This window comes from Streptomyces sp. NPDC030862, from assembly GCF_055571835.1.
Window position 1 is genome coordinate 167557 of the sequence record NZ_JBVIEN010000011.1, and the last position, 55001, is coordinate 222557.

Annotated in this window: 60 protein-coding genes and 1 tRNA gene (2 of these 61 only partly in view); 41 read left to right on the top strand and 20 right to left on the bottom strand. The window is 73.2% G+C overall.

Features of this window, described 5'->3' with window-relative positions; all coding sequences use genetic code 11:
- Both ACZ42X_RS27955 and ACZ42X_RS27960 read left to right on the top strand, forming a co-directional pair.
- Window positions 1-802: the 3' portion of a hypothetical protein gene (locus ACZ42X_RS27955; RefSeq protein WP_468295543.1), read on the top strand. The gene continues 428 nt to the left of window position 1, outside the view; 802 of the gene's 1230 nt are visible here — the last part of the coding sequence; the start codon falls outside the window, past its left edge; the stop codon is at window positions 800-802.
- A 60-nt stretch (window positions 803-862) separates the two neighbouring features.
- Window positions 863-1009, top strand: coding sequence for a hypothetical protein (locus ACZ42X_RS27960; protein ID WP_361415223.1), 147 nt, complete (start codon window positions 863-865; stop codon window positions 1007-1009).
- 56 nt (window positions 1010-1065) lie between these two features.
- Here the strand turns inward: ACZ42X_RS27960 and ACZ42X_RS27965 are convergent, their stop codons facing one another.
- Window positions 1066-1374: a hypothetical protein gene (locus tag ACZ42X_RS27965; protein WP_468295943.1), complete on the bottom strand. Its 309-nt coding sequence runs from the start codon at window positions 1372-1374 to the stop codon at window positions 1066-1068.
- The gene (locus tag ACZ42X_RS27970) at window positions 1374-2015 is read right to left on the bottom strand and encodes an ATP-dependent Clp protease proteolytic subunit (RefSeq protein WP_468295546.1); all 642 of its coding nucleotides are present in this window, start codon (window positions 2013-2015) and stop codon (window positions 1374-1376) included. Before ACZ42X_RS27970 ends, ACZ42X_RS27965 begins: the two co-directional genes overlap by 1 nt.
- A gap of 70 nt (window positions 2016-2085) precedes the next feature.
- On the opposite strand from ACZ42X_RS27970, the gene ACZ42X_RS27975 reads away from it, so the two are divergent.
- Window positions 2086-2382, top strand: coding sequence for a type II toxin-antitoxin system Phd/YefM family antitoxin (locus tag ACZ42X_RS27975; protein WP_468295549.1), 297 nt, complete (start codon window positions 2086-2088; stop codon window positions 2380-2382).
- 59 nt (window positions 2383-2441) lie between these two features.
- Here the strand turns inward: ACZ42X_RS27975 and ACZ42X_RS27980 are convergent, their stop codons facing one another.
- From ACZ42X_RS27980 to ACZ42X_RS27990, 3 genes are all read right to left on the bottom strand, one after another.
- Window positions 2442-3893, bottom strand: coding sequence for an MFS transporter (locus tag ACZ42X_RS27980; RefSeq protein ID WP_468295552.1), 1452 nt, complete (start codon window positions 3891-3893; stop codon window positions 2442-2444).
- A gap of 66 nt (window positions 3894-3959) precedes the next feature.
- A complete protein-coding gene (locus ACZ42X_RS27985; protein ID WP_468295555.1) occupies window positions 3960-4235 on the bottom strand; it encodes a DUF397 domain-containing protein in 276 nt (91 codons plus the stop codon).
- Window positions 4195-5043, bottom strand: a complete 849-nt coding sequence (locus ACZ42X_RS27990) for a helix-turn-helix domain-containing protein (protein WP_468295558.1) — start codon at window positions 5041-5043, stop codon at window positions 4195-4197. The genes ACZ42X_RS27985 and ACZ42X_RS27990 overlap by 41 nt, the downstream gene beginning before the upstream one ends.
- Before the next feature lie 84 nt (window positions 5044-5127).
- Here ACZ42X_RS27990 and ACZ42X_RS27995 point away from each other — a divergent pair, with 84 nt between their 5' ends.
- Window positions 5128-5568, top strand: coding sequence for an ATP-binding protein (locus ACZ42X_RS27995; protein WP_468295561.1), 441 nt, complete (start codon window positions 5128-5130; stop codon window positions 5566-5568).
- A 64-nt stretch (window positions 5569-5632) separates the two neighbouring features.
- Here the strand turns inward: ACZ42X_RS27995 and ACZ42X_RS28000 are convergent, their stop codons facing one another.
- A complete protein-coding gene (locus ACZ42X_RS28000; protein WP_468295564.1) occupies window positions 5633-5782 on the bottom strand; it encodes a VenA family class IV lanthipeptide in 150 nt (49 codons plus the stop codon).
- A gap of 15 nt (window positions 5783-5797) precedes the next feature.
- Window positions 5798-8515, bottom strand: a complete 2718-nt coding sequence (gene lanL / locus ACZ42X_RS28005; RefSeq protein ID WP_468295566.1) for a class IV lanthionine synthetase LanL — start codon at window positions 8513-8515, stop codon at window positions 5798-5800.
- A 323-nt stretch (window positions 8516-8838) separates the two neighbouring features.
- On the opposite strand from lanL, the gene ACZ42X_RS28010 reads away from it, so the two are divergent.
- The 12 genes from ACZ42X_RS28010 (at window position 8839) to ACZ42X_RS28065 (ending at window position 20782) form a co-directional block, all read left to right on the top strand.
- Window positions 8839-9420 (top strand): class I SAM-dependent methyltransferase, encoded by a 582-nt coding sequence (locus ACZ42X_RS28010; RefSeq protein ID WP_468295946.1) that lies wholly within the window; start codon window positions 8839-8841, stop codon window positions 9418-9420.
- 12 nt (window positions 9421-9432) lie between these two features.
- A complete protein-coding gene (locus ACZ42X_RS28015; protein ID WP_468295569.1) occupies window positions 9433-10017 on the top strand; it encodes a hypothetical protein in 585 nt (194 codons plus the stop codon).
- A complete protein-coding gene (locus ACZ42X_RS28020; protein ID WP_468295572.1) occupies window positions 10014-10427 on the top strand; it encodes a hypothetical protein in 414 nt (137 codons plus the stop codon). The genes ACZ42X_RS28015 and ACZ42X_RS28020 overlap by 4 nt, the downstream gene beginning before the upstream one ends.
- A gap of 9 nt (window positions 10428-10436) precedes the next feature.
- Window positions 10437-11300, top strand: a complete 864-nt coding sequence (locus ACZ42X_RS28025; protein WP_468295575.1) for an N-acetylmuramoyl-L-alanine amidase — start codon at window positions 10437-10439, stop codon at window positions 11298-11300.
- Window positions 11301-11400: 100 nt separating this feature from the next.
- A complete protein-coding gene (locus ACZ42X_RS28030) occupies window positions 11401-12288 on the top strand; it encodes a hypothetical protein (protein WP_468295578.1) in 888 nt (295 codons plus the stop codon).
- Window positions 12289-12379: 91 nt separating this feature from the next.
- Window positions 12380-12673 carry a hypothetical protein gene (locus ACZ42X_RS28035; protein WP_361414149.1) on the top strand — a complete coding sequence of 98 codons (294 nt, stop codon included), beginning with the start codon at window positions 12380-12382 and terminating at the stop codon, window positions 12671-12673.
- Between the two features lie 191 nt (window positions 12674-12864).
- Window positions 12865-17541, top strand: a complete 4677-nt coding sequence (locus ACZ42X_RS28040) for a DUF6531 domain-containing protein (protein WP_468295581.1) — start codon at window positions 12865-12867, stop codon at window positions 17539-17541.
- On the top strand, window positions 17529-18137 hold the full coding sequence (locus ACZ42X_RS28045) for a hypothetical protein (protein ID WP_468295584.1): 609 nt from the start codon (window positions 17529-17531) through the stop codon (window positions 18135-18137). Before ACZ42X_RS28040 ends, ACZ42X_RS28045 begins: the two co-directional genes overlap by 13 nt.
- A 9-nt stretch (window positions 18138-18146) precedes the next feature.
- The gene (locus ACZ42X_RS28050; protein WP_468295587.1) at window positions 18147-18677 is read left to right on the top strand and encodes an SMI1/KNR4 family protein; all 531 of its coding nucleotides are present in this window, start codon (window positions 18147-18149) and stop codon (window positions 18675-18677) included.
- A gap of 21 nt (window positions 18678-18698) precedes the next feature.
- Window positions 18699-19172, top strand: coding sequence for a hypothetical protein (locus ACZ42X_RS28055; RefSeq protein WP_468295590.1), 474 nt, complete (start codon window positions 18699-18701; stop codon window positions 19170-19172).
- 23 nt (window positions 19173-19195) lie between these two features.
- Window positions 19196-19759, top strand: coding sequence for a hypothetical protein (locus ACZ42X_RS28060; protein WP_468295592.1), 564 nt, complete (start codon window positions 19196-19198; stop codon window positions 19757-19759).
- 15 nt (window positions 19760-19774) lie between these two features.
- Window positions 19775-20782: a hypothetical protein gene (locus tag ACZ42X_RS28065; protein ID WP_468295595.1), complete on the top strand. Its 1008-nt coding sequence runs from the start codon at window positions 19775-19777 to the stop codon at window positions 20780-20782.
- Between the two features lies 1 nt (window position 20783).
- Here the strand turns inward: ACZ42X_RS28065 and ACZ42X_RS28070 are convergent, their stop codons facing one another.
- The 3 genes from ACZ42X_RS28070 to ACZ42X_RS28080 all read right to left on the bottom strand — a co-directional run bounded on the left by ACZ42X_RS28070 (window position 20784) and on the right by ACZ42X_RS28080 (window position 23984).
- The gene (locus ACZ42X_RS28070; protein ID WP_468295596.1) at window positions 20784-21857 is read right to left on the bottom strand and encodes a prenyltransferase/squalene oxidase repeat-containing protein; all 1074 of its coding nucleotides are present in this window, start codon (window positions 21855-21857) and stop codon (window positions 20784-20786) included.
- Window positions 21854-22594: a class I SAM-dependent methyltransferase gene (locus ACZ42X_RS28075; protein ID WP_361414127.1), complete on the bottom strand. Its 741-nt coding sequence runs from the start codon at window positions 22592-22594 to the stop codon at window positions 21854-21856. Before ACZ42X_RS28075 ends, ACZ42X_RS28070 begins: the two co-directional genes overlap by 4 nt.
- A 70-nt stretch (window positions 22595-22664) precedes the next feature.
- Window positions 22665-23984, bottom strand: coding sequence for a glycosyltransferase family 4 protein (locus ACZ42X_RS28080; protein ID WP_468295599.1), 1320 nt, complete (start codon window positions 23982-23984; stop codon window positions 22665-22667).
- Between the two features lie 196 nt (window positions 23985-24180).
- Between ACZ42X_RS28080 and ACZ42X_RS28085 the strand changes: the two genes are divergently transcribed.
- Window positions 24181-24810 (top strand): TetR family transcriptional regulator, encoded by a 630-nt coding sequence (locus ACZ42X_RS28085; protein ID WP_468295601.1) that lies wholly within the window; start codon window positions 24181-24183, stop codon window positions 24808-24810.
- Here the strand turns inward: ACZ42X_RS28085 and ACZ42X_RS28090 are convergent.
- Window positions 24807-25235 (bottom strand): VOC family protein, encoded by a 429-nt coding sequence (locus ACZ42X_RS28090; RefSeq protein WP_468295603.1) that lies wholly within the window; start codon window positions 25233-25235, stop codon window positions 24807-24809. The two genes, ACZ42X_RS28085 and ACZ42X_RS28090, sit on opposite strands and share 4 nt — an antisense overlap.
- A gap of 291 nt (window positions 25236-25526) precedes the next feature.
- Here ACZ42X_RS28090 and ACZ42X_RS28095 point away from each other — a divergent pair, with 291 nt between their 5' ends.
- The 9 genes from ACZ42X_RS28095 to ACZ42X_RS28135 all read left to right on the top strand — a co-directional run bounded on the left by ACZ42X_RS28095 (window position 25527) and on the right by ACZ42X_RS28135 (window position 34243).
- Window positions 25527-26837 carry a prenyltransferase/squalene oxidase repeat-containing protein gene (locus tag ACZ42X_RS28095; RefSeq protein ID WP_468295605.1) on the top strand — a complete coding sequence of 437 codons (1311 nt, stop codon included), beginning with the start codon at window positions 25527-25529 and terminating at the stop codon, window positions 26835-26837.
- The gene (locus ACZ42X_RS28100) at window positions 26837-27520 is read left to right on the top strand and encodes an SCO2322 family protein (protein ID WP_468295948.1); all 684 of its coding nucleotides are present in this window, start codon (window positions 26837-26839) and stop codon (window positions 27518-27520) included. The genes ACZ42X_RS28095 and ACZ42X_RS28100 overlap by 1 nt, the downstream gene beginning before the upstream one ends.
- Before the next feature lie 10 nt (window positions 27521-27530).
- Window positions 27531-28625 (top strand): energy-coupling factor transporter transmembrane component T family protein, encoded by a 1095-nt coding sequence (locus tag ACZ42X_RS28105; protein ID WP_468295607.1) that lies wholly within the window; start codon window positions 27531-27533, stop codon window positions 28623-28625.
- Entirely contained in the window at window positions 28622-30358 is a 1737-nt protein-coding gene (locus tag ACZ42X_RS28110) for an ABC transporter ATP-binding protein (RefSeq protein WP_468295610.1), read from the top strand. Before ACZ42X_RS28105 ends, ACZ42X_RS28110 begins: the two co-directional genes overlap by 4 nt.
- Window positions 30355-31221, top strand: coding sequence for an ECF transporter S component (locus ACZ42X_RS28115; protein WP_468295612.1), 867 nt, complete (start codon window positions 30355-30357; stop codon window positions 31219-31221). Before ACZ42X_RS28110 ends, ACZ42X_RS28115 begins: the two co-directional genes overlap by 4 nt.
- Before the next feature lie 318 nt (window positions 31222-31539).
- Window positions 31540-31941, top strand: a complete 402-nt coding sequence (locus ACZ42X_RS28120; protein ID WP_468295614.1) for an aggregation-promoting factor C-terminal-like domain-containing protein — start codon at window positions 31540-31542, stop codon at window positions 31939-31941.
- Between the two features lie 74 nt (window positions 31942-32015).
- Window positions 32016-32705 (top strand): O-methyltransferase, encoded by a 690-nt coding sequence (locus tag ACZ42X_RS28125; RefSeq protein ID WP_468295617.1) that lies wholly within the window; start codon window positions 32016-32018, stop codon window positions 32703-32705.
- Window positions 32706-32707: 2 nt separating this feature from the next.
- Window positions 32708-33199 (top strand): GNAT family N-acetyltransferase, encoded by a 492-nt coding sequence (locus ACZ42X_RS28130; RefSeq protein ID WP_468295620.1) that lies wholly within the window; start codon window positions 32708-32710, stop codon window positions 33197-33199.
- Between the two features lie 57 nt (window positions 33200-33256).
- Window positions 33257-34243, top strand: a complete 987-nt coding sequence (locus tag ACZ42X_RS28135; RefSeq protein WP_468295951.1) for an NAD-dependent epimerase/dehydratase family protein — start codon at window positions 33257-33259, stop codon at window positions 34241-34243.
- Window positions 34244-34255: 12 nt separating this feature from the next.
- Here ACZ42X_RS28135 and ACZ42X_RS28140 read toward each other — a convergent pair whose 3' ends face one another.
- Window positions 34256-36328 (bottom strand): MFS transporter, encoded by a 2073-nt coding sequence (locus ACZ42X_RS28140; RefSeq protein WP_468295622.1) that lies wholly within the window; start codon window positions 36326-36328, stop codon window positions 34256-34258.
- A 186-nt stretch (window positions 36329-36514) separates the two neighbouring features.
- Between ACZ42X_RS28140 and ACZ42X_RS28145 the strand changes: the two genes are divergently transcribed.
- Window positions 36515-37522, top strand: coding sequence for a peptidoglycan-binding domain-containing protein (locus tag ACZ42X_RS28145; protein ID WP_468295624.1), 1008 nt, complete (start codon window positions 36515-36517; stop codon window positions 37520-37522).
- Window positions 37523-37689: 167 nt separating this feature from the next.
- On the top strand, window positions 37690-38358 hold the full coding sequence (locus ACZ42X_RS28150) for an HAD-IA family hydrolase (protein ID WP_468295627.1): 669 nt from the start codon (window positions 37690-37692) through the stop codon (window positions 38356-38358).
- A gap of 3 nt (window positions 38359-38361) precedes the next feature.
- On the opposite strand, the gene ACZ42X_RS28155 is transcribed toward ACZ42X_RS28150, so the two are convergent.
- Both ACZ42X_RS28155 and ACZ42X_RS28160 read right to left on the bottom strand, forming a co-directional pair.
- Window positions 38362-38946: a TMEM165/GDT1 family protein gene (locus ACZ42X_RS28155; RefSeq protein ID WP_468295630.1), complete on the bottom strand. Its 585-nt coding sequence runs from the start codon at window positions 38944-38946 to the stop codon at window positions 38362-38364.
- A 240-nt stretch (window positions 38947-39186) separates the two neighbouring features.
- Window positions 39187-39945: an ABC transporter permease gene (locus ACZ42X_RS28160; protein ID WP_468295633.1), complete on the bottom strand. Its 759-nt coding sequence runs from the start codon at window positions 39943-39945 to the stop codon at window positions 39187-39189.
- 212 nt (window positions 39946-40157) lie between these two features.
- On the opposite strand from ACZ42X_RS28160, the gene ACZ42X_RS28165 reads away from it, so the two are divergent.
- From ACZ42X_RS28165 to ACZ42X_RS28185, 5 genes are all read left to right on the top strand, one after another.
- Window positions 40158-40814, top strand: coding sequence for an HNH endonuclease family protein (locus ACZ42X_RS28165; protein WP_468295954.1), 657 nt, complete (start codon window positions 40158-40160; stop codon window positions 40812-40814).
- Window positions 40815-40901: 87 nt separating this feature from the next.
- Window positions 40902-42551, top strand: a complete 1650-nt coding sequence (locus ACZ42X_RS28170) for an alkaline phosphatase D family protein (protein ID WP_468295636.1) — start codon at window positions 40902-40904, stop codon at window positions 42549-42551.
- A 193-nt stretch (window positions 42552-42744) separates the two neighbouring features.
- On the top strand, window positions 42745-44637 hold the full coding sequence (locus ACZ42X_RS28175) for an FAD/NAD(P)-binding protein (protein ID WP_468295639.1): 1893 nt from the start codon (window positions 42745-42747) through the stop codon (window positions 44635-44637).
- A gap of 43 nt (window positions 44638-44680) precedes the next feature.
- Window positions 44681-45241 (top strand): DoxX family protein, encoded by a 561-nt coding sequence (locus ACZ42X_RS28180; RefSeq protein ID WP_468295642.1) that lies wholly within the window; start codon window positions 44681-44683, stop codon window positions 45239-45241.
- 65 nt (window positions 45242-45306) lie between these two features.
- Complete coding sequence (locus tag ACZ42X_RS28185) at window positions 45307-45891, top strand: DedA family protein (RefSeq protein ID WP_468295645.1); 585 nt, start codon at window positions 45307-45309, stop codon at window positions 45889-45891.
- On the opposite strand, the gene ACZ42X_RS28190 is transcribed toward ACZ42X_RS28185, so the two are convergent.
- Both ACZ42X_RS28190 and ACZ42X_RS28195 read right to left on the bottom strand, forming a co-directional pair.
- On the bottom strand, window positions 45863-46108 hold the full coding sequence (locus ACZ42X_RS28190) for a DUF2277 domain-containing protein (protein WP_468295648.1): 246 nt from the start codon (window positions 46106-46108) through the stop codon (window positions 45863-45865). The genes ACZ42X_RS28185 and ACZ42X_RS28190 overlap by 29 nt on opposite strands.
- Before the next feature lie 22 nt (window positions 46109-46130).
- Complete coding sequence (locus tag ACZ42X_RS28195) at window positions 46131-46301, bottom strand: hypothetical protein (RefSeq protein ID WP_468295651.1); 171 nt, start codon at window positions 46299-46301, stop codon at window positions 46131-46133.
- Between the two features lie 239 nt (window positions 46302-46540).
- On the opposite strand from ACZ42X_RS28195, the gene ACZ42X_RS28200 reads away from it, so the two are divergent.
- The 4 genes from ACZ42X_RS28200 (at window position 46541) to ACZ42X_RS28215 (ending at window position 48615) form a co-directional block, all read left to right on the top strand.
- Entirely contained in the window at window positions 46541-46864 is a 324-nt protein-coding gene (locus tag ACZ42X_RS28200; RefSeq protein ID WP_468295654.1) for a hypothetical protein, read from the top strand.
- 94 nt (window positions 46865-46958) lie between these two features.
- Window positions 46959-47033 (top strand): 50S ribosomal protein bL37, encoded by a 75-nt coding sequence (locus ACZ42X_RS28205; RefSeq protein ID WP_403550818.1) that lies wholly within the window; start codon window positions 46959-46961, stop codon window positions 47031-47033.
- 43 nt (window positions 47034-47076) lie between these two features.
- Window positions 47077-47724 carry a DUF7691 family protein gene (locus ACZ42X_RS28210; protein ID WP_468295657.1) on the top strand — a complete coding sequence of 216 codons (648 nt, stop codon included), beginning with the start codon at window positions 47077-47079 and terminating at the stop codon, window positions 47722-47724.
- A 198-nt stretch (window positions 47725-47922) separates the two neighbouring features.
- Complete coding sequence (locus tag ACZ42X_RS28215) at window positions 47923-48615, top strand: pentapeptide repeat-containing protein (RefSeq protein WP_468295659.1); 693 nt, start codon at window positions 47923-47925, stop codon at window positions 48613-48615.
- A gap of 252 nt (window positions 48616-48867) precedes the next feature.
- Here the strand turns inward: ACZ42X_RS28215 and ACZ42X_RS28220 are convergent, their stop codons facing one another.
- From ACZ42X_RS28220 to ACZ42X_RS28230, 3 genes are all read right to left on the bottom strand, one after another.
- Complete coding sequence (locus ACZ42X_RS28220; RefSeq protein WP_468295662.1) at window positions 48868-49389, bottom strand: DUF6584 family protein; 522 nt, start codon at window positions 49387-49389, stop codon at window positions 48868-48870.
- Between the two features lie 43 nt (window positions 49390-49432).
- The gene (locus tag ACZ42X_RS28225) at window positions 49433-50698 is read right to left on the bottom strand and encodes a WS/DGAT domain-containing protein (protein ID WP_468295664.1); all 1266 of its coding nucleotides are present in this window, start codon (window positions 50696-50698) and stop codon (window positions 49433-49435) included.
- Window positions 50699-51271: 573 nt separating this feature from the next.
- A tRNA-Val gene (locus tag ACZ42X_RS28230) sits at window positions 51272-51346 on the bottom strand.
- A 266-nt stretch (window positions 51347-51612) separates the two neighbouring features.
- Between ACZ42X_RS28230 and ACZ42X_RS28235 the strand changes: the two genes are divergently transcribed.
- The 4 genes from ACZ42X_RS28235 (at window position 51613) to ACZ42X_RS28250 (ending at window position 54795) form a co-directional block, all read left to right on the top strand.
- Window positions 51613-52332, top strand: coding sequence for a DUF4097 family beta strand repeat-containing protein (locus tag ACZ42X_RS28235; protein WP_468295667.1), 720 nt, complete (start codon window positions 51613-51615; stop codon window positions 52330-52332).
- Between the two features lie 107 nt (window positions 52333-52439).
- Window positions 52440-53816, top strand: coding sequence for a hypothetical protein (locus ACZ42X_RS28240; protein WP_468295670.1), 1377 nt, complete (start codon window positions 52440-52442; stop codon window positions 53814-53816).
- 45 nt (window positions 53817-53861) lie between these two features.
- Window positions 53862-54089, top strand: coding sequence for an FmdB family zinc ribbon protein (locus tag ACZ42X_RS28245; RefSeq protein WP_361414040.1), 228 nt, complete (start codon window positions 53862-53864; stop codon window positions 54087-54089).
- A 91-nt stretch (window positions 54090-54180) separates the two neighbouring features.
- On the top strand, window positions 54181-54795 hold the full coding sequence (locus ACZ42X_RS28250) for a DedA family protein (protein WP_468295673.1): 615 nt from the start codon (window positions 54181-54183) through the stop codon (window positions 54793-54795).
- Here ACZ42X_RS28250 and ACZ42X_RS28255 read toward each other — a convergent pair.
- Window positions 54761-55001, bottom strand: partial view of an HAD family hydrolase gene (locus ACZ42X_RS28255; RefSeq protein ID WP_361414034.1) — the 3' end only. It continues 584 nt past the right edge of the window; 241 of the gene's 825 nt are visible here — the last part of the coding sequence; the start codon falls outside the window, past its right edge — the gene reads right to left on this strand; it ends in the stop codon at window positions 54761-54763. The two genes, ACZ42X_RS28250 and ACZ42X_RS28255, sit on opposite strands and share 35 nt — an antisense overlap.

Consider the following 55001-nt stretch of genomic DNA (forward strand, 5'->3'; position numbering starts at 1 on the left):
GGAGGTCAAGGGGCACTGTACGGGCGGGGTCTGGCTGGACCGTACGGGCCGGCTCCTGGCGCTGGACCGGCAGCTCGACGGCGGTCCGGTCAAGGCGGTCGCGGTCGACCTGGAGCGGGGCGGGGAGGTGACCCCGCTGCTCCAGATCACGGAGGCGAGCGAGGACCGGCTGCTGCTGGCGGACGCGGACAGCGGCCTGCTGCTGATCCGCTCCGACGCCCCGTCACCGGGCCACGCCCGGCTGGGCTGGGGCGTCCTCGGCAGCACACTGCCGGTCCGCTTCCCCGACTGCCTGCGCCTGGCCGACGCCGCCGTGACGCCGTTCGCCGTCCAGCCGGGACAGATGCTCACACCGGAATCCTGCGCGGTGGCGCTGCGCATCGACGCGGCGACCGGCAGCTGGGTGGGCGTGTGGCGGCCGTCCGGGCGGCGGCTGCTCCAGCTCCCGGCACCGGCGGGCTGGTTGACGGGCACGGGCCTGTGGACGCGGGACGGCGTGCTGCACCTGCCGTACGTCGCCGGATCCGTACGGTGCGGGCTCGCGCGGATCGCACCGGACCCGGAGGCGCTCACACAACCGCCACAACCGGAGTCCACGGAGGGGGAACCGCCGGGGCGCGAGGTGACTCCTGGTGTGTGCAAACCGGTTCCGCTGCAACAGGCACCGCTGCAAGGAGCACCACCGCAGGAAGCGCCGCTGCGCGGGGCAGCGCCGCAGGGGGCACCACTGCAAGGAGCACCACTGCAAGGGGCGACGCTGCTGCGGCGGACACCTCTGACCGGCCCGACGGCCCGCGGCTAGACTCACGGGCCGCATATGTCAGCGATCACTACGGGGTGAACTTCCTACATGTCTGAGGCCATGACCGACACGACCCACGCGACGCGACCGCAGGGGAACGCCGGCGGCTCCGGAAAGCACCGAGGGGGCGCGGCTACGACGGAGGACCTGTCCTCCCAGCCGCACGGCCGCCACCGCAAGGTCCCGAACCAGGGCACCGCGGCCTGACGGCTCGTCGCACACGAGGAGGGCCGCTCCGGGGAGATCCCCTGGAGCGGCCCTCCTTAGCATGTGCCGTTCGGCGGCCTCAGTCGCTGGAGCAGGCGGTCGCCGTCCAGCGCCCGCACGGCCCGCGCCATGGTGCGTACGTGGATCTCCTTCTCCTGCCGCTCGTACATCGCGGACAGGCCGTCCCGCAGCGCCCGCGCCTCCGCCACGAGCGCCTGCGCGGCCCTCAGCGCCGTGTACGTCTCCGTCGTACGCGACGGGTTGGCGCCGCCGAGCCGCTTGAGGGCGGCGAGGTACGCGTCGACGACCCGGCTCTCCGCCTCGGTGAGGGCCGGGATCCCCGGCGCCGGTTCATCCGGGACCATCACGGCGCCAGCTGGCTGTCGCGCGTCGAGATGATCTGGTCGACGAGGCCGTACGCGAGGGCGTCCTCGGCGGTGAGGATCTTGTCGCGCTCGATGTCGTCGCGGATCTTCTCGATCGGCTGGGTGGAGTGCTTCGCCAGCATCTCCTCCAGCTGCGTACGCATGCGCAGGATCTCGTTGGCCGCGATCTCCAGGTCGGAGAGCTGCTCACGGTCGGTGCCGCCGGACGGCTGGTGGATCAGCACGCGGGCGTTCGGCAGGGCCATCCGCTTGCCCGGCGTACCGGCGGCGAGGAGGACGGCCGCGGCGGAGGCCGCCTGGCCCATGCACACCGTCTGGATGTCCGGCTTCACGAACTGCATCGTGTCGTAGATCGCCGTCAGCGCGGTGAAAGAGCCACCGGGACAGTTGATGTAGAGGGCGATGTCCCGGTCCGGGTCCATGCCCTCCAGGCAGATCAACTGGGCCATGAGGTCGTTGGCCGAGGCGTCGTCGATCTGCACGCCCAGGAAGATGATGCGCTCCTCGAAGAGCTTCGCGTACGGGTCGTACTCGCGCACGCCCTGGGACGTGCGCTCCGTGAAGTGCGGCAGCACGTAGCGCGCCTCGGCGGACTTGTGGAGCGTGCCCGGATTCACCATGTCGTCGTCCCCTCACTGGTCCAGCGTACGAGTCAAAATGTACAGGACGTACAGAACATAGAATGGGGGAATGGCTTATGAGATTCCGGTGACGCAGGCCCGGGCGGAGCTCGCGGATCTGATCAACCGCGTGGTCTACGGCGGCGAGCACGTGGTCCTCACCCGCCACGGCAAGCCGCTGGTGGCCCTCGTGACGGCCGCCGACCTGGAGCGACTGAAGGGCGGGGACGCTCAAGAGGGCACACCGGAGGGCGCGCCGGAGGAACCGGAGCGGATCATCGGGACCGTGTCGTCCCTGTCCGAGGCCCCGTCCTCCTCCGTCGGCGAACAGAGCCAGTGGGGCCTCACCGCGCAGACGGAGATGTAGGGGTCCGGCGGCTCCCGGACCGGATCCTCAGGCCGTGAGACCCTCAAGCCTTCAAGCCCTCACTGGTCCGTCGTCGTGCGGCGCGGCAGCCACAGCACCATCAGCACCGCGCCCGCCAGCAGGATCCCGGCGCCCGCGCGGAAGGCGAGCGCGTAACCGGCGGTCAACGCCTCCGGGCTCGTACCGCCGGAGGTGCGGGCCGCGGCCAACGTCGACAGGGCCGCGAGGCCCAGGGCCCCGCCCATCGTGCGGGACGTGTTCACCAGGCCCGAGACGAGCCCCGCGTCTCCAGGGGCCGCGCCCGAGGTGGCCAGCGAGGCCAGCGGGGTGATGACCAGGCCGATGCCGAGCATCATCAGGATGCCCGGGCCCATGATCATCGTCAGGTACGCGCTGTGCGCGTCCATCAGCGACTGCCAGCCGAAACCGGTCGCCGCGATCAGCGTGCCGAGCACCGCGAGGTTCCGCGCGCCGGTCACCGCCATGAGGCGCGGCGCCAGCTTGGCACCGGCGAAGACGCTGAGGGAGCTCGGTACGAGCGCGAGGCCGGCCTCCAGCGGGGTGTAGCCGAGCACGTTCTGCGCGTACATCGTCATGAAGAACCACATGGCGAACGACGCCGAACCGTTCACGATCATCGCCACGTTGGCCGCCGACACCGCCCGCGAGCGGAAGAGCTTCAGCGGCATCAGCGGCGCCGCCGTACGCGCCTCCACCGCCACGAACGCCCCCAGCAGCACCAGTCCGCCCAGCAGCGGCACCAGCGTCTCGGCGGCGCCCCAGCCGGCCTGCTCCGTCTGCACGATGCCGTACGCGACCGCTGCCAGGCCGCCGGTCACGAGCACCGCGCCCGGCAGGTCCAACCGCCGCGCGCCGCCGCCCTGGCTCTCGCGGACCCACAGCGCGGCGCCGATCAGGACCAGGACCCCGACGGGGACGTTGATCAGCAGCACCCAGCGCCAGGACAGCAGGTCCGTCAGTACGCCGCCGACCAGTCCCCCGGCGGCGCCTCCCGCTGCGCCCACCGCCGACCAAGTGCCTATCGCCCGCGTCCGCGCGGGTCCGGCCGGTACCGCCCCGGTCACGATGGTCAGCGTCGCGGGCGCCAGCACCGCCGCCCCGAGCCCCTGCACCGCGCGGGCGGCGAGCAGCTGCCACCCCTCCACCGCGAGCCCGCCCGCCACGGACGCGGCCGTGAACAGCCCAAGACCGATCAGGAACACCCGCTTGTGCCCGAACAGGTCCGCCGCCCGCCCGCCGAGCAGCATGAACCCGGCGAAGGCGATGGTGTACGCGTTGAGCACCCACTGGAGCCCCAGCGCCGAAAGGCCCAGGTCCGCGCGCATGGAGGGCAGCGCCACGTTCACGACGGAGACGTCCAGCACCACGAGGAACTGCCCGGCACAGGCCGCCATGAGGACGAGCCAGGCACGGGCAGGGGCCGGGGCGGTGGCGGTGGTGGCTGTGGTGGCGGAGTCGGGGGTCTGGGTGTCGGGGCGCGGCTGGACCATGCGTGTCATGGTCGCAGCTGCGGTGCGGGTCGTACATCGGGCCTTCGACGTACGACCCGCCCTACGTCAGAAGTCCCCTCCGGCCGCCGCCGCGACGAACGCCGCGAACGCCGCCGTACCGACGGCGAAGGCGGGACCCTCGGGGTTCTTGGAGTCGCGGACGGCGACGCGGCAGGGCTGCGCGGCGATCTCGACGCAGTCGCCGCCGTTCGTGCTGCTGTAGGAGGACTTGCGCCAAGCGGCGGCGCCGAGAGGGGCGCACTCGACGCAGTCGCCACCCGTGTCGCCGCTGTACGACGACTTACGCCACCGTGCGCCCGTCAGATGCTGGATGCTCTCCATAGCGTTCCTCCATTACGCGGGCGATCAGCGCCACCGAATCCTCCACCGAGAGGGCGGCAGCCTGGAGGTGATCGTAACGGAGCGAACCCTCCCTGAGAGCCTGAGGATTGGCCGTCATATGGCCCTGCACGAAGTCCTCGGTGTAGACGAGGTCCGGGTCGTCCTCGAACCGCAGAAGGTTGAACGAGCCCATGAGGCCCGCGTGCGCACCAGCCGTGAAGGGCAGGATCTGCATCTTCACCCACTCCCGCCCCTGAAGGCTCAACAAGTGGGCGAGTTGTTCTCGCATGACCTTCCGGCCGCCGATCTCCTGGTGCAGCACCGCTTCACTGAGCACCACCCACATCAGAGGCGGGTTGTCCCGATCCAGTATCCGCTGCCGCTCCATTCGGGCCGCCACCCGGGTGTCGAGGTCCCCATCGGTCCGTACGCTCAACACCGCCCGCGCGTACGCCTCGGTCTGGAGCAGGCCGTACACGAGCTGCGCCTGGTACGTCGAGATGTACGTCGCCCGCGCCTCCATCTCCGCGTACGGCTGAAACCAGTGCGGCAGTTGGCTTCGCAGCACCAGCCCGATCAGGCGAGTGAAGGTCCCGCCCGTCTTCAGCGCGGCGTCGAGGCGTTCGGACAAGTCGCGGGTCGGGACCTTCTTCGTCGTCTCGATCTGGCCGATCAGGGAGCCCGTGCAGAAGACCATGCGGCCGAGCTCACCCTGCTTGAGACCGGCCTCCTCCCTCAGGCGGCGGAGTTCGGAGCCGTAGAAGTCCAGCGGTGAGGCGCTGGGATCGAGGACGCGGATGTTGACCATGTAGCGGCCACCCCCAAGTTCACGCCGAGCGGCGTTCATTTCGTTCTGTAGCCGAGCGTAATCAGGCGACCGCACGCTGGTGGCATGAATCACGCAAGTCACCCCCAGGAGGGGGACCTTGAGACCGGCTACCGCATGGGCTTCACCGTGGGTGAGCACTCCGCGCGTCACATGCGGCGCATCCTGCGCACCTTCCTCATGCGGTGGGGGCTGGCCGAGCTGACCGACGCGGCCGAGCTGGCGCTGACAGAGCTCGTCGCCAACGTCGTACGGCATGTGCCGGGGCGCCGCTGCACGGTGCTGATCCTGCGGCGGCCCGAGGGGCTGCGGGTCGAGGTCACGGACGGCCTGGACCGACCGCCGCTGCCGGTCGAGGCGGGGGACGCGCTCGACGAGGGCGGGCGCGGGCTGGTGCTGGTCGAGGCGGTGACGGAACGGTGGGGCACGGTGCCGCTGGCCGCCGGGAAGACGGTGTGGTTCGAGTGCGACGCCAAGCCGCCGAGCGGGGCCGCGCCTTCGAGGTGACCGTCACCCCGTCCGGCGGCCGTCGACCCCAGCTGCCGGACGGGGCGTACCGCCATGAGCCCCACTAGCAGGTGACGCCCATGCAAATGGAGTTCAGCAGCGTCAGGATCCCGGCGCATCCACACGTCCAGAACGGTGTCCCGTCGGTCTCGACGGGCTCCGTCTCGGGAAGTGCGTGGAGCCGCGCCAGCAGTTCGAGGTCCTGGTTGTCCATGGGTTTCTCCTTTTCTCAGACCGGCGGCTGGACCGTCCAGTGCCGGGGCGAGGGGTGACTCAGGCGGAGGAGGAAGGCCAGGATTCCGGCGGACCCGTCGCTCCAGCTGGTGGAGACGTCCCCGTACTCGTTGGGGAAGACCACATGGCCGTTTCGGTGGGCCCGTTCGGCGAGGATGAGGCGGGCCGGCTCGTCCGCCATGGCCCGGTAGGCGGGGTCGCCGGTGGCCGCCGCCATGTCGAGGAGGAAGTCGCCGTTGCCCGCCAGTCCGTGGCATTGGTTGAGCGGGGCGCGGGAGACGTGTTCCGCCACCGCGTGCGCGGCGCGGCGGGCGGGCTCGCCGTACCGGTCGTCGCCGGTGGCCTGCCACAGCCGGACGAGGAAGGTGCCGATGCCCGAGGCTCCGTGGCACCAGTACGGGGCCGTGGGCGCCTCCCCGTACTGGGCGGGCCAGCGGGTCGCCGCGCCGACGCGTACGGCGTGGGCCAGCAGGTCCTCGCCGGCCTCAACGGCGAGCTCCAGGTGCCCCGGGTCGCGGGAGACGGCCGAGGCGGCGAGGAGGAAGCAGCCGATGCCGGCCGTGCCGTGGGCGAAGCCGAGGTAGCGCTTCCCGGCCGCCCGGGAGGCGGCCTCGGCGGGGACCGCCCAGCTCACGCCGGGCTTGTCGCGGCGTACGGCGGCGGTCAGGCGGTCGGCGGCGTCGACGGCCAGTTCGGCGAAGCGCGGATCGCCGGTGCGGTGCCAGAGGTGGAGGGCGGCGAGGCCGCTGCCCGCCGTGCCGTGGGTGATGTCGTGGCTGGGCGTGGACCGCTGCGGCGCCAGGGCCAGGGCCACCGCGTGGTCGGTGAGCCGGCGGTCGTCGAGGGCGCGTCCGGCGTCGTACAGGGCCCAGGCGGTTCCGCGCCCGCCGAAGTGCAGGCCGGGGCGGGGGGAGCCGGTGTCGGCGCGGACGGCGATCCAGTGGCCCGCCGTGGCGAGCACCTGGGGCAGGCGGGGGTCGCCGGTGAGCTCGAAGTACCGCGTGAGGACGGCGAGGACGCCGGCGGCACCCTGCTGCACGGTGCAGGGGTCGCTCTCCCCGGCCGTGGTGGACACCGGCCAGAGCCGTCGGTCGTCCGTGGGGGTCATGGAGGCGATGAGGTGGTCGACGATCCCGGCCACCGCGTCCTCGGCGGCGTCGTCGTCCTCCGGCTCAGGGCGGGCGCCGTCGCCCACCGCGTACGCCGGGATCGGCGTCCCGAGGGCCGCGCGGGCCCGGGGCAGGTCCCAGCGTGCGGCGGGGTCGTCCCGCATCAGTCCGAGGATCGCCTCGGCCAGCGCGTCCGGCAGGCGCAACGGTCCGGCGCAGGCGTCCAGCCAGGCGGCGAGGCGCTGTTCGGCGGGCCGGGTGACGGGCTCGTCGTCCAGCAGGTGCGGCACCTTCCCGGCCAGGGCGAAGAGGGCGGTGGCACCGAGGCTGTAGAGGTCGGCCGTTGGGGAGACCGGTGCGTCGGCCAGGCGCTCGGGGGCGCTGAAGCCCGGGGTCCCGAGGTGGGTCGGCAGGGGCGACTCGTCCTCCAGTGCGGCCAGTTCCAGGTCGATGAGGCGCAGTTCGCCGTCCGGGCGGACCATGACGTTGCCGGGTGAGAGGTCCCGCAGGACGCAGCCGTGGGCGTGGGCCGCCGCGACGACGTCGACCAGTCGGGCGACCAGGGCGCGGGCGTCGGCGTGGTAGCGCTCGGCGCCGACATCGCGGAAGTGTTCGGCGGCCCAGGTGCGCAGGCTGACGCCCGGGATCCGCTCCTCGGCCAGGAAGAGGTGGCCGGCGTGCGTGAAGAGCGCCAGCGGTTCCGGTGCCAGGCCCAGGCCCTTGAGCCGCTCCAGGGCGCGGGCCTCGGCGCGCAGCCAGTCGCGGACGTCGCGGCCGGAGGTGTCGGCCTCGACGTGGGGGCGGGCCTCCTTGATCACCACGGCGGCGCCGGTGCGGACGTCGGTGCCCCGGTAGACGCCGCCCTTGTTGGTGTGCCGGATCGCCTCGCGCACGGCGAAGCGGCCGCCGAGCAGCACGGGGTCGCTCGGCGCCGTGCCCTCGCCGGGCGGCGGGGCGGGCGCCGTGGCGGACGCCGGGGCGGGGAAGGGGCAGACCGCCCAGGGGGGCGGGGTGTAGCGGCCCGTGCGCTTGTCCTCCACGGGGTTGCCGTCGGGGTCCTCGATGACCCACACCAGCAGGCCGTCGTCCGACAGCCGCCGCCTGCCGGTGAAGGCGCCGTAGCGGTAGTGCACCAGGCTGTGCGGGGCGTACGGCTGGTCGGACAGGATGCGGGGGCCGGGCAGCCCCGCGGTGGCCCGGTGCAGCTCTTCGGCGAGCCGGATGGCGTCGGCGTCGGAGCGAGGGTAGACGGTGAGGAACTTGCCCGCGCTTCCCCGGGGCGTGGCGCGGGAGTTGAGCGCGCCCACCTGGTCGAGCGACCGGGCGAACTTGAACGCCGACCCGTCGCGCAGCAGGACGTCCAGGGCCTTTTCGAGGACCGCCGGGGCGGAGGCGACCGTGGCCGACAGGTGCAGCTTCCAGCCCTGCGCGCGGGACGTCCCGGACCCGGGGACGACGTGGCACCACGTCTCGTCCGTGGCGGCGGTCCAGCGCTCGGCGGTGCCCGTGGCGCGCAGCGCGCGGTGGAGGAGGGCCTCCAGCTCGGTTTCGGGTGGAGCGTCCGTCGCGGCCTTGGTGGCGGTTTCCATGGTGTGACTCGTCATCCGTGTCCCTCCCAACGGTGAGAACCGCTGGTAGGGGGCGTGCCCGATGACATAGGCATACCAACGCCACCCCGGCCGGGATCACCCCATCCGGTAAGCGCGCACCGCTGCTCTCCCGCCCGGGGGCACGCTCCGGCGCAGAGGGAGGCGCCCGACCGGGCGGCGGGGGGCCGCGCCTACGATGTGACCGCTCAGTAGGCACACGCCCGCCCAGCACACCCGTCCGCACCAGTCCCCACCAGTCCGCACCAGTCCAGGAGGAAGCCGTGGCCGCTACGCCCAAGCCGGAGACGCTCGCCGCGTTCGAGGCGGCCAAGGGCTTCATGCCCGTACGGGAAGGGCTGGCGCTGTACGCGGCGGCGGCCGAGGCGGCGGGGCTGGGGCTGCCGCTGCTGGAGGTCGGCACGTACTGCGGGCGCTCGACGATCCTGCTGGCGGACGCGGCGCGGGCGGCGGGCACGGTGGTCGTCACGGTCGACCACCACCGGGGCAGCGAGGAGCAGCAGCCGGGGTGGGAGTACCACGACCCGACGGTGGTGGACCCCGAGGTCGGGCTGATGGACACGCTGCCGACGTTCCGCCGCACGCTGCACAAGGCGGGCCTCGAGGAGTACGTGGTCGCCGTCGTGGGGCGGTCGCCGCAGGTGGCGAAGGTGTGGGCGGGCGAGGTGGGGCTGGTCTTCATCGACGGCGGCCACACCGACGAGCACGCGACCGCCGACTACGAGGGCTGGGCGCCGCGCGTGGCGCCCGGCGGGCTGCTGGTCATCCACGACGTGTTCCCGGACCCGGCGGACGGCGGGCAGGCCCCGTACCGGATCTATCTTCGGGCGCTGGAGTCCGGCGCGTTCACGGAGGTCTCGGTGACGGACTCGCTGCGCGTGCTGCGCCGCACGGCCGCGTGACCCGGTGACGCCGTGACCCCGTACTCGCTCGCCTTCTACGTGGACGTCGTCACCACCGGCACCGTGCTGGGCGTGCGGCCCTCGGACTCCCCCGAGCGGGTCGCGGAGGTCCTCGGGACGGACTTCGCGGAGAACCGCTTCGGCGCGTGCAGCATGTTCCGCGACCACGGCCTGGCCGAGTTCTACTGGGACCGGGCGTCGGCCGACGAGCCGTGGTCGGGGCACCACGTCACCCTCCAGGTGCACCGCCTGGCCCACGGCGGGAGCCGGCTGGTGAACGGGGCCGTACGGGCGCGGTACGGGCGGTTCACGCCGAGGCTGCGGTTCGCGAAGCTGCGGCGCCTGCTGGAGCGGCGCGGCGTCCCGCTGGTGGAGGTGCCGGAGGTCCCGGCGAACACGCCCTACTACCGGCGGTTCCGGCAGCCGGGCTCGGGGGTGGAAGTGTCGGTCATCGGCACGTACGGGGAGTACAACACGCCGGACGCGCTGCGGGTGGGCGACGTGTACAGCATCCAGGCCACGGCGGGCTCAGTCCCTCCCCAGCCCGCCGCGTCGTCCCCTCCCCTGCCCGCCACACCTCGGTCCTCCAGGACGTGACCGGCTGGATGCGCCGTGCCCCGCGCTGGGTGATGGCGCTGACCCTGGCCGTCGCCGCCGGTCTGCTGTTCGTCGGCGCCGTCTCCCACGGCGTCGACCTCCTCCGGCACGGCGTGCACCCGTACGACTGGGCGCCGGGCTGGCTCAACCTCTACTGGTCCTCGCTCGCCCTCTTCGACCTGCTCGCGGCCGCGCTCCTGATCGGCGGCAAGCGCCGGGGCGTGGACCTCGCCTGCGCCATCATGGCGACCGACACCGCCGCCAACTGGTACGCGTGCTACGGCATCCTGCACAGCGACTTGGCCGCACAGCCGGGGCTGCAGCGTCTCACCCTCTTCGCCGCCCTCGTCCTCGGCACCGCGCCGTTCCTCCGACGACGCCTGCCGTACGCCGCCGTCCGCACCCCCTAGCATCGGTGCGTGCACGACGACCACAGCCCCTCCCCCGCCGGCCGCGCCGCCGGCCGCCGCCGTACCGCGGTCCTCGCTGCCGCCGGGGCCCTGATCGCCGCGACGGCCGGCTGCGGGGCGGACGGAGCCGACGCGAAGGCGCCTCGGCCGGGAGCGACGCCCTCGCCGACGGCCTCCGCCTCCGCGCCGACGGCGGCCGCTCCCCTCGCGGGGAAGGTCGTCGTCATCGACCCCGGGCACAACCCCGGGAACTTCTCCCACCCCAAGGAGATCGCCGCGCAGGTGGACATCGGGACGAACCGCAAGGAATGCGACACCACCGGCACCGCCACCGCCTCCGGCTACACCGAAGCGGCCTTCACCCTGGATGTTTCACACCGTCTCCGCACTCTCCTCGAACAGCAGGGCGCCACGGTGCGCCTCACCCACGACGCCGACCGCCCCTTCGGCCCCTGCATCGACGAACGCGCCCGCGTCGGCAACGACGCGAAGGCCGACGCCGTCGTCTCCGTCCACGCGGACGGCTCCGCCGTCGGCAACCGCGGCTTCCACGTCATCCTTCCCGCCCTGGTCAAGGGCGGTACGGCGGACACGGCACGCATCGTCGGCCCCTCCCGCGCCCTCGGCGAGCGCGTCGCCGCGCGCTTCGCGGCGGCCACCGGCAGCGCGCCCGCCAACTACGTGGGCGGCGGCGACGGTTTGGACGTACGGAAAGATCTCGGTGGACTGAACCTGTCGACCGTGCCCAAAGTGTTCGTCGAATGCGGCAACATGCGGGACCCGAAGGACGCCGCATTGCTGACGGATGCCGCGTGGCGGCAGAAAGCGGCCCGGGGGATCGCGGACGGGATCGGCACCTACCTACGGGACTAGGCCGGGCGGACGATAGATTCATCCGTACGATGGGGCCGCCCCCGTGTGCTTCGCGCCACCCCCGCATCCCGACGACACAACCGACGAAGGACTTCTACACGTGAACATCCGCTCCCTCACTCGAGGCGATGGCGTGGTGATCGGAGCAGCGGTGGTGCTGTTCATCGCCTCGTTCCTCGGCCTGACCCCCGGCGTCGACTGCCCCCAGGGGATCGACTGCTCCAAGTTCGACAGCCCGAACGCCTGGGACAGCCTGGGCCTCCTGATGAGCATGTTCCTCTCCGGCGTCATCGCCGCCGCGCTCATCGTCGTCGGTCGTGCCATGCCGGGCCGCAAGGTCGCGGGCATCGACCTGGGCCAGTTCGGTGTCGCCTTCGCCGTCTTCTCGCTGTGGACGGCCTTCTGGACCATCATCGACATGACGGCCGACGCCGGTGCGGGCATGATCCTCGGCCTGCTGTCCACCATCGTGCTCGCCGCCGCCGCCGTCGCCGCGCCGCTCGTCCCCGCCCTCAAGGCCCCGCTCCTGGGCGCCCCGCGCCCCCAGCAGCCGCAGCCGTACGGCGGTCAGCCGGGCCAGCCGCAGGCCGGTTACGGCTACCCGGGCGCGCAGCAGCCGCCGTACGGTGGCCAGCCGGGCCAGCCGCAGGGCGGCTACGGCTACCCCGCCCCCCAGCAGCCGGGCCAGCCCCAGCCGGCGCAGGGCCAGCAGCCGCAGCAGCCGCAGCAGCCGCAGGCCGAGCAGCACACTCCGGCGCCCGCTCCGGCGGCCGCGACCGCGGCCCCCTCGGACTTCTCCCCGTTCTGGTTCGCGGTCCCGGTCGCGCGCCCGCTGTACGCGGAGGACGGCTCCCCCACGCCGATCGCCGAACTGGCGCCCGGCACCTGGTACCTGGCGGTGGAGCAGCGCGGCCAGGGCCTGGTGGCCCAGACGCAGGACGGCCGGCGCGGCGTGCTCCAGGACACGACCGGCATCCAGCGCGGCTGAGCCGCCCGGTCCGTACGTGAAGAACGGCCCTCGCCCTTGCGGCGGGGGCCGTTCACGTTTGGGCGCGGGGCCGAGCGGCAACCCGTACCGCATGTCTCCCCGTCATCGGAACGGAAGCGCGCAGGCGGCGACCGCCATAGCGGTCCTCGCGGACGTCCTGGCCGCCATCATCGCCCTGTGGATCCTGATGTACCTGCTGGAGGCCAACCGGGCCAACGACCTGGTGCAGTTCGTCCAGGGCGCGGCCCGCTGGCTCGCCGGCTGGTCCCACGACCTCTTCACCTTCGACGCGGCCTGGCTGCGCGTCGTCGCGGGGTACGGCCTCGCGGCGATCGTGTACGTCTTCGCCGGGCACCTGCTGGCGGACCGGCTGCGCCGGTACTAGGCGCTACCCGCGGGCCGGGCGAACCGGCGGCCAAGGCGCAGTTCTGTCGCCGCAAGCCGCGGATCGCTTCCCTCTTCGCTGGTGGAAAGGCTGAGAGGGAACCGTTTCATGCTCCCCACACGTCACATGGCATGCTGAAACGATTCTTTGTCGTCAGCATCTGACAGTGCGTGGAACGGGGGCTTTGCGCTGTGGGTTACACGATTCCTGAGGGCGTCGACACGATGCTCGACATCGTGGGCGTCGGCTGGCCGAACGTCGACGAGGACGCCTACCGCGACATGGCCACCGCGCTGCGGGAGTTCGCAGACGACGCCGACGACGACGGCCACGCAGCCCACCAGCACATCCAGCGACTGCTCTCCACCGGACAGAGCGAGTCACTGACCGCCCTCGACAAACACTGGTCCAAGGTCCAGGGCAAGCACGCCGATCTGGCGAAAGCCGCCCGGATCGTCGCCGACGCCCTGGACCGGGTGGCCGACATCATCGTCGCCCGCAAGATCGCCGCCGTCGGCGAACTCGCCGACCTGTGCGCCACGGTGGGCATCACCCTCGCCTTCGCCCCCGTCACCGCCGGCCTGTCCACCCTGCTCGCCGGCGCGAAGATCGCCGCCACCCGCATCGCCTTCAAGAAGATCCTCAAGGAGATGGCCGAGGCAGCCGTCGCCGAGATCGTCGCGGTGCTCACCCAGCCCGCCGTCGCCGCGATCGAGAACGTCGTCGCGGACCTGGCCATCCAGACCGCGCTCAACGTCACCGGCGTCCAGGACGGCTACAACACCGGCCAGACCGTCCAGGCCGGCAAGGACGGCCTCCAGATCAACTCCGCCGGCCCCGGGGGCGGCCCGGGCGGCGGCCCGGTCATCGACCACGACGCCCACGGCAAAGCCGGCGGCAATCTCACCGACGTACAGATCGCCATGCAGGGCAAGACACGCGGCAAGCTCGGCACCGCCAAGTCCCACCACGGCCGCGCCAAGGGCAAGGACTCCCTCACCGCCGTCCTGGACACCACCATCGAGGGCGTGACCGAGAAGCTCGGCAAAGCCCTCGACGACCTCGGCGACCACATCGGCAAGAAACTCCCCGACGCCATCAGGGGCGGCTCCAAGACCCACCGGGACACCGACCAAGGCGTCCACGACGACGCCAAGCGCGTCAAGTCACCGACCGGCAAGGACGACGGCGGGCTGGACGGACAGCGGGGGAAGTCCGGGCCGGCGGGGCGGCGGGGAAACGATCAGAAGCCGCCACGGCTGAACGCCGATTCGCTCGGGAAGGCGAAGAACAACCCCCGGCTGTCCGGCGCGTCGCAGAACAGCAAGCCGTGGTGCAACGACCCCGTGGACGCGGCGTCCGGGGAGATGTATCTGCCGCAGACGGACCTGGCCCTGCCATCGGTGCTGCCCCTGGAGCTTTCCCGCACCCATCTGTCGGGGTACCGCTGCGGTCACTGGTTCGGTCGTTCCTGGGCGTCCACGCTGGATGAACGACTGCAGCTGGAGGGTGACGGCTCGGCGCTGTGGGCCCGTGAGGACGGCACCGTACTGCTGTACGGACGGCTGCCGCAGGCGGTCGGGGACGAGGTGTGGCCGCAGGAGGGCCCGCGCCTGCCACTGGTGCGCCTGGAGGCCGAGGGCGGCGGGCCGCCCGCCTTCGCCGTCCGCGACCCACGCACCCGGGTGCTGCGTCGCTTCACGGCGGCCGAGCCGCCCACGAGCGTGTTCGATCCGGTGGTCGTGTGCTGGCTCGAGGAGATCGGCGACCGCAACGGCAACGCGATCGAGATCGTCAGGGACCGCGACGGCGTACCGACCGCTGTGGTGCACTCCGGAGGCTACGAGGTCCGGATCGACACAGCCCCACTGCTCGGGGACGACGGCCCTCGGCGGGTCACGGGCATGACCCTGGTCACCGCGGACGGCCCGGTGCGCGTACTCGCCTTCGGCTACGACCTGGCCGGCAACGTGGACGCGGTCACCAACTCCACAGGTGTGCCCCTGCGCTTCGCCTATGACGAGGACGCGCGCATCGTCTCCTGGACCGACCGCAACAACTCCACCTTCCGCTACGTCTACGACGATCGGGGCCGGGTGGTGGAGACCGTCGGCCCCCAGGGTTACATGTCGGGGCGGTTCGCCTACGACACCGAACGGCGGGTGACGCGCTACACCGACTCCACCGGCGCGACCACCGTCTTCCACCTCAACGAACTGTCACAGGTGGTGGCCCTGACCGACCCGGCGGGCCAGACCGTCCAACAGACCTGGGACCGGTTCGACCACCTGCTCTCCCGCACCGACGCCCTCGGTGCGATCACCCGGTTCCGGTACGACGACGCGGGCAACCTCGTTGCCGTCGAACTGCCCGACGGCAGCCGTTCGACGGCGGAGTACAACGACCTCAACCTGCCGGTCCGTGTCACCGGGCCCGACGGGGCCCAGTGGGTGCAGGAGTGGGACGAGCGGGGCAATCGCACCCGGGTGACCGAGCCCGACGGTGCAACGACCCTCTTCACCTACGACGCCCACGGCGCCGTCGCGTCGGTCACCGACCCGCTGGGAGCGGTGCAGACCCTGGTGAACAACGCGGCCGGGCTCGTGGTCTCGACGACGGACCCGCTCGGTGCCCGGCACCACATCGCGTACGACTCCTTCGGCCGCACCGCCTCCATCAGTGACCCCATGGGCGGGACAACGCACCTCACCTGGACGGTCGAAGGGCAGCTGAAGTCCCGGGTGGAACCGGACGGCACCGGCGAGGAATGGACGTACGACGACGAAGGTAACTGCCTGACCCACACCGACGCCCTCGGCCAGGTCACCCGGTTCACCTACACCGATTTCGACCTCCTGACATCCCGCATATCCGCGGACGGGGCGCGGCACACGTTCACCTACGACACCGAACTCCGCCTCACCCGTGTCACCGACCCGCAGGGCCGTACCTGGGACTACGTCTACGACGCCTGCGGCGCTGTGGTCTCCGAGTCCGACTTCGACGGCCGTACCGTGCATTACCGCTACGACGCCGAGGGCCGCCTCGTGGGCCGCACCAACTCCATGGGCCAGACGATCGAGTACGGCTACGACCGGATCGGCAACCAGACTCGGAAGACCGTGGACGGCACCACCACCCTCTTCGAGCACGACGAGGCCGGTCGCCTCACGCGGGCCGTGAGCCCCACGGTCACCCTCACCTACGCGTACGACCGGGCGGGCCGGATCACCGGTGAAACCGTGGACGGACGCACCCTCACGAGCCGGTACGACGACGCGGGCCGCCCAGTGCTGCGCGTTACCCCGGCCGGCGTCACCAGCGCCTACCGCTACGACGCCGCGGGAAACCGCACCGCCATAGAGGCGTCAGGGCGGACACTGTCCTTCACCTACGACGCCACCGGCCGGGAAACGGCCCGTCACCTCGCGCCGGGCACCGTACTCACCCACTCCTGGGACATGTCCGGCCGGCTGACCGGCCAGTCGCTGGGCGCCGTCCTGAGCCGCTCGTACACCTACCGGGCCGACGGCCTGTTGACCGCCGTATCAGGACCGAACACCGACCGTCGCACGTTCGACCTCGACCCCGTCGGCCGCGTCACCGGAATCCACGCCGCCCAGTGGAACGAGTCGTACGCCTACGACGACGCGGGCAGGCAGACGCATGCCGAGTGGCCCGACGGGCAGCCGCTGTCCGAAGCGCGGGGCGAGCGGGAGTACACCGGAACCCTCCTCCGCCGCGCGGGATCGGTCCACTACGAGTACGACGCCGCGGGCCGCGTGGTCCTGCGCCGCAAGACCAGGCTGTCACGCAAGCCGGACGTCTGGCGCTACTCCTGGGACGCCGAGGACCACCTGACGGAAGTCATCACTCCGGACGGCACCCGGTGGCGCTACCTGTACGACCCCCTCGGGCGCCGCGTCGCCAAACAGCGCCTCGCCCCGGACGAGCGGACCGTCGCCGAGGAGACCCGTTTCGTCTGGGACGGCGGGCACCTCGTGGAGCAGACCACGCACACCGTCGGCACCTCGGAGGACATCACCCTCACGTGGGACCGCGACGGCGCGCACCCCGTGAGTCAGACCGAAAGCAAGTCCCGCGTCGACGACACCGAAGACCCGCTCGACCAGCGCTTCTACTCCATCGTCACCGATCTCATCGGCACGCCGACGGAACTCGTGGACCCATCGGGCGAGATCGCCTGCCGGATGCGCAGCACCCTGTGGGGCGTCACGACATGGAACCGCGACGCCTCGGCGTACACCCCGCTGCGCTTCCCCGGCCAGTACTTCGACGTCGAGACGCAGCTGCACTACAACGTCTTCCGTCACTACGACCCCGCAACGGGCCTCTACACCAGTCCGGACCCCCTGGGCCTGGACGCGGGACCCGACCCGCACCGCTACGTCCTCAACCCCCTGCACGCGTTCGACTACTTCGGACTGCAACAGCTGACGTGCAAGGAAAACGCGAAGTTGCTGCGTGAGAACATGACGCGCGAGGGCCGGGCACCGTCCGCAGGACAGGCGGCGGCGCACCTCGTGCCCTCCGGAGGGTCGCGTCGTCAGTGGGCTCCGGGAGCGAGGAGCCGTGCGCTGCTGGAGAAGTACCACGTGAACATCAACGACGCGGCGAACGGAGTGGGGCTGACTCATCCGAAACCTCACAACTACACTCACCGCGGGGCGTTTCTCACGCGGCTCGATCAGCACCTGCAGTCATTGGTCAGGGATATGCAGGCGGAAGGTCGGGGCACGAGAGCGATTCGCAGCGCTCTGCGTAGCGAGTTGCGCGCCATCGGCAAAGAGGTCGTGGAGGAGCTCAAGAGTGGCAAACCGGGACAAGGTGCTGTATGGACGGCGTGACCATGGCTGACACATCACAAAACCCTCGGCGGGTGTACCGGCTGCTGCCCGCCTTGGGGGAGTTCCGCATTCTCTTTCTCGACGAAGCTCTGACGAAGATTCTGCCCTGGCAGCGCAGCGGCCGCCCCGAGGACCTTCCGGAAGAGTTCACAGGAGAGTGGAACGGAGACCCGGCCCTGCGGGTGACCGAATTCCCCTCGGCCGCCAGGGACGCCCCCGTGCTCGGCCGCCGCATCGCGGATGCCCTGCACGAGGAGCTCGTGTCGGCAGGCAGGCTTGTACCACTGCGCACCGATGACCCCGACAGCGGAGAATTCTTCCTCTACGCGGTCGAGGCCGTCGTGGACTGCCTGGACACGCGGCGGTCCTCCAAGCCGAAGAAGTCGACCGGGCAGATCAAGCAAGCCGTCTTCCGGCCGGAAGCCCTGCGCTACGACGTGCCCGCCTTCCGCGTCCCGGAATGGTCCAGAGCCGTCTACTGGAACGGGTGGGCCGTCGACCGGCTGCGCGAGCTCCTCGGTGACGACCTCGAAGCCCGTCTGGTGTGGTCGGAGGACCCCGGCCTCACTCCACACCCCGACCCCATGGGCTTCTAGGGTGCGGCTGTGACCCCGCACGTCGAGCGCCTCGCCGAGGTCATCCCGCCGCCCGCCGCGTCGGAGCCGAAGAACTGGCCGGAGGTGGAGGCCACCCTGGGCAGCAAGCTGCCCAGGGACTACAAGGACTTGGTGGATGCCTTCGGCGGTGGCGTCTTCGACGACGCTGTCTGGCTGCTCGAGCCCCACTGCGCCCATCCGTCGTACGACCTGCTCAAGGAGAACGCGGGCGGCCGCCGTGGGGCGCTGGAGCGCAGTGGCTCCAAGCCCCCAGAGCTGGACGAAGAAGGCAGCGACGTCATCACCTGGGCCCTGACGGAGGACGGCGCGACCCTCCACTGGCTCGTCCGCCCCGGTCAGGAACCGGACGACTGGACCGTCATGGTCAACGAAGGCCGCGGCCCGGACTGGGAACGCTTCCCCATGTCCTGCACGGCGTTCCTGGAGGGAATCCTGGTCACCGGGGAGACCGAGTCGGACATCCTCTACGACCTCCCCGCCGACGGTCACGGCTTCCGTCCGAGCTCGGACTTCCTGTAGGCACCCTCAAGGACGACACGCATGAACATCGAACTTCTGCCGCGCGTCGGCGCGGGGCCCTTCCGGCTCGGCCTGTCGGTCGAAGAGGCGCGGCAGACGGCACGGGAACTCGGCCACCTCACGCACCGCACGGAGGGAAACGCCGAGCCGGGACAGATCGTCCTCACGCACGAGGAATCCGGGTTCGATCTCGTGCTCGGATTCACCCGAGGGCTCCTGAGCCAGGTGGAACTGTGGCGGTTCCGCAACGAGGACGCCGACGTGCGCGTCACGCTGGAGGCCATCGACGTCTTCCGCACACCGCACGAGGAGCTGCAACAGCGCCTCGTGGACCGGGGATACGCGGTGGAGGAGAACGACCTCGGCTTCGACGCCGTGCCCGACCTCGACATCATCTTCGCGAACGAAAGCAGCTACGAATACCCCACCGACGAGGAGGGCGACCCCCTCTATTACGACTACGTCCTGGTCTCGGACGAGACTCGCGCCCGATGACCGCCTACGTTCACCCTCGCGGGGTGTACCGACTGCTGCCCGCCCTCGGCGAGTTCCGGACGCTGCTCTTCGACACCGGCCTGGGTACGGTCATGCGCTGGCAGCGCACCGGCGATCCGGCGCACTTCCCTTCGGAACTCCGTGGGAAATGGATCGGAGACCCGGCCTTGCGGGTGACCGACTTCCCTTCGGATTACCCGGGTGCCCCGGTGCTGAGCCGACGCATCACAGACGCCCTGCACGGCGATCTGACGGCAGCTGGAAGGTTCGTGCCCGTCCGTACCGACGACCCGGAGGCCGGAGAATTTCTTCTCTACGCCGTCGAAGCCGTCGTGGACTGCCTGGACACGCGACGGTCTTCGAAGGCGAAGAAGACGACCGGAGACATCAAGAAGGCCGTCTTCCGGCCGGATGCCGTCGCCTATGGCCTCCCCGCCTTCCGCATCCCGGAAGCACCCAAGGTCGTCTACTGGAACGGCTGGGCGGTCGACCGGCTGCGCGAGCTCCTCGGCGACGACCTCGAAGCCCGCCTGGTGTGGTCAGAGGACCCCGGCCTCACGCCGCACCCGGACCCCATGGGCTTCTAGGGCGGCGAGACGCACATGGACGACACGCCCCTTGCCGCCACGCTCATCGCCGAAGAGGAGTTCCCCGGGATCGACCTCCACGCCCATGACGCCTGGCTGGTGCGCGACGGCGCGATCTGGCTCGTGGCGGAGGCCGACGGCGAGATCGTCGTGGGGCATGTCGACGAGGACCCGGCCCGCGTCTTCGCCGAGCGGCGCCGCTGGCCGGTTCCCCGCGCGGGGCGGGGCCATGGGTTCGCTTCCCCGCTCCCGGACGGCGGGCTCGCGGTGAGCGGCGGAGACGCCGTCACGGTGTACGAGGCGAGCGGACAGGTGCGCTGGTCGTACGAGCACCAGCCCTGGGCGGATCAGCGCACCGCCTCCGCCGCCTGCACCGCCGACGCGTCGGGGCACCGGCTCGTCGCCACCATGGCCGGCCCCATGGAGGCCGGCGAGCCCTATGGCGGTGACCTGTGTGTGGCCCTGGACCTGTCCGACGGCCGGCGACTGAGGGAGACCGTACTGCCGTCGGCCTCGGCGGGCTACGTCTTCCAGCAGTCCCTCACCGATCCGGGACACCTCTTGCTGAACGCGGCGCAAGGGGACACGTTCTTCTCGCTCGTGGTCACCTCCACACAGGACGTTCTGCGCGCGGAGCCGCTGGGCCTGGACGACGAACTGTTCGCCGGAGTCGGCATGGACGGGGCCGTTCTGAAGCTCGACGTGGGCGGGGCCTGGCTCAGTCGGTACGAGCCGGGCCGGGCCGACGTCAGTGTCGATGCCGAGGATGTCCTTCCCGAGGACCTGGTCTTCGCCGGTCACCGTCCCGGCTTCCTCGACGAGGACCGGGTCCTGGTGGCCGTCGCCGAAGAACCGGATTCCGCCGTGACCCGGCACATGATCCTGGACGGCCGCACCCTGCGCCCGGTCGCCGCACTGGATTACCCCGGCACGGACTGCTTCGACCCGCTGGCGCTGGGCGACGGCACGTGGCTCACCGTGGAGGGCGACACCGTCCGGCGCTGGCGTACCGGTGTCCGCTGAACTACCCGCAGCAGTCCGGTTCCAGGCCGCGCGGCAGGCGTTCGCCGCCGAAGACCGCGGTGGTCGCCTCGTCGCCGCCCAGGGCCGCGACCGCGAGCAGCAGGGAGCCCGCCGTCCAGGTGGTGAGCTCCTCCGGCCAGACCGCGCGTTCGCCCTCGAAGACGTACCCCGTCCAGTACATGCCGCCCTCGGCGCGCAGGTGGCCGATGGACTGGAGGATCTCCAGGGCCCGGTCGGACTCGCCCATCGCCCAGAGCGCGAGGGCCAGTTCGCAGCTCTCGCCGCCCGTGACCCAGGGGTTCGGCACGACGCAGCGCACGCCGAGGCCCGGGACCACGAAGGCGTCCCAGCCGCTTTCGATGCGCTCCTTGGCCGCCGGGCCCGTGACGGCGCCGCCGAGCACGGGGTAGTACCAGTCCATCGAGTAGCGGCTCTTGTCGAGGAACCGCTCCGGGTGGCTGCGGATGGCGTGGCCCAGCGCGCCCGCCGCGAGCTCCCAGTCGGGTTGCGGCTCCTCGCGCTCCTCGGCGATGGCCAGGGCGCAGCGCAGCGCGTGGTGGATGGAGGAGGAGCCGGTCAGCAGCGCGTCGGTGACGGGGGTGCCGTCCGCCTCGCGCTTCCAGCCGATCTGGCCGCCGGGCTGCTGAAGGCGCAGCACGAACTCGACCGCCGCGTAGACGGTCGGCCACATGCGGTCGAGGAAGGTGTCGTCGCCGGTGGCGAGGTAGTGGTGCCAGACGCCGACGGCGACGTACGCGACGAAGTTGGACTCGCGGCCGGCGTCGGTGACGCGGGTGTGGTCGCCGTCGTGGTAGGCGGCGTACCAGGAGCCGTCGTCGTTCTGGTGGCGGGCGAGCCATTCGTAGGCGCGGGCGGCGGCGGCGTGTTCGCCGGCCGCGTCCAGGGCCATGGCCGCCTCGGTGTGGTCCCAGGGGTCGAGGTGGTGGCCGCGGAACCACGGGATGGCGCCGTCCTCGCGCTGGCCGGCGAGGATGCCGGCGACGGTCTCGGCGGCCTGCTCGGCGGTGAGGACGCCGGGCAGGACGAGGTGCTCGGTCCTCTCGGGGCTCGTCACGCGGTCTCGGCCTCGGCCTTCGGCAGGTGGGGCTTGGTCGCGTACGCCACGAAGCTCTTGCCCAGGACGGGGTTGAGCGCCCGCTCGGCGAGGCGGGTGGCCAGCGGCTTCTTCATGATGTCCCAGACCAGCAGCTTGTGGTACGCGCGGACGGGCAGCGCCTTGTCGTTGTCGACGCCGAACGCGCACTTCAGCCACCAGTACGGCGAGTGCAGCGCGTGGGCGTGGTGGGTGCCGTACGGCCTGAGCCCGGCCTCCCGGATCTTGGCGAGCAGCTCGTCGGCCTTGTAGATGCGGATGTGGCCGCCCTCGACCTCGTGGTACGCGTCCGAGAGCGCCCAGCAGACCTTCTCGGGGCCGTAGCGGGGGACGGTGACGGCGATGCGGCCGCCGGGCTTCAGCACGCGGACCATCTCGGCGAGCACGCCCTTGTCGTCGGGGATGTGCTCCATCACCTCGGAGATGATCACGACGTCGAAGGACTCGTCGGGGAAGGGCAGGTTGAGGGCGTCGCCCTCCATGGCGGTGGCGGTGGCCCCGGCGGGCGCCTCCCCGGCCTCCTTCATGGCCGCGAACCACTTGGCGACCTCGCGGATCTCGTCACCGTTCTGGTCGAGGGCGACCACCCGCGCCCCGCGCCGGTAGCACTCGAACGCATGCCGCCCCGCCCCGCAGCCCAGGTCGAGCACACGGTCGCCGGGGGCGAGCGGGAAGCGGGTGAAGTCGACGGTCAGCACGGGGACGGCCTGCTTTCACGGAGGAGGGGGAGCGTGCGGAGGAGGAGGGGGCGAGGCGTACGGGGGCGGGTCACCGGCGGGCTCCGCGCGCCGCGATCGCCTCGCGGTACAGCTCGGCCGTGCCCTGGGCCGCGCGGGCCCAGGTGAACCTGTCCAGCACCCGGGCGCGGCCCGCCGTGCCGAGCCGGGTGCGCAGTGCGGTGTCGTTGAGGAGCCGGCCGAGGGCGGCGGCGAGCGCGCCCGCGTCGCCGGGCGGCACGGCCAGGCAGGTCTCGCCGTCGGGGCCCGCGACCTCGGGGATGGCCCCGCCGGTGGTGGCGACCAGCGGGGTGCCGGTGGCCATGGCCTCGGCGGCGGGCAGCGAGAAGCCCTCGTACAGGGAGGGCACGCACGCCACCTGGGCGCCCCGGTAGAGATCGACGAGCTCGGCGTCGGTGACGCCCTTGACGAAGCGCACCGCGCCGTCGAGGCCGTACCGCTCGATGGCCCGCGCGACGGGGCCGTCCTCGGCGCGCTTGCCGACGACGACGAGGTGGGCGTCGGGCTGCTCGGTGCGCAGCTTGGCGAGCGCCTCCACGAGGTGGACCAGGCCCTTGAGGGGGACGTCCGCGCTGGAGGTGGTGACGATGCGGCCCGGGACCTCGGGGACGGACGGGTCCGGCGACCACAGGTCGGTGTCGGCGCCGATGTGCACGACCCGGATGCGGTCCTCGCGCACGCCGAGGTGCTCGACGATCTCGTCCCGCGAGGAGCCGGAGACCGTGAGGACGGAGGGGAGGCGGCGGGCGACGCGCTTCTGCATGCGCGTGAAGGCGTACCAACGGCGTACGGAGGCGCGGCGCTTCCAGTCCTGCGCGGCGTCCAGCTCCAGCTGCCGGTCCACCGTGATGGGGTGGTGGACGGTGGTGACGAGGGGCGCGCCGAGGTCGCCGAGGAGGCCGTAGCCGAGGGTCTGGTTGTCGTGGACGACGTCGAAGTCGCCGCGGCGGGCGGCGAGGTGCCGGCGGGCGCGCAGCGAGAAGGTGAGCGGCTCGGGGAAGCCGCCGGTCCACATGGTGGCGACTTCGAGGGCGTCGATCCAGTCGCGGTACTCGTCGCGCCGGGGCGTGCGGAAGGGGTCGGGCTGCCGGTACAGGTCGAGGCTCGGCAGCTCGGTGAGGCGCAGCCCCGTCAGGTCGTCGCCCTCGTCGAGGACGGGGTAGGGCTGGGAGCCGATCACCTCGACGGTGTGCCCGAGGCGGGCGAGCTCGCGCGACAGGTGCCGTACGTAGACGCCCTGGCCGCCGCAGAAGGGGTTTCCCTTGTACGTGAGGAGGGCGATGCGCAGCGGGCGGCCGTCGCCGCCGGTGACACCGCCGCGGGGGCCTGCCTCTATGGCCTCAGCGGTCACTCGCGGCCCCCTTCTTGCCTGCATTTCGCCGGAGCGTAACCGGTCGCGCTAATCTAGAACAAGTTTCAGACTTGACGGTTCAAGGAGCTTTGAATCTACCCGCAGGTAGCGCCGCTGTGAGGGCCGGAACAGGTGATTCACACCACGGCACCCGCCCCCCTGTCGCGTACCACCACACCCGTACCGAACGGAACACATGACAGCGGAAGACAGACCGGCGTCGCCGCCGTCGGCCGAGCGCCGGGCGCCGCTGACCGAGCGCCAGGAGGCGCGCCGCCGCCGCATCCTAGACGCCAGTAGGCAGCTGGCGAGCCGGGGCGGCTTCGACGCCGTTCAGATGCGCGAGGTCGCCGAGGCCGCCGGGGTCGCGCTGGGCACGCTGTACCGCTACTTCCCGTCCAAGATCCACCTGTTGGTCGCCACCATGCAGGACCAGCTGGAGCACCTGCACGCGACCCTGCGCAAGCGCCCGCCGGCCGGCGAGACCCCGTCCGCACGGGTCGCCGAGACCCTGATGCGCGCCTTCCGCGCCCTGCAGCGCGAACCGCAGCTCGCGGACGCGATGGTGCGCGCGCTGACGTTCGCGGACCGCGGCGTGAACCGCGAGGTGGACACGGTCTCGCGGCAGACGACCGCGATCATCCTGGACGCGACGGGCCTGGAGCGCCCGACCCCGGAGCAGCTCTCGGCGGTGCGGGTCATCGCGCACACCTGGCACTCGGCGCTGATCACCTGGCTGGCGGGGCGGGCGTCGATCGCGCAGGTGAGGCTGGACATCGAGACGGCGTGCCGCCTGATCGACGTGACCTCACCCGACGCGGCCTAGGCGGTGTCCGGCCTTACTGCTTGCCCGACTCCCCCGTCCCGCAGGTAGCTCGCCCGGCCGTCGTCGTCCACGTCGAAGGGGCCCTCCGGGATGACGCAGAACTCGTTCCCCTCGGGGTCGGCCATGACGAGGAAGCCGCCGGCCGCGTACGCGTCGAGCCGCCGGCCGCCCAGCGCCTCGATGCGCTCCCGCTCGGCGGCGGGGTCCGGCGAGGAGACGTCGAAGTGGATGCGGTTCTTGCCCGCCGTGGGCCGGTCGACACGCTGGAAGCCCATTCCGGGGCCGTCGCCCCGGTCGAGCCAGACGTACGGTCCGGTCCTGGCGACGATCGGCCGGCCCAGGAGCCGGGACCAGAAGGTGGCGAGTCGCTCGGGGTCGCGGCAGTCGACGACGATGTCCTTGATCTTCGGGCGCGTGTCCGTCATCCCCCGATGCTCGCAGACGGGCACCCCGGTACAGTGGGCCCGTCGTCATCACGCCCGTACGGGGGGAAGCCGGTGCGAATCCGGCGCTGACCCGCAACCGTGAACCGCCGCCCAGGTGGTGAGCCGGATCGCCCCGTACGCGTACATGTTCGGCTCGTGTCACCGGGAGCGACCCGCCCCGGTGGCCGGCACCGTCGAGGAATGCGGAGCCGGAGCCTGGTGCCCTTCCGTGTGCGCCGGTCCCCGCCCCGCCCGTCCCGGACAAGACCGCGCAGGAGAGGCCACCCAGCCATGACCACCGTTCGCCGCCGCGGCACCGCCGCAGCGCTCGCCGCCACCGCCGTGCTGTGCGGGGGCGGCGCCGGGACCCTCGCCGTCGCCCCCGCCGCGCAGGCGGCGCCGTCGCCGTCGCCGTCCGCCGCCGCTCTGCCCGCCGGGCTGTACGGCACGAAGGACCCGACCTACGACGGTGTCTGGCGGCAGTCCTTCGCCTTCCTGGCGCAGCAGACGAGCGGCGTCGACCCGGCCGACCAGGCCGTGGACTGGCTGCTCCGGCAGCAGTGCGACGACGGCGCCTTCGCCGCGTACCGCCCCGACCCCGGCAAGCCCTGCGACGCCGCGACCGTGCTGGACACCAACGCCACCGCCGCCGCCGTCCAGGCGCTCGCCGGGCTCGACAAGCCGGAGGCGGCGGACGGCGGGACGGACCCGGTCACCAAGGCCCTGCGGGCGGGCGTCCACTGGCTCAAGGGCGTACAGAACAAGGACGGCGGCTGGAGCTACAACCCGGGCGGGGCCAGCGACGCCAACTCCACCTCGATCGTCATCGGCGCCCTCGCCGCGGCGGGCGAGAAGCCCGGCACCGTGAAGTCGGCGGACGGCAGGAGCCCCTACGACGCGCTCGTCGGCTTCGCCATCCCGTGCTCGGCGAAGGACGCGGGCGCGGGCGCCTTCGCGTACCAGCCCGACGCGAACGGCAAGCTCGTCGCCAACGCCGACGCCACCGCCGCCGCCGTGCTCGCCGGGCTCGGTAAGCAGGCCCGTACGCGCGGCGCCGAGCCCGGCCAGCCGCCGACCTGCGAGGCCGCCGCCAAGCCGACCGCCGAGCGGGTCGCCCGCAACGGCGCCGCCTACCTCGCCACCGCCCTGGCGAAGACCGGACACCTGGACCTGCCGCCGATGCCGGGCGCCGAGACCACCGCCCCCGCGCCCGACTTCGGCAACACCGCGGACGCGGTCGTCGCCCTCGGCGCCGCCGGGCACGGCGACAAGGCCGCCGGCGCGGTGGCGTGGCTGAAGAAGAACGGCCCCGCCTGGGCCGCCCAGAACGGTCCCGCCGCCTGGGCCCAGCTGATACTCGCCGCGCACACGGTCGGCGCCGACACCCGCGACTTCGGCGGCGTCGACCTCGTCCAGCGGCTCAACGCCACCGGCCCCAAGCCGGAGTCGACCGACGAGACGCGGGCCAAGCAGGAGCACGAGAACAAGGAGTCGGGCGAGAACACCGGCTTCGGCGTCTGGCTCGTCGTCGGCGTCTTCCTCTTCGCCGGTATGGGCATCGGCTTCCTGATCAGCGGCCGCAACAAGAACCGGCAGCCGTGATGCGGGTCCTCGGCCGCCTCGGAGCCGTCCTCGGTTCCGCCCTCGCGCTCGTGCTGCTCGGCCTCGCCGCCGCTCCCGCCCACGCGGCCGACTACCGCTACTGGTCGTTCTGGCGGACCGGCCCCGGCGGCGGCTGGGCGTTCGCGACCGAGGGCCCGGCCACGGCCCGGCCCGTCGACGGCGAGGTGAACGGCTTCCGCTTCGCGGTGAGCAGCAACTCCTCGACGGCGGCGACACCGCGCCACCCGGCCGACTTCGTCACCGTCTGCGCGGGAACGCCCCGCAAGGAGGGCACCAAGCGGGTCGCCGTCGTCGTCGACTTCGGCACGCCGGCGGACGCCCCGGAGGGGACTCTTCCGCCGTCCCCGGACCAGCGGGCGGCGTGCGCGCAGGTCCCCGAGGACGCGACGAGCGCGGAGGCGCTGGCGGCGGTCGCCAAGCCGCTGCGGTACAGCGGCGACGGGCTGCTGTGCGCGATCTCCGGGTACCCGAGGACGGGCTGCGGCGAGCAGGTCGAGCCGGACCAGGCGGGGCGGGACACGCTGACCGTGACCGCCCGCCCGAAGGCGGAGGAAGAGGAAACGGGGGACGGCGGGCCGTCCCTCGGGCTGGTCGCCGGGGCCGCCGCCGTGCTGGCGCTGGGCGCCGCCGCCGTCGTACAGGCCCGCCGCCGGCGCCGGTGAGGCGTCGCCGATGACGCTGCGCGCACCCGAGGCGCACCGGAGCAACGCGCTGCACGCCGGGGCGTGGTGGCTGTGGGCGCTGGGCCTGGCCACCGCCGCCTCGCGTACCACCAACCCGCTGCTGCTGGGGCTGCTCGTCGGTGTGGCCGGCTATGTGGTGGCGGCCCGCCGCACCGACGCGCCGTGGGCCCGTTCGTACGGCGCCTTCGTCAAGCTGGGCCTGGGCGTGCTCGCCATCCGGCTGGTGTTCTCCGTGCTGCTCGGCTCGCCGGTCCCGGGCACCCATGTCCTGCTGACGCTGCCCGAGGTGCCGCTGCCCGACTGGGCGCGGGGCATCCGGATCGGCGGCCGGGTGACGGCCGAGCAGCTGGTCTTCGCCCTGTACGACGGGGCCAGGCTCGCCACGCTCCTCATCTGCGTGGGCGCGGCGAACGCGCTCGCCAACCCCTCCCGGCTGCTGAAGTCACTGCCGGGCGCGCTGTACGAGGCGGGGGTCGCGGTGGTCGTCGCGATGACGTTCGCGCCGAACATGGTCGCCGACGTGGCCCGGCTGCGCACGGCGCGGCGGCTGCGCGGACGTCCGACGGGCGGGGTGAAGGCGCTGCTGCAGATCGGGCTGCCGGTGCTGGAGGGCGCACTGGAGCGGTCGGTCGCCGTCGCCGCGTCGATGGACGCGCGCGGGTACGGCCGCACGGCACGGGTGCCGCGCGCGGTGCGCCGCGTGACGGCGGTCCTGACGCTGGGCGGGCTGCTGGGCGTGTGCGTCGGTATGTACGGGCTGCTCACCGCCGAAGGCGACGCGTACGGCCTGCCGTTCGTCGCCGCCGGTCTGCTGGCGGCGCTCGTGGGTCTGCGCCTGGGGGGCCGGCGTTCGGTACGGACCCGGTACCGGCCGGACCGGTGGGGGGTGCGCGCCTGGCTGGTGGCGGGGTCGGGCGCGGCGGCCGGCGGTCTGCTGGCCGTCTGGGACGAGACGGTCCTGCGTCCCGGGGTCGTACCGCTCGTCGCGCCGGAGCTGCCGGTGTGGCCGGCGCTGGTCATCCTGCTGGGCCTGGTGCCCGCGTTCGTCGCCCCCCTTGCCCCCTCGCCGAAGAGGTTGTCGTGATTCGCTTCGAGAACGTCTCCGTGACGTACGACGGTGCCCGGGACGCCACCCTGCGGGACGTGGACCTCACCGTCCCCGAAGGCGAACTGGTGCTGCTGGTCGGCCCGTCCGGGGTCGGCAAGTCGACGCTGCTGAACGCCGTGTCGGGGCTGGTGCCCCACTTCACGGGCGGCACCCTGCGCGGCCGGGTCACCGTCGACGGCCGTGACACGCGTACGCACCGGCCGCGCGAACTCGCCGACGTCGTCGGCACGGTGGGCCAGGACCCGCTGGCGCACTTCGTCACCGACACCGTCGAGGACGAGCTCGCGTACGGCATGGAGTCGCTGGGCCTGCCGCCCGCCGTGATGCGCCGCCGCGTGGAGGAGACGCTCGACCTGCTGGGCCTGGCGGAGCTGCGGGACCGTCCGATCGCCACGCTGTCGGGCGGGCAGCGCCAGCGCGTGGCGATCGGGTCCGTGCTCACTCCGCACCCGAGGGTGCTGGTGCTGGACGAGCCGACGTCGGCGCTGGACCCGGGGGCCGCGGAGGAGGTCCTCGCGGTCCTCCAGCGCCTCGTGCACGACCTCGGCACGACGGTGCTGATGGCGGAACACCGCCTGGAGCGGGTGGTGCAGTACGCCGACCGGGTGGCGCTCCTGCGGGCGCCCGGCGAGCCGGTGCTGCTCGGCCCCCCGGCGGACGTGATGGCGGTGTCGCCGGTCCACCCGCCGGTGGTGTCGCTGGCGCGGGTGGCGGGCTGGTCTCCGCTGCCGCTGTCGGTACGGGACGCCCGGCGCCGCGCGGCGGGGTTGCGGGAGCGGCTGGCGGCGGCGGAACCGCCCGTGCAGGTGCCGGGGGCCGAACCGCCCGTGCAGGTGGCTCCGCCCGTGCCTGGGCCGGAGCCCGCCGGTGCGCCCGGTCCCGGTCCCGGTCTCCCGCGGAAGACGCGCTTCGGGTGGGGGCGACGCCGTACCCCCGAAGCCCCCGCCGCCGCGGCGGCCGCCGGGCTCGTCACCGCCGAGGGCCTGCGGGTGCGGCGCGGGCACGCGGAGGTGCTCCGGGGCGTGGACCTGGTGGTGCGCGGCGGCGAGACCGTGGCGCTCATGGGGCGCAACGGCGCCGGGAAGTCCACGCTGCTCGGGGCGCTCGTCGGGATGGTGGAACCGTCGGGCGGCCGGGTGCTCGTGGGCGGGCGCGTGCCGCACCGCACGGCGCCGCGCGAGCTGGTCCGGCAGGCCGGGCTCGTCCCGCAGGAGCCGCGCGACCTGCTGTACGCCGACACCGTCGCCGCCGAGTGCGCGGCCGCCGACGCCGACGCGGGCGCCGCGCCCGGGGCGTGCCGGGCCCTGGTGGCGGAGCTGCTGCCGGACGTCGCCGACGACACGCATCCGCGCGACCTCTCCGAGGGGCAGCGGCTCGCACTCGCGCTGGCCGTCGTCCTCACCGGGCGGCCGCCGCTGCTGCTGCTCGACGAGCCGACCCGGGGCCTCGACTACGCGGCCAAGGCGCGGCTCGTCACCATCCTGCGGGGGCTGGCCGCCGACGGCCACGGCATCGTGCTCGCCACGCACGACGTGGAGCTCGCCGCCGAGCTGGCACACCGGGTGGTGATCCTCGCGGACGGCGAGGTCGTCGCGGACGGCCCGGCGGCCGAGGTCGTGACGTCGTCACCGGCGTTCGCGCCGCAGGTCTCCAAGATCCTGGCCCCGCAGAAGTGGCTGACGGTCGCGCAGGTGGAGGCGGCGCTGTGAGCCCGCGACCGGGGACCCGCCCGCGGCGGGCGCTGCGCCTCGGGGTCCGGTCCGCCGCCGCGCTCGCGCTGATCACGGTCATCGGCGTGATCGCGCTCGGCTGGCCGCTGCTCGCGGACGGCGGCTCGGGCCTGGCGACCCGCGCCGACGACGCGCCGTGGCTCTTCGCCGTCCTGCTGCCGCTGCTGGTCGCGGTCGTCGTGGCGACCATCGCGGACCAGGGCATGGACGCCAAGGCGGTGGCGATGCTCGGCGTGCTGGCCGCCGTGGGGGCGGCGCTGCGCCCGCTGGGTGCGGGGACGGCGGGCCTGGAGCCCATGTTCTTCCTCATGGTGCTGAGCGGCCGGGTCCTCGGTCCGGGCTTCGGCTTCGTCCTCGGTGCCGTGACGATCTTCGCGTCCGCGCTGCTCACGGGCGGGGTCGGGCCGTGGATGCCGTTCCAGATGCTGTCGATGGGCTGGTTCACGATGGGCGCCGGGCTGCTGCCGGGCCCGGACCGGCTGCGGGGCCGGGGCGAGGTGGCGCTGCTCGCGGCGTACGGGGCGCTGGCGTCGTTCGCGTACGGCCTGGTCATGAACCTGCAGGGCTGGGTCATCCTCCAGGGCATGAGCAGCGGGATCTCCTTCCATCCCGGCGACCCGCTGCACGAGAACCTGGTCCGGTTCCTCGCCTACTGCGTGGCGACCTCGCTCGGCTGGGACCTGGGGCGGGCCGTGCTCACGGTGGTGCTGACGGTGACCATCGGATCGACGGTCCTGAAGGCGCTGCGGCGTGCGACCCGGCGGGCGAACTTCGAGGCGCAGGTCACATTCGAAGGCCCTCAAAGGGGTCGGAAAGGGCTGGAAAGGGGCCTTCCGGAGTGAGGTGACCCATAGGACGTAGGTCACTTACGACGGCCGGTAGTAGCCGGTTCCGGGGTGTCGGACAGCCCTGATCTGCCCGTGGCGACGTGCGCGGACGGCCTCCGGCGCCCCGGGGGCGTACGGCCTCCGTCTCCGGTGCCGGGTAGTACCGGGGGGCGTTGCACCACCCCCGCCGCGGCTGCTTCTCTGGTGGACGTCGCCGGGCGCCGCTCGCATCGCAGCGGGTCGCAGCGCCCCTGGCAGCCTCTCCCCCGCCCTCCTGGCGCGGTACCGGCCTGCCCGGGCGACACCCCTTGTCCCCGACGTTAGGTCTCCTACGTGTTCCGCTCGCTCGCCAGCCGTTTCTCCGCCCGCCACAAGTCCGTCGCCGCCGGTGCCGCCGTGCTGCTCGGTGCGACCGGCGCGGTGCTGGGTACGACTGCCCCGGCTTCGGCCGCCTCCGCGCAGGACATCGCCAAGAAGATGGTCCCGGCGGGCCAGTACCAGTGCTTCAGCAAGATCGTGGAGCACGAGTCCGGCTGGAACCCGTCCGCGACGAACGCCTCCTCCGGCGCGTACGGCCTGGTCCAGGCGCTCCCGGGCGCGAAGATGGCGTCCGCCGGCGCGGACTGGAAGACGAACCCGGCCACCCAGATCGAGTGGGGCCTGGACTACATGAACGACCGCTACGGCAGCCCGTGTGGCGCCTGGAACTTCTGGCAGGCCAACCACTGGTACTAAGCCGATCGGCAGTACGGCGTGACGAGGCCCCGGTGCATCCGCACCGGGGCCTTTCCCCGTGTACGTTCGGCGCCATGACACACGATCAGACACAGGACCCGCAGGTCCGGTGGAACGCCGTGGCCGACTACCTCACGGACATGCTGGCGCCGCCGGACGAGGCCCTGTCCGCCGCCCTCGCCGCGAGCGAGGCCGCGGGCCTCCCCGCCATCGCCGTCACCCCGGCCGACGGCAAGCTGCTGCACCTGCTGGCCCGTACGCAGGGCGCGCGCACCGTCCTGGAGATCGGCACGCTCGGCGGCTACAGCGCCATCTGGCTGGCCCGCGCGCTGCCGGCCGACGGCCGGCTGATCACGCTGGAGTACAACCCCGCCCACGCCGACGTCGCCCGGGCGAACCTCGCCCACGCCGGGCTCGACGGCGTCGCCGAGGTGCGTACGGGCGCGGCCCTGGACACCCTGCCGGTGCTGGCCGAGGAGGGCGCGGGCCCCTTCGACCTCGTCTTCATCGACGCCGACAAGCCGAACAACGCGCGGTACGTGGAGTGGGCGCTGCGGCTCACCCGGCCGGGCAGCCTCATCGTCGTGGACAACGCGGTGCGCGGCGGCGCGATCCTCGACGAGACCAGCACCGACCCGGCGGTGCGCGGCACCCGCGAGATGTACGACCTCGTCGCCCGCGACCCGCGCCTGGACGCCACGGCGGTGCAGACCGTCGGCCGGAAGGGCTACGACGGCATGCTGCTGGCCCGGGTGGTGGCCTGACCATGACGACCACGGCCCTGTGGACCATGGAGTACGAGCGGTACGACACCGCCGACGCCACGGCGCTGCGGCGCGACTACTACGACGAGGTCGCCAGCCGCTACTGGGGCCGGCCCGCCACCGCCGCCGAGATCGACGAGGGCCTCGCGGGCGACGGTGTGGAGCTGCTCACGCCGCCCACGGGCCGGTTCGTGGTCGGCCGCCTGGCCGGGGAGCCGGCGGCCTGCGGCGGCGTGCTGATGCTGGACGCCGAGCGCGCCGAGCTGACCCGCGTCTTCATACGGCCCGCCTTCCGCGGCACCGGCGGCGCGGGCCTGCTGCTCGCCGCGCTGGAGTCCGCCGCGTGCGAGCTGGGGGCCTCGCGCATGGTCCTCAACACGCGCCTGGACCTGGTGGAGGCCCGCGCGCTGTACACGCGCCACGGCTACCGCGAGATCCCGGCGTACTGCGAGGGCCCGTACATGGAGATCTGGTACGGCAAGGAGCTCGGCTGAGCTCCGCCCAGGGCGAAACGGGCCGGGCCGCGGGAGGAGCGGTGCTTGGGTGACGGGATGGAGATCCTGGTACTGGGCGGAACGGCATGGGTGGGACGAGAGATATCGCGGCAGGCGATCGAGCGCGGTCACCGGGTGACGTGCCTGGCCCGCGGTGAGAGCGGGAAGACCGCGGCCGGGGCGGAGCTGGTCGCGGCCGACCGGCGCGACCCGGCGGCGTACGAAGCGCTGAAGGACCGCGCGTGGGACGCGGTGGTCGAGGTGTCGTGGCAGCCGGCCTTCGTCCGGGCGGCGCTCGAGGCGCTGGGCGGCCGGGCCCGGCACTGGGTCTACGTCTCCTCCATCAGCGCCTACGCCTCCCATGCCGAGCCGGGCGGGGACGAGTCCGCCGCCCTCCTCCCGCCGACCGACCGCGGCGAGGTCGACCGCGCGCTGTACGGGGAGGCGAAGGTCGCCTGCGAGCAGGCGTCCGGGGCCGCCGTGGGCGACCGCCTGCTCATCGCACGCGCCGGGCTGATCGGCGGCCCGGGCGACCACTCCGGACGCACCGGTTACTGGGTGGCCCGCGCCGCCCGCGACCCGCACGGTCCGCTGCTGGTGCCCGACGCCCCGGACCTGCCGACCCAGGCGGTCGACGTACGGGACCTCGCCGCCTGGCTGCTCGACTCGGCGGAGAGCGGGCGCACGGGGACGTACGACGCCGTCGGCCCGGTCGTTCCGTTCGCGGAGTGGATCGAGCTGTCCCGCTCCCTCGGCGGACACACCGGCCCGGTCGTCACGGCCGATTCGGCGTGGCTGCGCGCGCAGGGCGTCAACGAGTACATGGGCGAGGAGTCGCTGCCGATGTGGCTGGTGGACCCGGACTGGCAGGGCTGGTCGGCCCGGAACGGCTCGGCGGCGCACGCCGCGGGGCTCCGCCACCGCCCCCGGGCGGAGCTGCTGGCCGACACCCTGCACTGGGAACGCGAGGAGGGCCTGGACCGCGCCCGCCGCGCGGGCCTCAGCGCGGGGCGGGAGCGCGAGCTGCTGGAGCGCCTGGGCTGACCGCCGGCGCCCTCAGCCGCCTCGCGCCCGCGGGGCCGCGTGGTTGCGGCGCGGCTCCGGGGAGCGGGGGCGTTCCCGGGTGGAGCCGCACAGTTCGGCCGTCAGCTGCTCGACCAGCTGCACCAGGTCCGTGGGCCGTTCCGGACCCCACCAGTCGCCGAGGAGCTCCGCGAGGGACTCCTCGCGGGCGCGCGCCAGGCGGGCGGCGACGTCCACGCCCTCGTCGGTGAGGATCAGCTGGAGGCCCTCGCGGCGTACCAGGCGACGTTCCTCCAGCTGGCGGGCGGCCTCGGTGATGGCCCTGATCGGGACGGGCGTGGTGTCGGCGAGCCGCCCGGGCTCCACCGTGCCGTGCCGCCGGACCCGCAGCAGCAGCCAGCTCGCGGCGGGCAGCAGGTCCAGGCCCGCGCGGGCGGTGATCTTCTCGTAGACCGCCTTGCGGCCCTCGCGGGAGCCGAGCACCGACAGGGCGCGGGCGCACTCCTCGTACGAGGACCGGGTCACCGGGTTGGACGCGAGGGTCTCGCTGGCGTCGGGCGCGGTGACCGAGCCGCGCAGCCGGTCCTCCTTCAGCAGCCAGGCGACGAGGAAGGCGAGGAGCACGACGGGCGCCGCGTACAGGAAGACGTCCGTGATGGACGTCGCGTACGCGTGCAGGACGCCGGTGCGCAGGTCGGGCGGGAGTTCGGCGATGGCGCGCGGGTCGGCGGCGAGCTGGCCGGGCCCGGCGCCGGGCGGCAGCTCCTGCCCGGCCAGCGCGTCCCGCAGCCTGCCGGTGAGCAGGTTGGTGAAGACCGTGCCGAAGATGGCCACGCCGAAGGAGGCGCCGATGGAGCGGAAGAAGGTGGCCCCGGAGGTGGCGACGCCGAGGTCCTCGTACCCGACGGCGTTCTGCACCACCAGCACCAGGACCTGCATGACCAGACCCAGGCCGGCGCCGAAGACGAAGAAGTACACGCTCATCTCCGCGTCCGAGCTGGTCTCCTCCAGCCGGTGCAGGAGGAGCAGCCCGAGGGCGGTGACGGCCGTCCCGGCGAGCGGGAAGACCTTCCAGCGGCCGGTGCGGCTGACGATCTGCCCGGAGAGGGTGGAGGTGAGCAGCATGCCGAAGACCATCGGCAGCATGTGCACGCCCGACATGGTCGGCGAGACGCCCTGCACGACCTGGAGGAACGTCGGCAGGTAGGTCATCGCGCCGAACATCGCGAAGCCGACGATGAAGCTGATGACCGAGACGAGCGTGAAGGTGCGGATCCGGAACAGCTTCAGCGGCAGCACCGGTTCCGCGGCGCGCTTCTCGACCCGGAGGAACCACAGGAGCAGCACGGCGCCGAGCACGGCGAGGCCGATGATCTGCGGCGAGCCCCACTCCCAGGTGGTGCCGCCGAGCGAGGCCACGAGCACCAGGCAGGTCGCGACGGAGGCGATGAGGAAGGTGCCGAGGTAGTCGATGGTGTGGCGGGTGGGGCGCGCCGGGATGTGGAGGACGGCGGCGATGACGAAGAGCGCGACGATGCCGACGGGGAGGTTGATGTAGAACACCCACCGCCAGGACAGGTGCTGGGTGAACAGCCCGCCCAGGAGCGGCCCGAGGACGCTGGTGGCGCCGAAGACGGCACCGAAGAGGCCCTGGTAGCGGCCGCGTTCGCGCGGCGAGACGATGTCGCCGACGATCGCCATCGACAGCACCATCAGACCGCCGCCGCCGAGGCCCTGGACGGCGCGGAAGAGGATGAGCTGCGGCATGTTCTGGGCGATGCCGCACAGCGCCGAGCCGATGAGGAAGAGGACGATCGCGGACTGGAAGAGCTTCTTCCGGCCGTACTGGTCGCCGAGCTTGCCCCACAGCGGCGTCGCGGCCGTGGACGCCAGCATGTAGGCGGTGACGACCCAGGAGAGGTGCTCCATGCCGCCGAGTTCGCTGACGATGGTCGGCAGGGCCGTGGAGACGATGGTCTGGTCGAGCGCGGCCAGCAGCATGCCGAGCAGCAGGGCCCCGATCGCGACCAGGACGGTGCGATGGCTGAGGCCTTCGCCCGGGGCGGGGCCGGGGCTGGTGGCCGGGGTGCTCACTTCCTGTGCCATCGACATCCTCTCCCTGTCCCTGTTCCCGGTGTGGGTCGGTCGGTCGGGTCCGTCGCGTACCCCCTCTTTCCTCTCCCATCCTGGGCGTTCTGGCCCGTTATGGCCTGCCGAGCGGGACGCGGCCGGATTCCGGCGGCCGGAAGTGGCTGCATAATCGCTGGCAGTTTCAAGGGGAGGGGACCCACGTTGACGGGACAGGTGTGTCCTGAGTGCGGTACGGCGCCGGCGCGCAGCGGGATGTGCGGTTGCGCCGCCGACGGTTTCGAGCTGCGCATAGGCCCGTACGTGAACCTCGACGCGGCGCCCGGCCCAGGCGAGGCCGATCCGGCGACGGCGACGATGCCGCTGTACGCGGAGCCGTACGGGCAGCCGCACGCGGAGCCGTACACGGCTTACGCACCGGCACCGGAACCGGAACCGGAACTGAAAGCGGAGCCGGAACCTGAAGTGCCGACGGTCTTCGGGCACGACGGGGAACAGGTCCTCGGGCCGCGCCGCTCCCGCGCCCGGGAGCGCGAACGGCGCCGGGCCCGGGGCGGGAGCTCCCGCACCGCGCTGGGCGCGGCGGTGGCCGTGGTGGCGGTGGCGTGCGTGGCGACGCTCGCGAGCGGCCTGTTCGAGGGGGACGACGAGTCCGACCGCGTCCTGCCCGACCTCGACGTGAGCGCGCCGGCCTGGCCCAGCGCCCTGCCGGACGGGCCGTCCGCCGACCCCTCCGTCTCCACCCTCCGGTCCGGCTCCGCGACCGGTACGGCCTCGGCGTCGCCGTCCGCGTCCGCCTCCGCGTCCCCGTCGGCGTCCGCCTCCGCCTCGGCCTCCGCTTCCGCCGGTACGCCCTCGGGCACGTCCACCGCCACGGCGCCGGGAGCGTCGGGGCCGGGCGGCGGTGGCGCGCGCCCCTCGGCGACCCGCACCAACGGTCCGGCCCCCGCAGCGCCGGAACCGGAACCCGAACCGGAGCCCGAGGAGGCGCCGACCCTGAGCCGCGGCGACCGGGGCCCGGAGGTCAGCGAGCTCCAGCACCGGCTGCGCCAGGCCGGGCTGTACGACGGCCCCATGAACGGCCGCTACAACGAGGCCGTGGAGGAGGGCGTGTACCGCTACCAGTGGGCGCGCGCCATCGAGGAGGACGACTGGGGCGTGTACGGGCCGGCGACCCGCCGGGCCCTGGAAGCGGAGACCACCGACCGCTGAGGCGCTGAGGCGCTGACGCGAGCCCCGGGCTGGCGCTGGTGCCGCTTTGTTTTGTATCGTTGAGGAACAAAGTGGTCCCGCCCGTACTCCCTGACCGGCGGGCGGGCCACTTCGTACCGCGGCACGCCGTACCGCGCCCCCTGCCTCCGTGGAGCTGGAGCCCTTCCATGACGACGCCCGCCGCCACCCTCCTGACCACCCGGGCCCTCCTGCTCGACATGGACGGCACCCTCGTGAACTCGGACGCCGTGGTGGAGCGCTGCTGGCGCCGCTGGGCCCTCCGGCACGGGCTGGACCCCGAGGAGGCCCTCAAGGTGGTGCACGGCCGCCAGGGCTACGCGACGATGGCCGTCCTGCTGCCCGGCCGGCCCATGGAGCAGAACCACGCCGACAACCGCGCCATGCTCGCCGAGGAGACGGCCGACCTCGACGGCGTGGTGCCCATCGGCGGGGCCCCCGCCTTCATGGACGCCATCGCCGCGCTCCCGCACGCCCTCGTCACCTCCGCCGACGAGAAACTCGCCCGGGCCCGGATGGGCGCGGCCGGTCTGCGCATGCCGGACACGCGCGTGACCGCCGAGCGCGTGGGCGCGAGCAAGCCGGACCCGGAGGGCTTCCTCAAGGGCGCCGCCGAGCTGGGCTTCGACCCGGCCGACTGCGTGGTGTTCGAGGACTCCGAGGCGGGCATCGCCGCGGGCCGCGCCGCCGGGATGCGCGTGGTGGGCGTGGGCCCGCGCGCGGGCGCCTTCGCCCCCGACGCCCTCGTACCGGACCTGTCGCACGTACGCGTGGAGGCGGACGGCGCCGACGGCACCATCCGCCTCCACGTGAGGTAGCCGTCAGGGCGCCAGCGCCTCGTACAGGCTGAAGCCCGCCAGCGCCAGCATCAGGCAGGCGGCGACCTTGGTGATCAGCCGCAGCGGCACGTACTTCATGAGCGTGCGGCCGCCCAGGATGCCGATTCCGGCGACCGCCCACAGGGCCAGGACGGCGCCGAGGCCGACGGAGAGCGGGCTGTCGTAGCGGGCGGCGAGGTTCGCGGTCATGATCTGCGTCAGGTCGCCGAACTCCGCGACCAGGATCAGCATGAAGCCCGCCCCGGAGACCCTCCAGAAGGACTGGTCGGCCGGGGCCTTGATCTTCTCCTCGCCCCCGTCGTCCTTCTTCAGCAGCAGCACCGCCGCCCCGCACAGGAACAGCACGCCCACCAGCGCCTGCACCAGCCGGTGCGGCAGCAGGGTCAGCACACTGCCGGCGGCGACGGCCAGGGCGACGTGGACGGCGAAGGCCGCGGCGACACCCGCGAAGACGTAGGAGGCGCGGTAGCGCGTGCCCAGCATGAGCCCGGCGAGCGCGGTCTTGTCGGGAAGCTCGGCGAGGAAGACGACGCCGAAGGTGATCGCCGTGATGGTGAGGCTGAGCACGGATGGTTCCTCAATCGGTCGGGCACCGCCGCACCGAGAAGAGACGTGTCAGGGGTCGCTTCGGCACGGCGGCACCATGGGCATGTCGGGCATGTTCATGGCACTGCTGTTGCCGAAGGTCTCGCTGGCGGGCCCCTGACGAGGCCGCCTCCGGGCGCCGGCCGGGCGCGTGGCCCAGCAGTATGTCGACGTTCCGGCGAAGAGCTACTCCCCTTCTGCTCCGTCCAGGGTACGGGATCCTCACCCCGGGGGACGCTCGCGGAGCTCCTCCCGGTGCAGCTTCCCGCGCGCGATCAGCTCCAGCACCGCCGCCACCGCGACCGCCTGCACCGCCATCAGCCCCACCAGCACGAACAACTGCACCGCCCCCGCCTCCAGCGGCGCCGCGCCGCCCAGCAGCATCCCCACGAAGGCGCCCGGCAGGGTGACGAGCCCCACCGTCCGCGTCTGGTCGAGCCCCGGCAGCAGGGCGTCCGCCGCCGCCTCCCGCGCCACCTCCAGCCGCGCGTCGCGCTCCAGCAGCCCCAGCGCGAGCCCCGCCTCCACCTCGCCGTGGCGCGTGGCCAGCTCGTCCAGGGCGCGGCGCCCGCCGAGCACGGTCGCGGTGAGCGCGCCGCCGATGAGGATGCCGGTGACCGGGATCAGCGCGATGCCCTTGACCGGTACGAGCCCGGTGAGCAGCAGGGCCGCGACGACCGGGACCACCCCGGCGGCGATCGGCACGGCCGCCCACCACCAGGTGCCGTTGGTCGTGACGCGGCGCCCGGCGGTGCGTACGGCGACGGCGTACATCAGCAGCAGGAAGGCGAGCAGCAGGGGCACGGCCCGGACGACCCAGCCGATGACGAACGAGACGGCGGCGAGTTGCACCGCCGCCCGGACGCCCGCGGTGACGGTGTCGCGCGGCGGCCGGAGCCGGGCGACGGCCACGACGGTGGCGGCGACGGCGAGCAGGACGGCCAGAACAGCCGCGAACGTGGCGTTGACGGGCAGCAGCACACGTCAACCCTAAAGCCGGACAAGACAGGTGCCGGTACGTCAGAAACCGGGCACACCTCTTGATGTGACGTGCACACGTCGCCACTCTGTAACCCGGCGCACCCCCCGGGGAAACCTGGCGCCACCACGATGACCGAGCGCCCGAACGGGCGATCGGCCAACACCCCCACATCCCAAGGGAGTCACCCATGTCCGGTGTCCTGTCCGGTGCCCTGTCCGGTGTCTACGCGCGTCGAATAGCCCGTCGAACCGCCCTGCTCACCGCCTCCGCCGCCCTCACCGCCACCGGCGTGCTGGCCACCGCCCCCGCCGCCCAGGCCGCCCCGCCGACCCCGATCAGCGCGGCCACCGCCCGTACGTACCTGGGCCAGCTCACGGTCAGGGCGGAAGGTTCCTCCAGCGGCTACAGCCGCGACCTGTTCCCGCACTGGAGCACCCAGTCCGGCACCTGCAACACCCGCGAGGTCGTCCTCAAGCGCGACGGCGTCAACGTCGTCCAGGACTCCTCCTGCGCGGCGGTCAGCGGGAGTTGGTACTCGGAGTACGACGGCGCCACCTGGAAGGCCGCGTCCGACCTGGACATCGACCACGTCGTCGCCCTCGCCGAGGCCTGGCGCTCGGGCGCCAGCGGCTGGACGACCTCGCAGCGGCAGGCGTTCGCCAACGACCTCGCCCGGCCGCAGCTCATCGCCGTCACCGACGACGTCAACCAGGCCAAGAGCGACCTCGACCCGGCCGAGTGGCTGCCGCCCCGCACCGCGTACCGCTGCACGTACGCCCGGATGTGGGTGCACGTGAAGCACCACTGGAACCTCAGCGTGGACACGGCCGAGAAGAGCGCGCTGCAGTCGGTGCTCAACGGCTGCTGAGCCGCGGGACAGCCGACGCCGGACCTCCGTCGTTCCGTACCGTAGGGGGTACGGGGCGACGGAGGACGCCGGGCGAGGAGGCCGCACATGGCAGCCGGACTACGAATGGGGCCGGTACTGCGGTACGTCGACTGGAACGGCGGCGGCCGCGCCACCGTCTGGGTCGAGACCGACCACCCCTGCACGGCGGAGGTCCGCTGCGCCGACGGCGCCGGCGGCGAGACCCGCACCTTCCGGGTCGCCGGCCACCACTACGCGCTGGTCCAGGTCACCGGCCTGTCGCCCGGCACCACGACCCCGTACGAGGTGCTGCTGGACGGCCACCGGGTGTGGCCGCCGGCCGATGCGCGGTACCCGGCGAGCACCATCACCACGCCCGGCCCGGGCGGCACCGACCCGCTGCGGATCTGCTTCGGCTCGTGCCGCTGGTCCGCGCCGCCGGGCGACGGCAAGGACCCGGTGGGCCCGGACGCGCTGGACAAGCTCGCCGCCCGCCTGGCCGCCGACCCCACCGCCGAGCGCCCCGACGTGCTGCTCCTCATCGGCGACCAGGTGTACGCCGACGAGACGTCCGCCGCGACGCGCCGCCGGCTGGGCGCCCGCCGCGACCTGCGCGAGCCGCCCGGGGCGCAGGTGGCGGACTACGAGGAGTACACCTACCTCTACGACGAGTCCTGGCTGGACTCGGGCGTGCGCTGGCTGCTGTCCACCGTGCCCAGCTGCATGATCTTCGACGACCACGACGTCGTCGACGACTGGAACACCAGCGCCGCCTGGGTCGCCGACATGCGCCGCACGGGGTGGTGGCGGGAGCGGATCCTCAGCGGGCTGATGTCGTACTGGGTCTACCAGCACCTCGGCAACCTCTCCCCCGACGAGCTGGACGCCGACCCGCTGTACGCGGCGGTGCGCGCGGCGCCCGACGGGACCGAGGTGCTGCGGCGGTTCGCGGCGGAGGCGGACGAGGACCCGGCGCGGGTGCGGTGGAGCTACCGGCGGGACTTCGGGCGGACGCGCCTGCTGATGGTGGACACCCGGGCGGGCCGGGTGCTCGACGAGAGGCGGCGGGCCATGCTCGACGAGGCGGAGGAGCGGTGGCTGCGCGACGAGGCGCTGGCGGACCGGGCCGCCTGCGACCACCTGCTGATCGGCACCTCGCTGCCGTGGCTGCTGCCGCCCCTGATGCACGACGCGGAGGGCTGGAACGCGGCGCTGTGCCGGGGTGAGCGGGGCGCGCGCTGGGCGCGGTTCTCGGAGGCCGTGCGCCGGAAGGCGGACCTGGAGCACTGGTCGGCGTTCCCGGAGTCGTTCGAGCGGCTGGCGCGGCTGCTGGCGGAGGCGGGCAGCGGGCCGGACGCCCCGGCGACGGTGTGCGTGCTGTCGGGCGACGTGCACCACGCGTACGTCGCGGAGCCGGTGTGGCGCGAGGCGGCGCCGCGCTCCCGGGTGCTGCAACTGACCTGCTCGCCGGTGCACAACCGCATCCCGGGCTCGCTGCGCTGGGGATTCCGCTTCGGCTGGAGCGGGGCGGGGCGGGTGCTCGGGCACGTGCTGCGGCGCCACGGGCGGGCGCCGAGCCCGGTGGTCGACTGGCGCCGCACGGGAGGGCCGTGGTTCGGCAACCAGCTGATGACGCTGACGCTGCGTGGGCGCTCGGCGCGACTGCGGCTGGAGCACGCGCGGGAGGGGGGCGGGCTGGTGACCGTCCAGGAGGAAGCGGTGACGCGTGGGGTGTGACGCGTGGGGCGTGGGGCGTGACGCGTAAGGGCGCCACCGCGCCTGTGAACGTCCGGTGAATGTCCCGTACAGGCATGTCTCGATCCAGCACACAGCGGACAGTGATGCTCTCACCAAGGCTTCGGTGGGGGCGGCGTCACCGGCATGATGAGCGTTCCGCTTGCCGCACCCGCCTGCCTGGGGAGTCCGTGTCTTGTCCGTTCCGCCCGCACTCGCCCCTGCCATAGCCCTGGTCGGCGCCGGCCCCCGCGGTACGTCGGTGCTGGAGAGGCTCTGCGCCTCCGTGCCGGAGCTCGCCCCGGGAGCCCCGCTGACGGTCCACGTCGTCGACCCCGCCCCGCCGGGCGCCGGCCGCGTCTGGCGCACCGACCAGCCCGCCGAGCTGCTGATGAACACGGTCGCCTCCCAGGTCACCGTCTTCACCGACGACAGCGTGCGCTGCGAGGGCCCGATACGCCGGGGGCCGAGCCTCTACGAGTGGGCCGCCACCCGCTCGTACGGACTCGGCCCCGACGACTACCCGACGCGCGCCTGCTACGGCGCCTACCTGGAGTGGGCGTTCACGCGCACGGTGCGCGAGGCGCCGCCCGAGGTGACCGTACGGGTGCACCGGGCCCGGGCCGTGCGCCTGACGGACGGCTCCGACGGCCCCGACGGACCGCAGACCCTGGAGCTGGACGACGGCACGGTGCTGACCGGCCTCGCCGCGGTCGTCCTCGCGCAGGGCCACCTGCCGTCGGCCGCCGGCCGGACGGAGGCGGAGCTGGGCGCGTACGCGGAACGCCACGGCCTGCGCTACTTCCCGCCCGCCAACCCTGCGGACCTCGACCTCTCCGGCCTCGCGGCCGGGGAGCCGGTGCTGCTGCGCGGCCTCGGCCTCAACTTCTTCGACCACATGGCGCTGCTGACGGAGGGCCGCGGCGGCACCTTCGAGCGGACGGGCTCGGGCTCCGGGCTGGTGTACCGGCCGTCGGGGCGCGAGCCGCGCCTGTACGCGGGGTCACGGCGCGGTGTGCCGTACCAGGCGCGCGGCGACAACGAGAAGGGCGCGTCGGAGCGGCACGAGCCGGTGCTGCTGACGCCGGACGTCATCGAGACGTTCCGCAAGCGGGCGGAGGCGGGCGATCCGCCGGACTTCCTGGCCGAGGTCTGGCCGCTGGTGGCGCGGGAGGTGGAGACGGCGTACTACGAGAAGCTGCTGTCGGCCCGCTCGGGCGCCACCGCCCTCGGGTTCCGCACCCGCTACCTGGCCGACCCGGACGCGACCCTGGACGCGTACGGCGTGGCCGTCGCGGACCGCTGGTGCTGGGACCGGCTCGCGCGCCCGTACGGCGACGAAACGTTCCGCTCGCCGGCCGAACACCGCGCCTGGCTGCTCGCGTACCTGCGCCGGGACGCCGCCCAGGCGGCGCTCGGCAATGTCACGGGCCCGCTGAAGGCGGCGCTGGACGTGCTGCGCGACATCCGCAACGAACTGCGGCAGATCGTGGACCACGCGGGCCTGTCGGGCGCGTCGCGCCGCGACCACCTCGACCGCTGGTACACGCCGCTGAACGCCTTCCTGTCCATCGGCCCGCCGCGCCGCCGCATCGAGGAGATGGCGGCGCTCATCGAGGCGGGGGTGCTGGAGGTGGTCGGCCCGCACCTGCGCCTCCGCACCGAGGCCGGCACCTTCGTCGCGGAGTCACCGGAGGTGCCCGGCTCGGCCGTGGCGGCGACCGCCCTGATCGAGGCGCGGCTGCCCGAGCCGGACCTGCGCCGTACCGGCGACGCCCTCCTCGCGGACCTGCTGGCGGCGGGCGAGTGCCGTACGCACGTGGTCGACGGGTACGACACCGGCGGCCTGGACGTCACGCCGCGCCCGTACCGCCTGATCGACCGTCATGGGCGGGTGCACCCGCGGCGGTTCGCGGTGGGCGTGCCGACGGAGGGGGTGCACTGGGTCACGGCGGCGGGCGCCCGGCCGGGCGTCGACTCGGTGACCCTGTCGGACGCGGACGCGGTGGCGCGGGCGGCGCTGCAGGCCGCCGCGCGACCTGACACAGTCAGATTGTTGAAGTTGCAAGCAATGGTGAGGGCGACCTAACCTGGGCCTCATCGGTACGTCCCCGCCGAACAGGAGTTCCCCCATGTCCGCACCCGTGTCCGCACCCGCGCCCGCACCCGTGTCCACGCCCACGCCCACGCCCACGCCCACGCCGACCGCCCGCCTCGACCAGGCCCGCCCCTACGCCCTCGGCCTGTTCCGCGTCGTCGTCGGCCTGCTCTTCCTCTGCCACGGCGCCGCCTCGCTCTTCGGCGTCCTCGGCGGCGCGGTCGGCGGCGGCACCGTCCCGGTCGGTGCCTGGCCCGGCTGGTACGCGGCCGTGATCCAGCTCGTCGGCGGCGCCCTGGTGCTGGTCGGCCTGGGCACGCGGACGGCCGCCTTCCTCGCCTCGGGCTCGATGGCGTACGCGTACTTCGCGGTCCACCAGCCCATGGGCCTGTTCCCGCTGGAGAACGGCGGCGAGGCGTCGGCGCTCTTCTGCTGGGCGCTGCTGCTGCTGGTGTTCACGGGCCCGGGCGCACTGTCCCTGGACGCGCTCTTCACCTCGCGCGGGTCCGCGGCCGTGGCGGAGGAGTCCGGCAGGACGGAGGCTCGCGCGGGCGCGGACGAGCGCGGCAAGAAGGGCGACCCGGTCGCCGCCTGACACCCCGCCGGGCGTACGCTCTGGGCCTGTGCAGCCGCCCTGCGGCGCGGGACCGGGGAGTGAAGGTGCTCGAAAGCGTGGGGTCGCTGACCGCCGGCCCATGGATCTACGCGGCCGTCGCCGTATCCGTCATCCTCGACGTCTTCCTGCCGGTCCTGCCGAGCGGCGTCCTGGTCGTCACGGCCGCCACCGCCGCCGCCACCGGCACCGGCTCCCTGCTCACCCTGACGCTGTGCGCGGCCGCCGCCTCCCTGGCCGGCGACCTCGCGGCGTACGCCCTGGCCCGGCGCGGCGGCGCCCGCCTCGACCGGGCCATCGCCCGCTCGCGCCGCCTGACCACCGCGCAGGAACGTCTCGGCGCGGCGCTGGCCCGCGGTGGCGGCCTCCTCGTCGTCATCGCGCGCTTCGCCCCGGCGGGCCGCTCGGTGGTCTCTCTGGGCGCGGGCGCGGCACGCCGCGAACCCGGCGAGTTCCTGCCGTGGTCGGCGCTGGCCGGCGTCGTCTGGGCGACGTACAGCGTGGGCCTCGGCTACCTCGGCGGCCAGTGGCTCGGCGCCACCTGGACGGCCGTGGCGGTCTCGGCCGTGGCGCTCGCCCTGGCCGGCAGCCTGGCGGCCTACGTCATGCGGCGCCCTGCTCCTGCTTCCTAGGGCTCCTGGAGCCGCGCACCTCGAGGTCTTCCAGCAGCGCGCGGGTCGCCTCGGCGACCTGCTCCACGGCCCGCTCGAACACCTCGCGGTTGTGCGCGGCGGGGACGTGGAAGCCGGAGACCTTGCGTACGTACTGGAGGGCGGCGGCGCGGATGTCCTCGCCGGTCGCCTCGTGGGAGAGCGCGGGCGGGCGGAGGGTCTTGATGCTGCGGCACATGCCTCCAGTCTGCCCCCGCGCTTCAGCCGCCGCGGCGTTCCCGCTCCCGCTGCTCCTCCCTGAAGCGCTCCACCGGGTACGTGGCCCAGTCCGCGCGGTGCAGGTGGCACCGCCCGACCCCGACCATGGCCAGCCGCCGACAGGTGCCGCCGTTCTTGGTCGGCGCACCGCACGGGGACTGCGTACGAGCCATGACTCCGCCTCCTGCCTCTCCGACGCCAGGGTCCCCCTCCCCCAGCGTGGAAGCTCCCCCTCCAGTCCGGCAGGGCGCGCACCCGATGCCGCCACGGCACGCTCCGTCGCGCACGCGGGCCGGGCGGTCGCGTGCGCGACGGCGGCGACGGGCGGCGCGCGGGCGGCTTAGGGTGGGCGGATGCGACGATCATGGTGCGACCGCCGGGGGCGCACCCCCGGAGCGAGGACCGGCGCCGAGTGAAGCCCGACCTGCCGCACCTGCCCTACGACCCGGAGCGGGACCGCACGCCTCTGCGCTGGGTCGTCGGCGTCCCTCTGGTGATCCTCGACGTCCTGATGGCGGGACTGTGCTTCGCGGCCTACCGCACCCAGCCGCAGGGCGTCTGGGACGACGGCGCCTACGCCGGCATCGACGCCGTCTGCCTGTTCGTCCTGTTCCTCGGCTTCTGGGCCGTCCTCCTCGCCCTGCTGCCTTCGCGGCGCCGCGTGCTGAGCCGGTGGTGGCTCGCGCCGCCCCTCGTGCTGATGGTCCTGGCGGTGGTGCGGGCGGCCACGGTCTGATCGCGGCCGCCGCGGACTCCGCCCATGCGGAGGAGACCGTGCGGACCTACGCTCGAAGAGGACCGACGTACCGCGCATAAGGGAGGCAGGCACCATGTCCAAGCGAGGAAACAAGCGCCGCGCCCGCAAGAACCGCAAGGCGAACCACGGCAAGCGCCCCAACTCCTGACCGGGTCGGCGGCGTTGTCAGTGGTGGCTGCCACCATGGCCGCATGAGCCACGTGATCACCCGGAAGACCATCACTCTGAGCAGCACGCTCGCCTATCTGCGGGGCGGCGAGCCGACCGACCACCAGCGGCGCATGCTCGACGAGATGCGGCAGCACGCCGAGGCCACCCAGCGACGCCTGGACCACCAGGACATCGACTGGGGCCTCACCGTCCCGCAGGCTCTGGAGCACCTGGTCTCCGGACGGGCCGACGCGGAGGGCCCGTGCGTGGGCAACGCCTACTACACCGCGCTGCTGTCCATCATCGAGTGCACCGGCTCCGACCCCATCGACGTGGGCGTCTATTCCAAGCCGTCCACGTTCTTCGGGCGCATGGACGACGAGCTCGCCCGCCTCGGAGTCCCCGCCGACCTGCTGCCGCACCGCATCCTGTACGCGGACCTGCCCGACGGGATCCCGTTCCACATCCCGGGCCCCGTGGACGGCTACCCGGCCATCGGCCACCTCCCCCTGTCCAAGGCCAAGGCGGTCGCCGACGCGTACACGGCCGTACTGGACCGCATGGACGACGCCTTCACGTACGACGCCAAGCACCTCATCGAGATATTCGAGACCGAGCACGAGGAGTGGCAGAGCGCCCTGAAGTACGGCCACACCATGGACACACTGCTGTTCTGGATCAGCGGCTGAACCCACGCTGCCGAGGGCTGCTATGGTGCCACCGAGTGCCGACCGGTCGGAGAACCCTTGAGGTCCGCGGTCAAGGGGGGCGGGCACAAAGGGGTCCCCGGGAGCCACCTCGGGACTCTTCACAGGCCGCAACCCCGCCCCCCTCAGCTCAGCCCACGGTTCACGTGCCCGGGCCACAGCTCACATAACGGTGCGGACATGACGACACGCAAGACGAACAGGACCCGAGAGCCCCGGCTCCCGGACATCCGGCTGCCTCCGCTGCGGCCGTACGCGGACGGCGCGCTCGCGGTGGACGAGGCTTACGACGGGCTTGAGTTCACCGACGTCGACCTCCACGGGCAGAACGGGCGGGGCGCCCGCTTCACGGAATGCGCCCTCGTCCGGTGCTCACTGGACGAGACCTCCCTGCGGCGGGCGCGGTTCGCCGACTGCCTCCTGACGGGCGTCCGCGGGATCGGTGTCGACCTCGCCGAGGCGTCGCTCAGGGATGCGGAGCTGGCCGACGTGCGGTTCGGCGGGCTCCAGCTGCACGGCGCGACACTGGAGCGGGTCGTCGTACGCGGCGGCAAGATCGACTACCTGAACCTGCGGCAGGCCCGGCTGAAGGACGTGGTCTTCGACGGCTGCGTACTGGTCGAGCCCGACTTCGCGGGGGCGCGACTGGAGCGGGTGGCCTTCCGCGACTGCGCACTGCGGCAGGCCGATTTCAGCGGCGCCCTCATGGCGGACGTGGACCTGCGGGCGGCCGGAGACCTGGACATCGCGCGCGGCGTCGACCGCCTCTCCGGCGCGGTGATCAGCCCGTCACAACTGCTCGACCTCGCGCTGGCGTTCGCGGCGCAGCTGGGCGTACGCGTGGAGGCGATGCCGGTCGACGGCGCGCGGTAGCGCGTCAGTCGATACCGGCGGTGCACGTGGAGGTGCTGCCGTCCGCGGCCGTCAGGGTGACCGGGGCCCGGTAGCAGCCGGTCGCCCCGGTGAACCGGGCTGTCCGCGGTCCGGTCGGGGAAGGTCCAGGTGATGAGGCCGGCCTCCTGGTCCAGGCCCCACCGGTCGGCCGGCCTCAGTCCCCAGGACAAGGGTGCGCGAGCCGACTGCTGGCTCATGTCCTCACCTTGCAGCAGCAGTTCACTCGGTGGGTCAGTCGAAGAGGGCGACGAGCCCGTTGACCCAGATCGCGAGGAAGGCGAGGACCGCCACCAGGCAGCCTGCCCCGGCCAGGAAGCCGGAGACGGACCACCCGCCGCCGTCCTCCTCCGCCTCGGACACCTCCTCGTCGTATGGCACCGCGTCCCAGTCGACGTCGCGCCCCACGGCCTTGGAACAGGCCGCTCGTACCGCCGCCAGCTGCTCCCGCGCGAAGGCGGAGGGGGCGAGGGACTCAGGGCCGCGCCAGGCGAGTGCGCGCATGCGCCACGAAGCCGTGCGGTAGCGCGCCTCGAAAGCGGCGGTCTCGGCCTCGTCCCGGTCCTCCTCGAGGTACATCCAGCGGCCGGCTTCCGCGGCGTCGCCGTAGAGCCGGTACACCTCGGCCAGGCGCCGGCGCAGCGCCAGGTCGTTCGGGAAGGACGACACCAGTCCGCGCAGGCGCTGGCGCGCGACGGGCACACGGCCGACGGCCAGGTCGGCCTCGACCCGGGCGAGGGTGTCTCTCAGGGGCATAAACGTATGATCGGCTACCGCGGCGGCCGCCGTCGATCCGATTTCAGCGGCAGAGCCCCAGCCGGACCACCTCGTGGGCGAAGCGCTCAGCGAGTCGGACGGCGTGGGGAGCGCTCTCCCGCTGGGCCGTCACGGAGAAGGTGTGGGTGCCGGCGTACGAGGTGAAGGCGGCCAGGGCGCCCATCCGGGGCGGGAGGCAGGAGACCACGTGCAGCGTGCCGACCCGCCGGCCGGCCAGACGCAGCGGCGCCTCGCTGAGCCGGAAGTTGGAGCAGGAGACGGTGGCCATCCGGGGGTTCGCCATCAGCCACTCGCCGACGGTGTCCAGCGCCCGCGGCCCGAGACGCGAGCCCAGCGCCGTCACCAAGGAAAACCCTCCCCTCGCCCGCCCGCGCGCCTTGTTCACGGCCATGGCGCGGTGCACTGCGCGCAGACGGCCGACGGGGTCGTCCACCTCCAGGGGGAGCCGCAGCCGCACCGACGACACCACATTGCCCAGCCGGTGCTCCAGCCCCAAGTGCGGCCGCAGGTCGACCGGCACCGCCGCGTACACCCTCGCCGGCGGCCGCACCCCGGGCCGGCGGCCCGGCACCGTGCGCAGAGCCCCCGTGAAGGCGGCCAGCACGACGTCGTTCACGGTCACCGCCGCCTCGCCCGCGGCGCGCCGCGCCCGCTGCACCACGTCGTCGTCGACCGTGGACCAGGCCGCAGACCGGCCCGTCCCCGTGGGGCGGCGCGTGACGGACGCGGGGACGACGACCCCGCGCAGGCACGCGACCTCCTCCCGGAGGCGCCGTGCGAACCGCGGACCGGACTCGTTTTCCCGGGCGGCGGCGACCTGTTCACCGGTGAGTCCACCGGCGTCGTCGCACAACAGACGCATCACCGTGCCCACCGACGAGCCGTCCAGCAGGGCGTGGTGGACGAGGAACACGAGCGCCTGCCGACCCTCCTGCCAGGGCAGCAGGCGCACCTCCCACAGCAACCCCCCGGGCCGCTCGGGCAGAACCCGCTCCAGCAACGAGGACACCGCCCCTGGCAAGGACCCACCCGGCGGAACCCGCAGCGCGGACACCGGCGGCGGCTCCTCCCCGCGCCCCGCCGCGCACCAGCGATACGTCCCGTCGTCGGCGGCGCTCCACCACAACCGCCCGGCGTTCCTCCACCGCCGCGCCACCAACTCCGCGACCTCCGGCACGGACAGGGGCGCCCCCTCCACGGAGAGAACGGCGGCAAGGGTCCACGGCGTCCCATGCCGCCGCTGAAGACCGGCCAGCATCGCGTCCACCGGCGACATCGCCACGAACATGCCCGCTCCACCTCGATCCGCCCCGACTCTGGGGAAGCCGCCCTAGGGCCGAACGGAGGTGGACCGGTGGACTCGTCCTGCTCACCCTTCGGCAAGTCAAGAACCGAACAGGGCCGGGTGCGGACACGGCTCCGGAGGGGCACCCGGCCTATCCGCCCACTGCCACCAGATGTGCCGCTGCGGGCAACCCCACACACCGCGGCAGACGCGCTTCCCGTCCTCTGCCCGCTCACACAGAACGAACCCGCCGAATCGCATCGGCCGGCCGCAGTCGGGGCACAGGGGAGGGTCAGCGGACGGCATGGCCGCACGATACCGGCGCCGCCCGCCTCCCCACGCCGTCCGAGCAACGCCTAGGCCGGCTGTTGCGACTCGATCCCGGGCCCGTAAACCCTCACCCAGCCGCCATCCCGTCCTGCCATCCCGGCTGCCGCCGGTCCACACAGCGTGAGGCGGTCGGCCACGTGGCCCAGCCGCTCAGGAGGCTTCCCGGCCGTGAGCGGCCATCGCCGTTGTCGCCGGACACAGATGGCGAAAACCCCCAGCCGTGATCGACTGGGGGTCTCTGTGCACTGGTGGGCGCGGACGGTTTCGAACCGCCGACATCTGCTTTGTAAGAGCAGCGCTCTACCCCTGAGCTACGCACCCGTGGAGTGAGGCAACAGCGTACATCGCTCCCTGGTGTGTCCTGCAAACCCGTGGCAAACCCGTGGCCTGAGGCGTGGCCGGCCACAGCGGCGTGCGGGGGTTGTCCCTACCCCGGGAAGGGTGGGTCCCCGGATCGCGGTCGAGCGCGCGGTTACGTAGCGTAAAGGGGACACAGCAGCTCTACCTGGGGGTTCATCGTGGCCGGACGCCGTACGCGTCACCGTATTCGTACTTTTGTCGCCGTCGGCGGGGCCGCGCTCGTCGCGGTGGGGGTCACCGGGTGCGGTGAGGCCGATGTGGCGGGCGCGCCGGTCGAGAGGAAGGTGTTCGCGTTCGAGGGGGAGGCGCTGACCATCGACTCGGAGAACTCCGAGCTGGTGCTGGTGCCGGCCGATGTGAAGGACGTGGAGGTCAGCCAGCAGATCGACGGGTGGGTCGTCGCGGGCGAGGGGCCCACGCCGAGCTGGCGGCTGGAGGGCGGGAAGCTCACGCTGCGTGTGAAGTGCGACGCCGTGATCAGCGACTGTCAGTCGCGGCACGAGGTGAAGGTGCCGCGCGGGGTCGCCGTCACCGTGCAGGGTGACAACGGGAGCGTGAGCGCCGACGGGTTCCGTACGGCGCTGAAGGTGCAGGCCGACAATGGCCGGGTCGTCGTGAGGGACGCCACGGGACCGCTGGAGCTGCAGAGCGACAACGGCGAGATCGTCGTGGAACGGGCCGTGTCGAAGAGCGTGATCGCGCGGGCGGACAACGGCGTGACGCGGCTCGCGTTCGGGGCGGCGCCCCAGCGGGTGGAGACCACCGGTGACAACGGCGAGATCACGGTCGAGCTGCCCCGCGGGAAGACCGCGTACGCCGTCGAGACGCGCAGTGACCACGGCGAGGTGAAGGTCGACGTGCCCCGCGACGGGAGCAGCCCTCACATAGTCAAGGCACGGAGCGACAACGGGCACATCACCGTGCGGACGGCGGACTCGGCGAGCTGACCGGGCGGATCCGGGGCACCGACGGGGCGAACTGAACGGCCCGTGTGTTCGTCCTTACCTGGTGGGAGAATGACCGGGCAGGGGCGGACACGGCACGGGAGCGGGATGTGACGGCGACACACGCGCGGCGGTACGCGACGGACGTCCTCGCGCTGGTGCTGCTGCCTGTGCCGCTCCTGATCGCCGCCGCGCCGGCCGCCTTCGCGGGCGGCGGCACCCGGCGCTGGTTCGGCGGGCGGGGCGACAGCCGGAGGGCCGACGCGCAGGCGGCCAAGGATGCCGCGGCCGCGGCGTTCTACGAGCTGGACAGTGCACAGCGGGACCTGCGGATCTCCATCGAGACGATCACCGCGGTCGACGGTTCGCCGGCCGCGCGGCGGGCCGTGGACGACTTCGCGGAGCTCGGGCGGCGCATCGACGAGGTGAGCCACGCGTACATCACGGCGGTGGACGCGTACGACCTGGACCGGGACGACCTCGACGGCTCCACCGCCGCCAGGGCGCGCGGCGAGCTGAACCGCGCCAAGGACGAGCTCGTACGGGTCAAAGGCGAGCTGGACCGGTTCGAGCAGGGGCTGCGGCCCTTGCTCGACCAGGCGGAGACGCAGCTGTCGCGGCTGGCGCCGGCGGTGGAGCGCGCGCGGGCGGCGCTGCTGTCCGCGAGCACCGCTCTCGACGCGGTGCGCGGCTCCGGTCTGCGCGCGGACGATCTCGCGGCGCGGCTCGCCTCCCTCGCGCCCGAGCTGACCAAGCTCAACGAGGGCGCGGGCCGGCACGGTGTCGCCGAGACGCTGCAGCGCGCCGACCGGGTCGTACGCGACGCCGAGGCCGTACGCGGGGAGGCCGAGCGGCTGCCGGAGCGTGCCGCCGAGATGGCCAAGCGGCTCGTCTCCCTCCGCACCCGCGCGCAGGCGCTCGCCAACCGCGCCGCCTCCGTGGAGCCGGTCCTCAGCGAGCTCCGCCGCCGGTTCACCCTCGCCTGCTGGCAGGACCTCCAGCCCGTCCCCGAGCAGGCGGCGCGCGGCGTCCGCCAGGCGGAGGAGAAGCTGGAGGAGGCGGCCAAGGCTCACGCCGAGCAGCGCTGGGCGGACGCCACCGCGCTCCTCGGCACGGTGCGGGCGCTGCTGAACAGCACCGACGAAGCCGTATCGGCCGCCGGTGAGCGGCTGCGGCGGCTCGACGCCGTGGCGGGGGATCCTCAGCAGGAGATCGAGCGCACCCGCTTCGCCATCCGCGACGCCCAGCGCCTCGCCATGGCCGGCCGCAACACCCCCGATCCCCGTCACGCGCGCCCCCTGGACGACTCGGTCGCCCGGCTGGAGCGGGCCGTCGCCGGGCTGGAGGCGGGCCCCCACCCCGACTACTGGCACTTCCTGAAGGAGACCGAGGCCGTGCGGGCGACCGTGGCGCGCGTGGTGGAGCTGATCCGGGAGGAGCGCGCTGGGGGCGGCGGGACTCCGGGCGCCGGCAGGCGAGGGGTCTGAGCCGGACGGGCTCCGCACGGGCGTACGCCTCGTTAACCTGGGTCCATGCCTCGTTACGAATACCGCTGCCGCAGCTGCGGCGACACCTTCGAGCTGAGCCGGCCCATGGCCGAGTCCTCCGCTCCCGCCGCCTGCCCCGCCGGGCACGACGACACCGTCAAGCTGCTGTCGACCGTCGCCGTCGGCGGCGTCGCCTCGAAGGGGGCCGCGCCCGCACCGGCCGCCGGCGGTGGCGGTGGCGGTGGGTGCTGCGGCGGCGGGTGCTGCGGCTAGCCGGAGGCCGCGGCCTCCCAGGGGCTTCGGCCGGGGGGGCGGCGGGGACGGCTTCAGGGTCCCTTCAGCCACCGGTTCCTAGCGTGGCTCCATGGAACGCTGGATCAACAGCCTCATGGACACGCTGGGCGCGCCCGGCGCCGGAGTGGCCATCGCCCTGGAGAACCTCTTCCCGCCGATCCCGAGCGAGGTGATCCTCCCGCTGGCGGGCTTCGCCTCCGCCACCGGCCGGATGAGCCTCACCGCCGCGCTGCTGTGGACCCTCGCCGGCTCGGTGATCGGCGCGCTCGCGCTCTACGGAGCCGGGGCGGCGCTCGGCCGGGACCGTATGGTCTCCCTCGCCGTGCGGCTGCCCCTGGTGAAGGCCGCCGACATCGAGCGGACGGAGGCGTGGTTCGCCCGGCACGGCACCAAGGCGGTGTTCTTCGGGCGGATGATCCCGGTCTTCCGGTCCCTCATCTCCGTTCCCGCCGGGATCGAGCGGATGCCCCTCCCCCTCTTCCTCGCGCTGACGACGGCCGGCAGCGCGATCTGGAACACCGCCTTCGTGCTCGCCGGTTACGCCCTCGGCGACAACTGGGCCGACGTCACCCGCTACGTCTCCCTCTACTCCACCGCCGTGCTGGTGGCGGCAGCGGGCGCGGTCGTCGTCTTCGTGGGCGTACGGCTGCTCAGGCCGGGTACGGGAGCGCGGCGGAGCGGATGAAGCGGCGCAGGATCTCCTCGCCCGCAACGACGCCCTTCTCCTCCAGTACGTCGACGTGGTCCGCGCTCCAGCCCGTGTCGGCGAGCTCCCCGTGGCCCGGCCGCCAGGCCCGGTCGGCGGCGAGCAGCAGGTCCGCGTCGAGGAGGGAGTCCCCCGCGGCCAGGACACGGGACGCGCCGGTGCGTCGGGCCACTTCCCGCATGGCC

What these genes read in the sequence shown, in the direction of transcription:
- ACZ42X_RS27960 (WP_361415223.1), top strand. Translation starts at nt 863, where the DNA reads ATGACCGACACGACCCACGCGACGCGACCGCAGGGGAACGCCGGCGGC.
- ACZ42X_RS27965 (WP_468295943.1), bottom strand. Translation starts at nt 1,374, where the DNA reads ATGGTCCCGGATGAACCGGCGCCGGGGATCCCGGCCCTCACCGAGGCG.
- ACZ42X_RS27970 (WP_468295546.1), bottom strand. Translation starts at nt 2,015, where the DNA reads ATGGTGAATCCGGGCACGCTCCACAAGTCCGCCGAGGCGCGCTACGTG.
- ACZ42X_RS27975 (WP_468295549.1), top strand. Translation starts at nt 2,086, where the DNA reads ATGGCTTATGAGATTCCGGTGACGCAGGCCCGGGCGGAGCTCGCGGAT.
- ACZ42X_RS27980 (WP_468295552.1), bottom strand. Translation starts at nt 3,893, where the DNA reads ATGGTCCAGCCGCGCCCCGACACCCAGACCCCCGACTCCGCCACCACA.
- ACZ42X_RS27985 (WP_468295555.1), bottom strand. Translation starts at nt 4,235, where the DNA reads ATGGAGAGCATCCAGCATCTGACGGGCGCACGGTGGCGTAAGTCGTCG.
- ACZ42X_RS27990 (WP_468295558.1), bottom strand. Translation starts at nt 5,043, where the DNA reads ATGGTCAACATCCGCGTCCTCGATCCCAGCGCCTCACCGCTGGACTTC.
- ACZ42X_RS27995 (WP_468295561.1), top strand. Translation starts at nt 5,128, where the DNA reads ATGAATCACGCAAGTCACCCCCAGGAGGGGGACCTTGAGACCGGCTAC.
- ACZ42X_RS28000 (WP_468295564.1), bottom strand. Translation starts at nt 5,782, where the DNA reads ATGGACAACCAGGACCTCGAACTGCTGGCGCGGCTCCACGCACTTCCC.
- lanL (WP_468295566.1), bottom strand. Translation starts at nt 8,515, where the DNA reads ATGACGAGTCACACCATGGAAACCGCCACCAAGGCCGCGACGGACGCT.
- ACZ42X_RS28010 (WP_468295946.1), top strand. Translation starts at nt 8,839, where the DNA reads ATGCCCGTACGGGAAGGGCTGGCGCTGTACGCGGCGGCGGCCGAGGCG.
- ACZ42X_RS28035 (WP_361414149.1), top strand. Translation starts at nt 12,380, where the DNA reads ATGTCTCCCCGTCATCGGAACGGAAGCGCGCAGGCGGCGACCGCCATA.
- ACZ42X_RS28045 (WP_468295584.1), top strand. Translation starts at nt 17,529, where the DNA reads ATGGACGGCGTGACCATGGCTGACACATCACAAAACCCTCGGCGGGTG.
- ACZ42X_RS28055 (WP_468295590.1), top strand. Translation starts at nt 18,699, where the DNA reads ATGAACATCGAACTTCTGCCGCGCGTCGGCGCGGGGCCCTTCCGGCTC.
- ACZ42X_RS28065 (WP_468295595.1), top strand. Translation starts at nt 19,775, where the DNA reads ATGGACGACACGCCCCTTGCCGCCACGCTCATCGCCGAAGAGGAGTTC.
- ACZ42X_RS28085 (WP_468295601.1), top strand. Translation starts at nt 24,181, where the DNA reads ATGACAGCGGAAGACAGACCGGCGTCGCCGCCGTCGGCCGAGCGCCGG.
- ACZ42X_RS28090 (WP_468295603.1), bottom strand. Translation starts at nt 25,235, where the DNA reads ATGACGGACACGCGCCCGAAGATCAAGGACATCGTCGTCGACTGCCGC.
- ACZ42X_RS28095 (WP_468295605.1), top strand. Translation starts at nt 25,527, where the DNA reads ATGACCACCGTTCGCCGCCGCGGCACCGCCGCAGCGCTCGCCGCCACC.
- ACZ42X_RS28100 (WP_468295948.1), top strand. Translation starts at nt 26,837, where the DNA reads ATGCGGGTCCTCGGCCGCCTCGGAGCCGTCCTCGGTTCCGCCCTCGCG.
- ACZ42X_RS28105 (WP_468295607.1), top strand. Translation starts at nt 27,531, where the DNA reads ATGACGCTGCGCGCACCCGAGGCGCACCGGAGCAACGCGCTGCACGCC.
- ACZ42X_RS28125 (WP_468295617.1), top strand. Translation starts at nt 32,016, where the DNA reads ATGACACACGATCAGACACAGGACCCGCAGGTCCGGTGGAACGCCGTG.
- ACZ42X_RS28130 (WP_468295620.1), top strand. Translation starts at nt 32,708, where the DNA reads ATGACGACCACGGCCCTGTGGACCATGGAGTACGAGCGGTACGACACC.
- ACZ42X_RS28135 (WP_468295951.1), top strand. Translation starts at nt 33,257, where the DNA reads ATGGAGATCCTGGTACTGGGCGGAACGGCATGGGTGGGACGAGAGATA.
- ACZ42X_RS28140 (WP_468295622.1), bottom strand. Translation starts at nt 36,328, where the DNA reads ATGGCACAGGAAGTGAGCACCCCGGCCACCAGCCCCGGCCCCGCCCCG.
- ACZ42X_RS28150 (WP_468295627.1), top strand. Translation starts at nt 37,690, where the DNA reads ATGACGACGCCCGCCGCCACCCTCCTGACCACCCGGGCCCTCCTGCTC.
- ACZ42X_RS28170 (WP_468295636.1), top strand. Translation starts at nt 40,902, where the DNA reads ATGGCAGCCGGACTACGAATGGGGCCGGTACTGCGGTACGTCGACTGG.
- ACZ42X_RS28180 (WP_468295642.1), top strand. Translation starts at nt 44,681, where the DNA reads ATGTCCGCACCCGTGTCCGCACCCGCGCCCGCACCCGTGTCCACGCCC.
- ACZ42X_RS28190 (WP_468295648.1), bottom strand. Translation starts at nt 46,108, where the DNA reads ATGTGCCGCAGCATCAAGACCCTCCGCCCGCCCGCGCTCTCCCACGAG.
- ACZ42X_RS28195 (WP_468295651.1), bottom strand. Translation starts at nt 46,301, where the DNA reads ATGGCTCGTACGCAGTCCCCGTGCGGTGCGCCGACCAAGAACGGCGGC.
- ACZ42X_RS28210 (WP_468295657.1), top strand. Translation starts at nt 47,077, where the DNA reads ATGAGCCACGTGATCACCCGGAAGACCATCACTCTGAGCAGCACGCTC.
- ACZ42X_RS28215 (WP_468295659.1), top strand. Translation starts at nt 47,923, where the DNA reads ATGACGACACGCAAGACGAACAGGACCCGAGAGCCCCGGCTCCCGGAC.
- ACZ42X_RS28220 (WP_468295662.1), bottom strand. Translation starts at nt 49,389, where the DNA reads ATGCCCCTGAGAGACACCCTCGCCCGGGTCGAGGCCGACCTGGCCGTC.
- ACZ42X_RS28225 (WP_468295664.1), bottom strand. Translation starts at nt 50,698, where the DNA reads ATGTTCGTGGCGATGTCGCCGGTGGACGCGATGCTGGCCGGTCTTCAG.
- ACZ42X_RS28245 (WP_361414040.1), top strand. Translation starts at nt 53,862, where the DNA reads ATGCCTCGTTACGAATACCGCTGCCGCAGCTGCGGCGACACCTTCGAG.
- ACZ42X_RS28250 (WP_468295673.1), top strand. Translation starts at nt 54,181, where the DNA reads ATGGAACGCTGGATCAACAGCCTCATGGACACGCTGGGCGCGCCCGGC.